This is a genomic window from Burkholderia sp. KJ006 (assembly GCF_000262695.1).
GTDB lineage: Bacteria > Pseudomonadota > Gammaproteobacteria > Burkholderiales > Burkholderiaceae > Burkholderia > Burkholderia vietnamiensis.
On sequence record NC_017920.1, the window covers coordinates 3073624 to 3131294 of the forward strand.

A 57671-nucleotide genomic window follows, 5' to 3' on the forward strand; every position below is an offset into this window, starting at 1 on the left:
CGGCGAGTGTCGGCGTCGAAGGCAATCTGTCCGACTACGCGCTGGTTCGCGGGCAACTGTCGGCGAAGTATCGCTGGTGAGCCGAGCAGGCCGTCGCCGGCCCACGCAATCCGTGGGCCGGCGAATTCCGCTATACTCTGCCGACTGCCGCCACTGGCGGCAGGTCGGAAGCGCGCCGATTTGCTGACTCGATTGCGGGCGCGCGAACCGGCCGGGGCGCGATGTACGAGCGACCCGGCGGTTCACTACAAATGCGGCTAAAGAGGTCGTCAGCCGCGCAATTTCGCCTCCGCGCATCGCCGACACCGTTTAGCCGCCCCAGTCATAAGGCGGAACGAATGGAATCGATCGGCATCGTCGCTCCACAGACCATGCACTTCGCCGAACCGCTGCGCTTGCAAAGCGGCAGCGTGATCGGCAACTATCAGCTCGTCGTCGAGACCTACGGCGAGCTCAACGCCGCGCGTTCGAACGCGGTGCTCGTCTGTCACGCGCTCAACGCGTCGCACCACGTCGCCGGCATCTACGCGGACGATCCGCGCAGCACCGGCTGGTGGGACAACATGGTCGGCCCGGGCAAGCCGCTCGACACCAACCGCTTCTTCGTGATCGGCGTGAACAACCTCGGCTCGTGCTTCGGCTCGACCGGCCCGATGAGCGACGATCCGTCGACCGGCCAGCCCTACGGCGCGCGCTTCCCGGTGGTGACCGTCGAGGACTGGGTGCATGCGCAGGCGCGCGTCGCCGACGCGTTCGGCATCGACCGCTTCGCCGCCGTGATGGGCGGCAGCCTCGGCGGGATGCAGGCGCTCGCGTGGAGCCTGATGTATCCCGATCGCGTCGCGCATTGCATCGACATCGCATCGACGCCGAAGCTGTCCGCGCAGAACATCGCGTTCAACGAAGTGGCGCGCTCGGCGATCCTGTCCGATCCCGACTTCCACGGCGGCAACTACTACGCGCACGGCGTGAAGCCGAAGCGCGGGCTGCGCGTCGCGCGGATGATCGGCCACATCACCTATCTGTCCGACGACGACATGGCCGAGAAATTCGGCCGTGCGCTGCGCCGCGCGGACGGCGCGCTCGATGCCTACAACTTCAGCTTCGACGTCGAGTTCGAGGTCGAGTCGTATCTGCGCTACCAGGGCGACAAGTTCGCCGACTATTTCGACGCGAACACCTACCTGCTGATCACGCGCGCGCTCGACTACTTCGATCCGGCCAAGGCGTTCGACGGCAACCTGACCGCCGCGCTCGCGCACACGCAGGCGAAATACCTGATCGCGAGCTTCTCGACCGACTGGCGTTTCGCGCCCGCGCGTTCGCGCGAGATCGTGAAGGCGCTGCTCGACAACAAGCGCACCGTCAGCTACGCGGAAATCGACGCGCCGCACGGCCACGACGCGTTCCTGCTCGACGACGCGCGCTATCACAACCTGATCCGCGCGTATTACGAACGCATCGCCAACGAGGTGGGAGCATGAACCAGCAAGCGCTGAATTCCCTGTCCGCACGCGCGGACTTCCGTGCGATCGCGCGCTGGGTCGAGCCGCGCGCGACGGTGCTCGATCTCGGCTGCGGCGACGGCTCGCTGCTGTCGCTGCTGATGGAAGAACTGGACGTCACCGGCTACGGGATCGAGCTGAACGACGCCGGCGTGCTCGCGAGCACGAAGAACGGCATCAACGTGATCCAGCAGAATCTGGAAGACGGCCTGCGCCTGTTCGAGGATCACAGCTTCGACATCGCGATCCTGTCGCAGACGCTGCAGACGATTCACCAGACGGCCGCGATCCTGCGCGAGACCGCGCGCGTCGGGCGCGAATGCATCGTGTCGTTCCCGAACTTCGGCTACTGGGCGCATCGGCTGTCGGTGCTGCGCGGCCGGATGCCGGTGTCGAAATCGCTGCCTTACCAATGGCACAACACGCCGAACGTGCGGGTGCTGACGATCAAGGACTTCGAGGCGCTCGCGCCGGAAGTCGGCGTGACGATCCTCGATCGCATCGTGCTGCACGAAGGCCAGCTGATTCGGTGGGGAGCGAACTGGCGTGGTAGTCTTGCTGTCTACCGCGTGAAGCGCAGCTGAGCGGCGGGCCGTCGACGGACGCTCCGGCCCGCCCGCGCGAGCGGCCGTCCGTTCTGCACCGCCCGCGCCGCCTGCGCCGCGGCCGCAATCAGTCAACGCTACCCAGTCCCAGTCCATGTCGAAAACGCCACACGAGGCGCCCGCCCTTACCGCTCACGAGGATCATCCCGGCTGGCGCGCCTATCTGAACACGCACATGCTGATCTGCGTGTTCCTCGGCTTCACGTCCGGGCTGCCGCTCTTCACGCTCGTCTACCTCGTGCAGGCATGGCTGCGCTCCGAGGGCGTGAACCTGAAGGAGATCGGCCTGTTCGCGCTGATCCAGTTCCCCTATACGTGGAAGTTCCTGTGGGCGCCGCTGATGGATCGCTACGTGCCGCGCCTGCCCGGCTGGCGGCCGGGCCGCCGGCGCGGCTGGCTGCTGCTCACGCAGCTGCTGGTCGCCGGCGCGATCGCCACGCTCGGCTTCGTGTCGCCGCGCGACTCGATCTGGACGGTCGCCGCGCTCACGACGCTCGTCGCGTTCTTCGGCGCGAGCGCCGACATCGTGATCGACGCGTATCGCCGCGAGCTGCTGCGCGACACCGAACAGGGCCTCGGCAACGCGGTGCACGTGAACGCATACAAGCTCGCCGCGCTGATCCCCGGCTCGCTTGCACTGATCCTGTCCGACCACCTGCCGTGGGATGCCGTGTTCGCGATCACCGGCGTGTTCATGCTGCCGGGCATCCTGATGACGCTGGTCGTGCGCGAGCCCGAAGTGGCCGGCACGCCGCCGCGCAATCTGCGCGACGCGATCGTGCTGCCGTTTCGCGAATTCATCCAGCGCGACGGCTGGTCCGGCGCGCTGCTCGTCATCGCGTTCATCTTCCTGTTCAAGATCGGCGACACGATGGCCACCACGCTGTCGACGTCGTTCTTCCTCGACATCGGCTTCACGCGCACCGAGATCGGCATCGTCGCGAAAACCACCGCGCTGGTCGCGAGCGTCGCCGGCGGCATCGTCGGCGGCGTCTGGCTCGTGAAGATCGGCATCGGCCGCGGGCTGTGGATCTTCGGCGCGCTGCAGATGGTGTCGACGCTCGGCTTCGCATGGCTCGCGCAGCTCGGCCCGGGCTCGCCGGTGCTCGCGGCGCTGTACGACTTCACGCTGTCCACGAGCCACGCGATCGCCGCGGCGCTGTCGACGTTCGGCATCGCGGTCACGCCGCAATTCAGCCCGATGACGGTCGCGCTCGCGATCGTCTACGGCGTCGAGACCTTCGCGACCGGCCTGACGATGGCCGCGTTCGTCGCCTACATCGCCAGCACGACCGATCCGCGCTACACGGCCACGCAGTTCGCGCTGTTCACGAGCCTCGCATCGGTGCCGCGCACGCTCGCGTCGGCCGCGAGCGGCTTCATCGTCGCGAAGATCGGCTGGTTCGACTACTTCATCGTCTGCACCGCGCTCGCGATTCCCGGCATGCTGCTGCTGTTCAAGATCGCGCCGTGGAACGGCGTCGCGCGCAACGGCGAGGCGAGCCGTGCGCAGTGAGCGTCGGCATCGGGTCGCCGCCGCACTGAGCGCCGGCCTCGTGCTGTTGGGCGGCGCTGGCAGCGCCCATGCTGCCGACGCCAGCGCGCCATCGGCCAGCCCCCCACCCGCCACGACGCCCGCGGCCGTGTCCGCCGCCGCGCCGCCGGTCGCACCGTCCGGCGCGGAAGCCGCTCAGCCGAGCGGCGCGGCCGCACACGCGAAAGCCTACACACCGGCGGCGCAGCAGGTGCGCTACGGCAACGCGATCGCGTTCCGCACGCTGATCCCGTCGCCGCTGCTCGAACAACTCACCGCGAGCGAATACGCGCAGATCGTCCAGACCGCCGCCGACGGCGACCGCCTGCTGCCCGCGACGCAGCCGGGCGTGAAGCGCGTGCGCGCGATCGTCGACAAGCTCGCGCCGTATTCGGTGAAGTGGAACGATCGCGTGAAGAGCTGGCAATGGGACGTCAACGCGATCCGCTCGCGCGAGATTCGCGTCATGTGTCTGCCGGGCGGCAAGGTGCTGGTGTACGGCGGGCTGCTCGACCGCATCCGCCTGAACGACGACGAGCTCGGCGTGCTGCTCGCGCACGGCATCGCGCATGCGCTGCGCGAACATGCGCGCAGCAATTTCGGCGCGACGACGCAGACGTCGCTGCGCGCGGCCACGCTGCCGCCGCTGTTTGGCGTCGGCGATCCGCTGCCGCAGGCGCTGAACCTGGGCGCGCGTCTGCAGACGCTGCGCTACGACCCGACCGACGAAACCGAAGCCGACGTGATCGGCGGCGACATCGCCGCCCGCGCGGGCTTCGATCCGCGCGCGGCGATCACGCTGTGGGACAAGCTCGCCGCGGCGACCCGCGCGAACCGCACGTCGGGCTTCATCTACCTGCACCCGTACAGCGCCGCGCGCCGGCAGGACCTGCTGAACCGCCTGCCCGACTTGATGCCGCTGTATGCGAAGGCGATCGGCACACGCGTCGACGCGCTGCCCGACTACGCGGGCATCAGCGCGCAGCGGCGCAAGGTCGCGCGGCGCTGAGCGCCAGCGGCGGCGGCTGATCCGTCGGGCCGGCCGCGCGCTACGCGTCGAGTTCCGACTCGACCGGCCGGCTGCCGCTGTCGCGCATCGAGCGCACCTCGTCCCCGGGGCTGCGGCCGAACAGCCGCTTGAACTCGCGGCTGAACTGCGACGCGCTCGCATAGCCGACCCGCGCGGCGGCGGCGCCCGCCCCCAAACCGTCCTGGATCATCATCAGCCGCGCCTGGTGCAGGCGCGCGGCCTTCACGTACTGCATCGGGGAAGTCGCCGTCACGTGCTTGAACTGCGCGTGGAACACCGCGACGCTCATGCCGGCCTCGCGCGCGAGCGTGTCGACGTCGAGATCGGCTTTCAGGTCTGCGTGAATGCGCCGCAGCGCCTTCGCGACGCGTCCGAAATGATGCTGCTGGACCAGCGCCGCGCGAATCGCGTCGCCCTGCGCGCCGGTCAGCACGCGATACGCGATCTCGCGCATGATGGCCGGCCCGAGCACGCGCGTGTCGTGCGGCGACGCGAGCGCTTCGAGCAGCCGCAGCACCGCGTCGGCGAGCGGCGCGTCGAGCGAGGTCGAATACACGCCATGCGGCTCGCTCGCCGCCGCGCCGAGCGTCTCGTCGAGCAGGATCGCCAGTTCGGCGATCACGGCCAGATCGATGCGGATCGAGATCGCGAGAAACGGCTCGTCCGGGCTCGCGAAAGTCTCGCATTCGAACGGCAGTGGCACCGACAGCACCAGATACTGCTGCGCGTCGTAGACGAACGAGCGGTCGCCGAGATAGCCGAGCTTGCGGCCCTGGCACACGACCACGATGCTCGGCTCGTACAACACCGGCATGCGCGGCACGGGCCGGCTCACGCGAATGAAGCGCACGCCGTCGAGCGCCGCGAGCGTGTCGCCTTCGTGCGGCGCGAGGCGCGCATGCAGCTCGATCATGCGGCGCCGAACGCGCTCGCCCGAGTCGTCGAAAAGGGGCTGGAAGCTCATCGGCGTCGTCCTGTCCGGCAAGAGAATCAGGCTCGCAATGTAGCACCGGGAAAGCGTCCCGGCGGCCGTTCGCGCCAAATTCGAGAGGAATAGGCAAATCTTCCAGACCTTCGTGTATTTCGCCGGCGCGGCGCGCTCCTTAGGATGGGAGCCTGTCTCGCCGCGCCGCCACATGACGCGGCGGCAGCCCGTTTTGCCGGATTTCCGGATCAGGAGCCCATTGCATGAGCACAACCTACGCTTACGCGGCGACCGACGCGCGCTCGCCGCTCGCCCCTTTCGAACTCCAGCGCCGCGCGCTGCGCGACCTCGACGTGCAGATCGAGGTGCTGTACTGCGGCGTCTGCCACTCGGACCTTCATCAGGCCCGCAACGAGTGGCGCAACACGATCTACCCGGTCGTGCCGGGCCATGAAATCGTCGGCCGCGTCAGCGCGACCGGCCCGCAGGTCTCGCGCTTCAAGGTCGGCGAGCTGGTCGGCGTCGGCTGTCTCGTCGATTCGTGCCGCACCTGCCCGAGTTGCGCGGAAGGCCTCGAGCAGTATTGCGAGAACGGCTTCGTCGGCACCTACAACGGCCAGGACCGCGTGACGGGCGAGGTCACGTACGGCGGCTATTCGACGCGGATCGTCGTCGACGAAGCGTTCGTGCTGCGCGTGCCCGAGTCGCTCGATCCGGCCGGCGCCGCGCCGCTGCTGTGCGCGGGGATCACGACCTATTCGCCGCTGCGCCAGTGGAACGCCGGCCCCGGCAAGAAGGTCGGGATCGTCGGCCTGGGCGGCCTCGGCCACATGGGCGTGAAGCTCGCGCGCGCGATGGGCGCGCACGTCGTGCTGTTCACGACGTCGCCGTCGAAGATCGAAGACGGCAAGCGGCTCGGCGCGCACGAAGTGGTGGTCTCGAAGGACGAAGCGCAGATGAACGCGCACCTGAACAGCTTCGACTTCATCCTCAACACGGTCGCCGCGCAGCACGACCTGAACCCGTTCCTGAACCTGCTGAAGCGCGACGGCACGATGACGCTCGTCGGCGCACCCGAGCACGACCATCCGTCGCCGCAGGTGTTCAACCTGATCTTCAAGCGCCGCCGTCTCGCGGGCTCGCTGATCGGCGGGATCGCCGAAACGCAGGAGATGCTCGATTTCTGCGCGCAGCACGGGATCACGTCGGACATCGAGGTCATCCCGATGCAGCAGATCAATGCCGCGTACGAACGGATGCTCAAGAGCGACGTGAAGTACCGATTCGTGGTCGACATGGCGTCGCTCGCGCAGTAACCGGCGTCGCAACGAAAACGGGCCGCATGTCGTTCGACATGCGGCCCGTTTTTCATCGACCGTCGGAACGGCCCGACGGCCGCGTAACGCGCAATTCGCATCGCGCGTTACGCCGATGCCGCCGCTCACTTCTTGTAGTCGTAATCGACCGTCAGCGGCGCGTGATCGCTGAACTTGATGTCCTTGAAGATCGACGTGCTTTTCGCGGTGCCCGCGACGCCCGGCGTCGCGATCTGGTAGTCGATGCGCCACCCGACGTTCTTCGCGTACGCCTGGCCGCGGTTGCTCCACCACGTGTACTGCTCGGGGCGCGGGTCCAGCGTGCGGAACACGTCGACGTAGCCGACCTCGTCGAACAGCTGCGTGAGCCACGCGCGCTCCTCGGGCAGGCAGCCCGAGTTCTTCTGGTTGCTCTTCCAGTTCTTGATGTCGATTTCCTTGTGGACGATGTTCACGTCGCCGCACAGGATCACCTCACGCTGCTGCTTCAGCTCGGCGAGATGCGGCATGAATTCGTCCATGAAGCGGTACTTCGCCTGCTGGCGCTCTTCGCCGCTCGAGCCGGACGGCACGTACACCGACACGACCGACAGCTTGCCGTAACGCGCCTCGACGTAGCGCCCCTCGGGATCGAATTCGCTGCTGCCGAAGCCGATGATCACGTCGTCGGGCTCACGGCGGCTGTACACGCCCGCACCGCTGTAGCCCTTCTTCGCCGCGTGATGGAAATAGCTCTTGAAGCCGTGCGGCTCGACGAATTCGGCCGGCAGGTCGTCGGCCGACACCTTGATTTCCTGCACGCACACGCAGTCGGCGTTCTGTTCGCCGAGCCAGTCGAAGAAGCCCTTCTTCGCGGCGGAGCGGATGCCGTTCAGGTTGGCGGTAATCACTCGCATCATGTCGGGTTCCGTGGTTCTGTTCGTTTCGATGGGTTTGACGGGATCGCTAGCTGATCTTCACGCCTTCGAGCTCCGGCTTCGGCGGCGGGAATTCGAGCTTCATGTCGGTCAGCGTGCGCAGCAGCAGCTCGGCGATCATCACGTTGCGGTGCGTCTTCGAGTTCGCCGGGATCACGTACCACGGCGCATGCTCGACCGACGTCGCGGCGAGCGCATCGCGGTATGCCGACTGATACGCATCCCAGTGCTTGCGCGCGTCGAGATCGGCGATGTCGAACTTCCAGTGCTTGGTCGGATCGTCGATGCGCGCCTGCAGCCGCGCGCGCTGCTCGTCCTTCGAGATGTGCAGGAAGCACTTGACGATCGTCGTGCCGCTCTCGACCAGCATCGTCTCGAAATCGCGGATCTGCCGGTAGCGGCGCTCGCATTCCTTCGCGTCGATCATGCCGAGCACGCGCGGCACCAGCACGTCTTCATAGTGGCTGCGATTGAAGATCGCGAGCTCGCCCGCGGCCGGCACCTGCGCATGCACGCGCCACAGGAAGTCGTGTGCGGCCTCGATCGGCGTCGGCGCCTTGAACGGCACGACGCGCAGGCCGAGCGGATCGACTTCGCGGAACACCGCGCGCACGGTGCCGTCCTTGCCGCTGGTGTCCATGCCCTGCAGCACCAGCAGCACGCGCTTCTTGTGCTGCGCGTGCAGGCGTTCCTGATGCGTGTCGAGTTCGATCGACACGGCCGACAGCCGTTCGCGGTCGGTGTCCTTCGAGCCCGACGAGAACGGCTTCGCCGCCGGATCGAACGCGTCGAGCGTGAATGCGGCAGCTGCCTTGTCGCGCGTGCCGTACGGCACGCGGAAATCGTCGAGCGACGGTTGTTTCGCCATTCGTTCCTCCGTTGGACGGTGCGCGGTCAGTCGCACACGATAGCGCATCCGCCAAAGCGACGGGCCGCCCCGAACAGGTTCGGCGGCGGCCCGTCGTCACACGCGGCTCAGGTGCGCGGCCACGTTCAGCCGAGCTTCTTCTTCAACAGCTCGTTGACCTGCTGCGGATTGGCCTTGCCCTTGGTCGCCTTCATCGCCTGGCCGATCAGCGCGTTGAACGCCTTCTCTTTGCCCGCGCGGAATTCCTCGACCGATTTCGCGTTCGCCGCCAGCACCTCGTCGATGATCGCCTCCAGCGCGCCGGTGTCGGAGATCTGCTTGAGGCCCTTCGCGTCGATGATGCGGTCGGCCGCGCCTTCGTCGGTTGCCTTCTCGTCCCAGATCGTCGCGAAGATTTCCTTCGCGATCTTGTTCGAGATCGTGCCGTCGGCGATGCGCTGCAGCACCAGCGCGAGCTGCGCGGCCGACACCGGAATCGCGTCGATCTCGATGCCGTCGCGGTTCAGCTGCGACGATACGTCGCCCATCAGCCAGTTCGCGGCGATCTTCGCGTTCGCCGCGCCGGCCTTCGCGACCACCGCCTCGAAGTACGCGGCCATCGCCTTGCTCGACGTCAGCACGCCGGCGTCGTACGCGGACACGCCGTACTGGTCGACGAAGCGCTGCTGGATCGCGGCCGGCAGCTCGGGCATCCCGGCCTGCACGCGCTCGATCCAGTCCTGGCCGATCACGAGCGGCAGCAGGTCGGGATCGGGGAAGTAGCGGTAGTCGTGCGCGTCTTCCTTGCTGCGCATCGAGCGCGTCTCGCGCTTGTCCGGATCGTACAGGCGCGTTTCCTGCACGACTTCGCCGCCGTCCTCGATCAGCTCGATCTGGCGTCGCACTTCGTAGTTGATCGCCTCCTCGAGGAAGCGGAACGAGTTCAGGTTCTTGATCTCGGCGCGCGTGCCGAACTTCTCCTGGCCGACCGGGCGCACCGACACGTTCGCGTCGCAGCGGAACGAGCCTTCCTGCATGTTGCCGTCGCAGATGCCGAGCCACACGACGAGCGCGTGCAGCGCCTTCGCATAGGCGACGGCCTCGGCCGCGCTGCGCATTTCCGGCTCGGTGACGATCTCGAGCAGCGGCGTGCCCGCGCGGTTCAGGTCGATCCCGGTCATCCCGGCGAAGTCTTCATGCAGCGACTTGCCCGCATCTTCCTCGAGATGCGCGCGGGTCAGGTTGACCGTCTTCTCGTATGCCGGCTTGCCGGCCTTTTCATTGGCCGGCACCTGGATCGTGATCTGGCCGCCCTGGACGACCGGGATCTCGTACTGGCTGATCTGATAGCCCTTCGGCAGATCGGGGTAGAAATAATTCTTGCGCGCGAAGATGCTGCGCGGCGCGATGGTCGAGCCGATCGCGAGACCGAAGCGGATCGCCCGCTCGACCGCGCCGCGGTTCAGCACCGGCAGCACGCCCGGCAGCGCCAGATCGACCGGGCAGGCCTGCGTGTTCGGCTCGGCGCCGAACTGCGTCGGCGCGCCGGAGAAAATCTTCGAGACGGTCGACAGTTGCGCGTGCGTCTCGAGACCGATGACGACTTCCCATTGAGTCATATGCTTACACCCCTGCCGGTACTTGCTTGTGCCAGTCGGTCGCGCGCTGGAACGCATCGGCGACCTGCAGCATCCGGGCTTCGTTGAAATAGTTGCCGATGATCTGCAGACCGACCGGGCGCTTCGCGTTCGCGCCGGCGCCGAAGCCGCACGGCACGCTCATGCCGGGCAGGCCGGCGAGGCTCACGGACAGCGTGTAGATGTCGGCGAGATACATCTGCACCGGATCGTCGCCCTTCGCGCCGAGATCCCATGCGACCGTCGGCGACGCCGGGCCCATGATCACGTCGCAGGACTTGAACGCTTCCTGGAAATCCTGCGCGATGATGCGGCGGATCTTCTGCGCCTGCAGGTAGTAGGCGTCGTAGTAGCCGTGCGACAGCACGTAGGTGCCGACCAGGATCCGGCGCTTCACCTCGGGGCCGAAGCCTTCGGCGCGCGACTTCTTGTACATGTCGAGCAGATCGCCGTACTGCGCGGCGCGGTGGCCGAAGCGCACGCCGTCGAACCGCGACAGGTTCGACGACGCTTCCGCCGGCGCGATCACGTAGTAGACGGGAATCGACAGCTCCGTCTTCGGCAGCGACACCGGCACGAGCGTCGCGCCGAGCGCTTCATATTGCTTGAGCGCCGCGTCGATCGTCGCGCGCACGTCGTCGGCGAGGCCCGCGCCGAAATACTCGTTCGGCAGGCCGATGCGCAGCCCGGCGAGCGGCCTGGCCGCGTCGCTGCCGGCCGTCCACGGCTGGCCGAGGTGGCGCGTGAAGTCTTCGTCGTCGCGCTCGAGGCTCGTCGAGTCGCGCTCGTCGAAGCCGGCCATCGCGTTCAGCAGCAGCGCGCAGTCGGACGCGCTCTGCGCCATCGGGCCGCCCTGGTCGAGCGACGACGCGAACGCGATCATCCCGTAACGCGACACGCGGCCGTAGGTCGGCTTGATGCCCGTCACGCCCGCGAACGACGCGGGCTGGCGAATCGAGCCGCCGGTGTCGGTGCCGGTGGCGGCCGGCGCGAGGCGCGCGGCGACGGCGGCCGAGCTGCCGCCCGAGCTGCCGCCCGGCACCGCGTGGGTGTCCCACGGGTTCTTCACCGCGCCGAACGCGGAGTTTTCGTTCGACGAGCCCATCGCGAACTCGTCCATGTTGGTCTTGCCGAGCGTGACCATGCCGGCCGCCTGCAGGCGGGCGACGACGGTCGCATCGAACGGGCTCTGGTAGTTTTCGAGCATCTTCGAGCCGGCGGTCGAGCGCCAGCCGCGCGTGACGAACACGTCCTTGTGCGCGATCGGCACGCCGGTCAGCGGGCCGCCCGCGCCGCGCGCGAGCTCGGCGTCGGCGGCCTTCGCCTGCGCGAGGGTGAGGTCGGCGTCGACGTGGACGAACGCGTTCAGGTCGCGTGCCGCGTCGATCCGTTTCAGGTACAGCTGCGCGAGCTCGACGGCCGAGCATTCCTTGGCGGCGAGCGCGGCGCGCAGTTCGGTCAGGCTTTTTGCGTGCATTGAATGGTTTTCCTGGGAATTCTGGGTCGCGCGCGCGGCGTGGCGCCGGCGCGCGTGTCGTCGAAGGCTTACTCGATCACCTTCGGCACGAGATAGAGGCCGTCCTGGACGGCCGGCGCCGGACGCTGGTTGTCGTCGCGATTGACGACTTCCGTCACGGCGTCGTCGCGCAGGCGCTGCGCGACTTCCTGGATCTGTTCGATCGGGTGGGCGAGCGGCGCGATGCCGGCGGTGTCGACCGCCTGCATCTGCTCGACGAGGCCGAAGAACTCATTGAGCTGGCCGAGCGTGTGCTCGGCGTCGGCGTCGGCCATTTCGAGTCGCGCCAGGTGCGCGATGCGTTTCACATCGGTCAGGGTCAGGGCCATGCGATCACCGGAAAAACAAGACTGCGCAGCGCAATCTGAAACCGCGCTGCGGCGGGGGGTTGGAGGGTGCGATCCCACCCTCAAAAATCGGGACCGAAGCGGCAAAAATACCGTCCGTTTCGGTTCAAATACCGCGAAATTATAAGGTATCATTACGCGTTCGACCCAAACCCGGCCAGCCTTTTCCCGCACCGTTTCGCCGCTTCGGCAAGCCGTGCGTGCTTCGTGCGGTTCCCGGTAGACATCACTCGCAGCTTCGTGCGCCGCGGCGGCCGCTTCCGCCACGCTTCCCGAGGCTGTTATTTTTTCCGCTGCCGCCCTCAGCGCTCGCTATCCAGGGCCGGCTCAGAGCGAAACAGGATTCTGAATGTTCGGTTTTTTGCGCAGCTATTTCTCCAACGATCTCGCGATCGACCTCGGCACCGCAAACACCCTGATCTACATGCGCGGCAAGGGCATCGTGCTCGATGAGCCGTCGGTGGTGTCGATCCGCCAGGAAGGCGGCCCCAACGGCAAGAAGACGATCCAGGCAGTCGGCAAGGAAGCCAAGCAGATGCTCGGCAAGGTGCCGGGCAACATCGAGGCGATCCGCCCGATGAAGGACGGCGTGATCGCCGACTTCACCGTCACCGAGCAGATGATCAAGCAGTTCATCAAGACGGCGCACGAGTCTCGCATGTTCTCGCCGTCGCCGCGCATCATCATCTGCGTGCCGTGCGGCTCGACCCAGGTCGAGCGCCGCGCGATCAAGGAAGCCGCGCACGGCGCGGGCGCGTCGCAGGTCTACCTGATCGAGGAGCCGATGGCGGCCGCGATCGGCGCGGGCCTGCCGGTGTCGGAAGCCACCGGCTCGATGGTCGTCGACATCGGCGGCGGCACGACCGAAGTCGGCGTGATCTCGCTCGGCGGCATCGTCTACAAGGGCTCGGTGCGCGTCGGCGGCGACAAATTCGACGAAGCGATCGTCAACTACATCCGCCGCAACTACGGGATGTTGATCGGCGAGCAGACGGCCGAGGCGATCAAGAAGGAAATCGGCTCCGCGTTCCCGGGCTCTGAAGTCAAGGAAATGGAAGTGAAGGGCCGCAACCTGTCGGAAGGCATTCCGCGCAGCTTCACGATCTCCAGCAACGAAATCCTCGAAGCGCTGACCGACCCGCTGAACCAGATCGTGTCGTCGGTGAAGATCGCGCTCGAGCAGACGCCGCCGGAACTCGGCGCCGACATCGCCGAGCGCGGGATGATGCTGACGGGCGGCGGCGCGCTGCTGCGCGACCTCGACCGCCTGCTCGCGGAAGAAACCGGCCTGCCGGTGCTCGTCGCCGAAGATCCGCTCACCTGCGTCGTGCGCGGCTCGGGCATGGCGCTCGAGCGCATGGACAAGCTGGGCAGCATCTTCTCGTACGAGTGATCGCCGCGTGATCGCCTAGGCAGTCCCGTTTGACATGACGCACGCGCGGCGTGGCCGGATCGCTCGCTCAGAACGAACCGCCACGCCGTTTGCGCGTCTGAGCATTATTTAACCGATCACCACGCGCCCGGCGCCGACCATGGAATACAGTCCGCCGCCTCTCTTCAAGCAAGGTCCGCCTGCGCTCGCGCGGCTCATCTTCTTCGTCGCCCTCGCCATCGCGCTCCTCGTGTCGGACGCGCGCTTCAGCACGCTCGAAATCGTCCGCGGCGTGCTCGGCACCGTGCTGTACCCGTTGCAGCGCGCGGCGCTCGTGCCGCGCGACCTGTTCATGGGCGCGGCCGACATCGCGGTCACCGGCGCGTCGCTGCGCCACGAGAACGACGCGCTGCGCAAGCGCAACCTGCAGCTGTCCACCCAGGCCAACCAGGCCGCGGTGCTGGCGCAGGAAAACATCCATCTGCGCGCGGTGCTCGAGCTGCGCCAGCACATCGCGACGCAATCGACGCCGGTCGAGATCCAGTACGACACGAGCGACCCGTTCACGCAGAAGATCGTCATCGGGCAAGGCTCGCAACAGGGCATCCAGCACGGCGCGCCGGTCGTCAGCGAGGACGGCGTGGTCGGCCAGGTCACGCGCGTGTTCCCGCTGCAGGCGGAAGTCACGCTGATCACCGACCGCGATCTCGCGATTCCGGTGCAGGTGCTGCGCACCGGCCTGCGCAGCGTGATCTACGGCACGCCGAAGGGCGATGCGCTGGATCTGCGCTTCGTGCCGACCAGCTCGGACCTCGTCGCGGGCGACGAGCTCGTCACGAGCGGCCTCGACGGCGTCTATCCGCCCGGCCTGCCGGTCGCGAAGGTCGTACGCGTCGACAAGCTCGCCGATACCGCGTTCGCGCGCGTGACCTGCGCGCCGATCGCCGCGGTGCGCGGCGCGCGCGAGATGCTGGTGCTGCATTACCGCAGCGACGTCCCGCCGCGCCCGGCCGAGCCCGAGCCGACCGACAAGAACGCGAAGGGCAAGAAAGGCGCGAAGGGCGCGGCGAAGGGCGACAAGGAGAAGGCCGACGCGAACGCGAAGCCGGCCGCCGCACCGGGCGCGACGCCTGCGGCAGCGGCTCCGGCGGCGCCCGCGCAGCCCGCGGCCGGGCAACCAGGAGCCCAGCGATGAATCGCCCGCAATACATCCTGCAGCCGGTCAACCCGTACTTCATCGTCTTCAGCCTCGCCGCCGCGTTCCTGCTGAACCTGATGCCGTGGGGCCGCCTGCCCGGCGTGCCCGACTTCGTCGCGCTCGTGCTGCTGTTCTGGAACATCCATCAGCCGCGCAAGGTCGGGATGGGCGTCGCGTTCGCGCTCGGCATCCTGATGGACGTGCACGACGCGGGGCTGCTCGGCGAGCATGCGCTCGCCTATACGCTGCTGTCGTACGGTGCGATCACGATCCACCGGCGCGTGCTGTGGATGCCGATCGGCGTGCAGGTGCTGTACGTGACGCCGCTGCTGGTCGGCGCGCAACTGGTGCCGTTCGTGATCCGGCTGATGATGGGCGCCGCGTTCCCCGGCTGGCGCTATCTGGTGGACGGCTTCGTCGAGGCCGCGCTGTGGCCGATCGCGAGCCATCTGCTGCTGATGCCGCAACGCCGCCCGGTCGACCCGGACGACACGCGTCCGATCTGAGCCGCACCGGAACCTTGATGACCTGCCGCCCCCACGCCCGACGCGCCCCGAGGCGGCCCCTCGCCCGCGCGCTCGACGTGCGCGGGCCGGATCGACTGTAAGCGCATGACCGAATTCAACGACACCCAACAGCAGCTCTCGAAGTTCCGCCTGCGCGTCGCGGCGGCGGGCGTGTTCGTGTTCGTCTGCTTCGGGCTGCTCGCGAGCCGCTTCTTCTACCTGCAGCTGCTGCAGCACGGCAAATACGCGCTGCAGGCCGAGGAAAACCGCATCTCGGTCGCGCCGATCGTGCCGAACCGCGGCATCATCACCGACCGCAACGGCGTGGTGCTCGCGAAGAACTACTCGGCGTACACGCTCGAGATCACGCCGTCGAAGCTCGACGACACGCTCGACAACACGATCGACAAGCTGTCCGAGATCGTTCCGATCGACGCGCGCGACCGCCGCCGCTTCAAGAAGCTGCAGGAAGACTCGAAGAATTTCGAGAGCCTGCCGATCCGCACGCGCCTGACCGACGCCGAAGTCGCCCGCTTCACCGCGCAGCGCTTCCGCTTCCCCGGCGTCGACGTGCGCGCGCGGCTGTTCCGCCAGTACCCGCTCGGCATGACGGCCGCGCACGTGATCGGCTATATCGGCCGGATCTCGAAGCGCGACCAGGATCGCATCGACGCGATGAGCGACGACAACGACAGCGATCCGGAACACTACGATCCGCGCCGCGACGCGAACAACTACAAGGGCACCGACTACATCGGCAAGATCGGCGTCGAGCAGAGCTACGAGACCGAGCTGCACGGCCTGACGGGCTTCGAGGAAGTCGAGGTGACGGCCGGCGGCCGGCCCGTGCGCACGCTGTCGCGCACGCAGGCGACGCCCGGCGACAACCTCGTGCTGTCGCTCGACATCGCGCTGCAGCAGGTGGCCGAGCAGGCGTTCGCCGGCAAGCGCGGCGCGCTCGTCGCGATCGAACCGAAGACGGGCGACGTGCTCGCGTTCGTGTCGTCGCCGAGCTTCGACCCGAACTCGTTCGTCGACGGCATCGACCAGCAGACCTGGGACGAGCTGAACAACTCGCCCGACAAGCCGCTCCTGAACCGCCCGCTGCACGGCACCTACCCGCCCGGCTCGACGTACAAGCCGTTCATGGCGCTGGCCGGCCTGACGCTCGGCAAGCGCACGCCGGGCTGGGGCTTCCAGGATCCCGGCTACTTCACGTTCGGCGGCCACACGTTCCGCAACGACGTGCGCTCGGGCCAGGGCTGGGTCGACATGAACAAGGCGATCATGGTGTCGAACGACACCTACTTCTACATGCTCGCGCGCGACCTCGGCGTCAATGCGATCGCGAACTTCATGAAGCCGTTCGGGTTCGGCCAGATCACCGGCATCGACATCCAGGGCGAGGCGCGCGGGATCCTGCCGTCGACCGAATGGAAGAAGAAAGCGTTCAAGAAGCCTGCGCAGCAGAAGTGGTACGACGGCGAGACGATCAGCCTCGGGATCGGCCAGGGCTACAACTCGTTCACGATCCTGCAGCTCGCGCATGCGACCGCGACGCTCGCGAACAACGGCGTCGTGATGAAGCCGCACCTGGTGAAGGAAGTCGAGGATCCGATCACGCGCGCGCGCCATCTGACGGTGCCGAAGGAAAGCGAGGTCATCCCGCTCAAGGCCGCCGACCTCGACGTCGTGAAGCGCGGGATGGAGAACGTCATCGACAACCCGTCGGGCACCGCGTACAAGGTGTTCCGCGGCGCGCAGTACGTCGCGGCGGGCAAGACCGGCACCGCGCAGGTGTTCTCGCTGCAGGGCTCGAACTACAAGGGCCACCTGCTCGCCGAGCATCTGCGCGACCACGCGCTGTTCATCGCGTACGCGCCGGTCGACCATCCGCAGATCGCGCTCGCGCTGGTCGTCGAGAACGGCGGCTGGGGCGCGCAGTCCGCCGGCCCGATCGCACGCCGCGTGCTCGACTACTACCTGGTCGAGCGCCAGAACCCGAAGAACGAGGCCGCGGCCGTGGCCGCCGCCGCATCGGCGACCGAGCCGGTGAGCGCGCCCGTGATCGGCGACGCGACGAAGCCCGTCACCGTCGCCGCCGGCTTCACGGCGCTGCCGCAACCGGTGGTGCCGAGCGCGGCGAGCGCGGCGCAGGCCGCGTCGGCTGCGTCGGCACCGGGTGCTGCGGCGGCCGCCAGCGCGGCGCCGGCGACCGAGGCAACCGAGGCGAGCGCTGCGGCGCCGCGGCCCGCGAGCCTGCCGCCGATCCGGCGCCCGCACCGGCCGCGCCGGCCGGCCAGCGATGCGCAGCCGCTCGCGGCCGCGCCGCGCGACGACAATTCCCGAGCCGCAGCCGCCGCGAAGGCGGCGAACGCCGGCACCGCTCATTAACGGAGAAAGGCATGCAATTCGACAAGCGCGCCTGGCTCGACAAGATCAAGCAGATGTTCGCGGGCTTCGACCGCCCGCTCGCCCTCATCGTGTTCCTGCTGATGTGCGTCGGCATCGTCACGCTGTACAGCGCGAGCATCGACATGCCGGGACGCGTCGAGGATCAACTGCGCAACATCCTGCTGACGTTCGTGCTGATGTGGGTGATCGCCAATATCCCGCCGACGACGCTGATGCGCTTCGCGGTCCCGCTCTATACGGTCGGGGTCGCGCTGCTGGTCGCGGTCGCGCTGTTCGGCATGACCAAGAAGGGCGCGAAGCGCTGGCTGAACGTCGGCGTCGTGATCCAGCCGTCCGAGATCCTCAAGATCGCGACGCCGCTGATGCTCGCGTGGTACTACCAGCGCCGCGAAGGCGGGCTGCGCTGGTACGACTTCCTCGCCGCGTTCGGCATTCTGCTGGTGCCCGTCGGGCTGATCGCGAAGCAGCCCGACCTCGGCACCGGCCTGCTGGTGTTCGCGGCCGGCTTCTTCGTGATCTATCTGGCCGGCCTGTCGTTCAAGCTGATCGTGCCGGTGCTGGTCGCGGGCGTGATCGCGGTCGGCTCGATCGCGGTGTTCGAGGAGCGCATCTGCCAGCCGGAAGTGCAATGGCCGCTGATGCACGATTATCAGAAGCACCGCGTGTGCACGCTGCTCGACCCGACCTCCGACCCGCTCGGCAAGGGCTTCCACACCATTCAGGCGGTGATCGCGATCGGTTCGGGCGGGGTGCTCGGCAAGGGTTATCTGAAGGGTACGCAGGCGCACCTCGAATTCATTCCGGAGAAGCACACCGACTTCATCTTCGCGGTGTTCTCCGAAGAATGGGGGCTCGCGGGCGGGCTCGTGCTGCTGACGCTGTACATGGCGCTGATCGCGCGCGGGCTCTACATCGCCGCGCAGGGCGCGACGCTGTTCGGCCGGCTGCTCGCCGGCTCGCTCACGCTCGCGTTCTTCGTCTATGCGTTCGTGAACATCGGCATGGTGAGCGGCGTGCTGCCGGTCGTCGGCGTGCCGCTGCCGTTCATGAGCTACGGCGGCACCGCGCTCACGACGCTCGGCATCGCGATCGGGATGATCATGAGCGTCGCGCGGCAGCGGCGGCTGATGAAGAGCTGAGCGCCCGCACGACGGATGGCCGCATGCGGCCGCGGCAAGCGAAAACGGCGCCTCGGCGCCGTTTTTCGTCTCGACGAGCGGTCGCGGCCGGTCGCGCGCTCACTGCGGCGTCGCGCGCGGGCTCGCATGGTCCGCACCGCCGCCCGCCGCGGGTTCCTGCGCCTTCAGCCGCGCACTCAGCTCCTTGAATTTCAGCCCGGCCGTCTCGTCGCCCTGCGCGGCGGCCGCCGCGTAGTAGGCACGCGCGATGTTCAGGTTCTGCACGACGCCATCGCCGCCGCGCTCGTAGAACGATGCGGTCACGTACTGCGCCGTCGGCTCGCCCGAATCGGCCGCCTGCTTGTACCAGACGAACGCCTGCCGGTTGTCGCGCGGCGTGCCGCGCCCGTCGAGAAACTGGTTCGCGAGCGACAGCTCGGCCTGCACGTGCCCCTGCTTCGCCGCGCGCAGGAACCAGCGGTGCGCTTCGGCCGGGTTGCGCGCGACGAACTCGCCGTCGTCGAACATGCGCCCGTACACGTACTGCGCGTGCGACATGTTGGCGTCGGCCGCCCGCTTGAGCCAGCGCAGCCCCTCGTCGACGTTCGCGCTCACGCCGACGCCGGTGAGTAGCATCATCGCGTAATTGAACTGCGCGAGCCGGTCGCCGCGCTCGGCCGCGTCGTGGAACTGCACGAGCGCGGCGCGATAGTCGCCGGCGTTGTAGTCGGCTACCGCGGATTGCGTCTCGTGCGCGGGATCGGGTTTCGGGTGCGGGGTGGTTTGGGCGGTGGCTGCGGCGGAGGTTGCCGCGCAGAGTACGCACAGGCCGAGCATCGCGCCGAGCCGCTCGCGCGGACCGACCGCGTGGCGTGCGGATCGGGCGCGGGCATCGGTGCTTGGTTCTGGGGTCGTGCCTGGTCCTGCGTCAGTCGGGGCGCCGGCTCCTGCTCCGTTTCGATCGACGTCGTTCATGACCGCACCTCCTGCAGCGCCTGGCGTGTTGCGCGCAGCAGCCAGCTCACGTCGGCCGACAGCGCGATCATCCGGTAGCCGGCGTCGCGGTACTGGCGCGCGCCCGCCACATCGTTCGCGAAGATGCCGACCGCGACGCCGGCCTGCTTGCCCGCCGCCAGCACGCGCGCCATCGCGGCGGCGACGTCCGGGTGGCGGCTGTCGCCCAGATGTCCGATGCTCGCCGCCAGATCGGCCGGGCCGACGAACAGGCAGTCGACGCCGGGCGTCGCGGCGATCCGCTCGACCTCGTCGATGCCGCGCGCCGATTCGATCTGCACGATCACCGCGACTTGCGCGTTCGCCGTCTGCAGATAATCGCGGCGCATGCCGAACGCCGCCGCGCGCACCATGCCGGCTACGCCGCGCAGGCCGTCGGGAGATTCCGGCGACGGAAAGCGCGTGAGCCGCACGGCGTGCGCGGCTTCTTCGGGCGTTTCGATACAGGGAAACATCAGCGTGCGCGCGCCGGCGTCGAGCGCGCGCTTCACGAGCCACGGCTCGCGCCCCGGCACGCGCACGACCGGCTCGGTCGGCAGATGCGCGGCAGCGAGCGCCCGCAACTGCGATGCGACGTCGCGGCTGTCGTTCGGCGCATGCTCCATGTCGATGCAGAGCCAGTCGTAGCCGGCATGTGCGAGCGCTTCCGCGACCGAGTCGCAGCCGAGCGACAGCCACAGGCCGTACAACGGCTCGTCGCCGTCGTGTAGACGTTGCTTGATGGTGTTGGTGAGCGTGCTCATCGATACGGCCTCCCGGCGGACAGGCAGTCGAACGGAACAGCACTGGGGAACGGCCGGACGGCAGCGCCCGAGCGGACGCGCAGGCGGCGCCACGCGTCGATCATAGCGCGCCGTCGGGCGAAATGTGGGATGTGCGGCGAAGCGTGGTGATGCGGGTGCGGAGGGAGGTGCGAGGGGGCGGTGGGTCAGCGGGTCGACCACGTTGGCGGGTCAGCGAGTCATCGAGCTAGAGAATCAGCGAATCACCAGGCTAGCAGTTCGGCGCGCCTGCGAATCGCCCAATCAACGAAATCAACGAGCCAGCGACCCACCGCGCCGCCGCCCACCGTCAACGCGACGGCTCCCGCTCGACGTCGGCCCAGCAGTTCGGCGTTTCGTACAGGCGCACGCGCTCGAGGCGCAGGTTCACGCCGTAGTGCGCGTCGTACACGTGCGCGAGGATGTCGAACGCGATCGCGGCGAGGTTCTCGACGGTCGGAATCCGGTCGAGCACGACGGTCTTGTGGTCGGCCATCTGCTCGAGGAACGAGCGCACGACCTCGTCGCGCGCGTAGACGAGGAACGCGTGATCCCACTTGTCGACGAGATGCTCGACCGCGAGCGCCTTCACGTCGGCGAAATCCATCACCATGCCGCGGTCGGGCGCGCCCTCGGTATCGACGAGATCGCCGCGCAGCGTGACTTCGAGCACGTAGCGATGACCGTGCAGGTTCCTGCACTGGCTGCGGTGATCGGGAATGCGGTGGCCCGCGTCGAATTCGAGTTTTCGGGTAATCAGCACGATGTCAAAAGCCGTCGCTCAGGGAATGTTCAGATATTTGTGGGTCTGCATCGACAGCCGCCACTGCGGATGCCGCTTGCACCAGTCGATCGCGAGCTTCGTGTTGATGTCGCGCGACGGACCGTCCATCGGCTGCACGAGAAAGTACTCGAAATCGAGCTTCGCGTAGTCGGCGAGCCGCTGGTTGTCCTGCGGAATCACGACCTTCAGCTCGTTGCCCTTCGTGACGACGAGCGGCGCGTCGGCCTTCGGGCTCACGCAGATCCAGTCGATCGTGTCGAGCACCGGCAGCGAGCCGTTGGTCTCGATCGCGATCTCGAAGCCGGCCGCGTGCAGCGCGTCGACGAGCGGCTGATCGATCTGCAGCATCGGCTCGCCGCCGGTGCAGACGACGAAGCGGTGCGCTTCGCCGTGCGGCCACAGGCCGGCGATCGTCGCGACGAGCGCGGCGGCGTCCTTGAACTTGCCGCCGTTCTCGCCGTCGGTGCCGACGAAATCCGTATCGCAGAAGCGGCACACGGCGTCCGCACGATCCTCTTCGCGGCCGGACCACAGATTGCAGCCGGCGAACCGGCAGAACACGGCCGGACGGCCCGCGTTCGCGCCCTCGCCCTGCAACGTGTAGAAAATTTCCTTGACCGCGTAAGTCATCGTGCTTCGTCCGGCTCGCGCCGCTCGTTGTCGATCAGAATCGGTTGTCCATCAAGCGCTGCCGGCGCAGCCGCCTCACAGCGGCGCTTCGGTCACCCGCTCGCCCTTCAGGTAGGCCTCGTAGCCGCGCTTGCGCAGCTTGCAGGCCGGGCATTCGCCGCAGCCGAAGCCCCAGTCGTGCAGTTCGGCGCGCTCGCCCACGTAGCACGTGTGCGTCTCGACGCGAATCAGCTCGACCAGCGCGGCGCCGCCGAGCTGTTCGGCGAGTTGCCACGTCTGCGCCTTGTCGAGCCACATCAGCGGCGTCTCCAGCACGACGCGCGTGTCCATGCCGAGGTTCAGCGCGACCTGCAGCGCCTTCATCGTGTCGTCGCGGCAGTCGGGGTAGCCCGAGAAATCGGTCTCGCACATCCCGCCGACCAGCACGCGCAAGCCGCGGCGATACGCAATCGCGGCCGCGATCGTCATGAACAACAGGTTGCGGCCGGGCACGAACGTGTTCGGCAGGCCGTTCGCCGCGGTCTCGATCTCGATCGTGCGCGTCATCGCGGTGTCGCTGATCGCGCCGAGCACCGACAGGTCGATCATGTGATCGTCGCCGAGGCGGCCCGCCCACGCGGGGAAGCGGTGCTTCAGTGCGTCGCGCACGCCTTCCCGGCATTCGAGCTCGACGCGGTGGCGCTGGCCGTAATCGAAGCCGAGCGTCTCGACCGTCTGGTAGCGTTCGAGGGCCCAGGCCACGCACGTGGCCGAATCCTGGCCGCCGGAAAACAACACGAGCGCGCCGTCTTTAGCGTCTGTCCGAATCACCGTGATACTCCGTGAATGTGTAGGCTCGCGTCGCGCTGCGCCGCGGGGCCGGCTGCCGCCGGGCGGTCCGACGCGTGCCGGCCCTTGCCGGCTCGACCAGTATAGGCAGCGCGGTCGGCCGCAAACGCGGCCGTGCGCTTATACCGCCCATCGCGCGGCAGCGTTGCCGCGCGCCACGGCCGCACGTTGCGACAGCCCGGACGCGCATCGGCTAGCGATGCGCTAAGTCATTGAGCGGGCACGGATTTTATCACGTGCCGACGAATACTGCCGGGCCGGCCGCGGTGCCTGCGAAACCCCACCACAAACGAAAAACCCCAAGAATCTTCCGATTCTTGGGGTTGGAACTGCTGGTGGCCTGGGACGGAATCGAACCATCGACACGCGGATTTTCAATCCGCTGCTCTACCAACTGAGCTACCGGGCCAACGAAGAATGAAAGTATATCGAGCCCTCGATACTTGCACAAGGGTTTTCGTGAAATATTTTTATGCCGCGCCTTCCGACTGCTTCTTGCCGAGCTCGACGCCGAGCTGCTTGAGCTTGCGATACAGGTGCGTGCGCTCGAGGCCCGTCTTCTCGGCGACGCGCGTCATGCTGCCGTTCTCGCGCGCCAGATGATATTCGAAGTACGCGCGCTCGAACGCGTCGCGCGCTTCGCGCAACGGGATGTCGAACGGGATCGCGGCCATCTGGCCCGCGAGGCCGAGCGCCGACGCCATGTCGTCCCCGAGCGTCGGCAGCGCGGCCGCCGATGCGATCGCCGCAGGGCCCGCGGCCTGGCCAGCGCCCGCCTTCACCGCCGCATTCACGGACACCGGCGCCGCGCCGCGCGCGAGCCCGTGCTCGACCGACTTCAGCAGCTTCTGCAACGCGATCGGCTTCTCGAGGAAATCGAGTGCGCCGATCTTCGTCGCCTCCACGGCGGTGTCGATCGTCGCGTGCCCGGACATCATGATCACCGGCATCGTCAACAGCCCTTGCGCCGCCCATTCCTTGAGCAGCGTGACGCCGTCGGTATCGGGCATCCAGATATCGAGCAGCACGAGATCGGGCGCCTGATTCAGCCGGTATTCCCGCGCAGCCTGCGCGTTCTCCGCCGCCTCGACGACATGTCCTTCGTCGCTGAGGATCTCCGAGAGCAATTCCCGGATGCCCATTTCATCATCTACCACCAGGATGGTTGCCATTTACGCTGCCTTTGTCTGCACACTTGCTTTTGTGTTGGCGGGTGCCGTCCCGCCCTGCGCGCCGGGTTCGGCGCCTGGCGCATCGCTCGCCATCTGCAGGAACAGGATCGACACCTGCGCACCCTCGACGATCTCGCCGTGCATGCGATTGCGCAGATCGATCCGTGCGCCGTGCTCGTCCACGATTTTCTTGACCATGGCCAGTCCGAGCCCCGTGCCCTTCGCCTTCGTCGTCACGTAAGGCTCGAACGCACGGGTCAGGATGCGTGCCGGAAAACCGGGCCCGTTGTCGGACACGGTCAGACGTACCGCGACGCGCGTTTTGCCCTCGGCGTCGGGATCGCCATATTCTACTGTCTTGGTTTCGATCAACACACGCGGATGCGCGACCTCCGCGACCGAATCCTGCGCGTTCTGCAGCAGGTTGTGAATCACCTGACGCAATTGCGTCGCGTCGCCGCGGATCACCGGCAGCGACGGCGCCAGCTCCGCGACGATCGCACTCTTGCCTTCGCCGACACCATACAGCCCGAGCACCTCGCTCGCCAGCTCGTTCAGCTGCAGGCTCGCGAGCACCGCGGGCGGCGTGCGCGCGTATTCGCGGAAGTCGTCGACCATCCGCTTCATCGCCGCCACCTGATTGACGATCATCGTCGCGCCACGCTTGAGCACGTCGGCATCGTGCGGCTCGAGCTTGTCGGACAGCTTCATCTGCAGCCGTTCGGCCGACAGCTGGATCGGCGTGAGCGGGTTCTTGATCTCGTGCGCGAGCCGTCGCGCGACTTCGCCCCATGCAACCGAGCGCTGCGCGGAAATCACGTCGGAGATGTCGTCGAACACGACCACGTAGCCGGAGGTCTGCGGATCGTCCGCCTCGCCCTCGACCGTCGAGACGAGGCGCGTGCCGCGCACGAGCAGCGTGAGCGGATCGGCTTCGCCCGGCACGACGACCGCGAACTGTTGCTGCCAATGGCCGCGATCGCCGCTCGCGCCGTCGGACGCCGCCTCGCGATCGGCGAACGCCTTGCGCACCATCGCGCCGAATTCCGCGACGACGCCGATCCGGTCGAGCGCGGTGCCGATCATCGAGCCGAACGGCTGCCGGAAGATCCGCTCCGCGCCGCGGTTCGCGGTCGTCAGCCGGAACTGGCGATCGAGCACGAACACGCCGGCCGTCAGGTTCGCGAGAATGCTTTCGAGATACGTCTTCGAATGCTCGAGCGCGATGCGGTTCTTCTCGACCGCCAGCCGCGCCTCGGACAGCTGGCGCGTCATCGCGTTGAACGACTGCGTGAGGAAGCCGAGCTCGTCGCGCGACTTGATCTCGCGCTTCGGCGTGTAGTCGCCTTCCGTGATCTCCTTCGTGCCCTGCGCGAGCAGGAACAGCGGCCGCGCGAGCTGCTGGCCGAGCGCGAGCGCGAGCATCATCGCGATGAAGGTCGCGAGGAACAGCGCGAGCGTCAGCGTGCCGATGTACATCTTGCGCAGGCCGGTGCGGCCCAGCGACTTTTCCTGATATTCGCGATAGGCGCGCTGCACCGCGTCGGCGTTGTGCGCGAGCGTCGGCGGCACCGGCTGCGTCAGTTGCAGGAAGCGCTCCGCCGGTTGCAGCAGCGACGTCGACGCGTCGGGGATAGGCCGCACGACGCGCAGCCGCAGCGCGCCCTTCGCGCCGTGCGCACGCGGGTCGCCGTCGACTTCCCCTTCGATCGCCGCGTACGCGCCGTGCTCGCGCGCCTGGCTCAGCATCAGCGGCGTCGGCAGGTCGTCGGGAATCAGCGCGGCGAAATTGCCCGACGCCAGCGCGACGATGTGCAGGTCGGGCGCCGCGCCCGAGCCGGCGCGGCTCGGCTCGACGATCGTCGCGTCCTGCACGCCGAACTGGTCGCGCAGGCGCAGCAGCGTGAGCGTCGTGCCGTTCGTGTTCGCATCGACGCTCGCGAGCTGATCGGACATCAGGCGCGCCTTCGTCTGCAGATCGGACAGCGACGCGTCGAGCATCCCGCGGCCGAGATTCAGGCCGGCGGTGAGCGCGGTTTCGACGTTCACGTCGAACCACGACTCGATGCTGCGCGACACGAACTGGTACGACACGATGTAGATGATGCCGCCCGGCACCACGCCGACGAGCGCGAAGAACACCGCGAGCTTCGCGAGCAGCCGCGTGCCGAACTTGCCCTTCCTCAGCCGCACGACGATCATCCCGATCAGCCCGAGCACGACCAGCAGGAACACGATCGCGACGATGATGTTCATCGCGTACAGCCACGAGTAGTAGCGGTCGAAGAACTCGGTGTTCGCGCTCGCCGCGGCGAGCAGCACGAGCAGCAGCAGCGCGGTGAGCGCGACGGTCGACACGATCACGCGAATGAGCAGGCTCTTCCCGCTGGCCGCGCGGCGCACTTTATTTAGCACGTTCGGTCACCGTGAAGTTGAAGCGCTTCCAGTCGGACACGAGCGTCCAGTCGCGGTTGTTCACCGCGTCGACCTGGAACGGCTTCGGCATCAGCGCCGTGTCGAGCTGCATGCGCACCGAGGCCGTGTAGGTTTCGCCGGCGCGCACCTGGTTGCGCTCGATCACGTGCCACGACGTGATGTGGCGCACGACCGCGAGCGCGTCCTTCAACGACGGGAAGCCGAGCTGCAGGCCGCCGGTCGACACGCGGTACTCGCGCGTGAGCGGCTGGAACGACAGGCGGATCGTCTGCGCCACCGACACCGGTTGCTCGTCGAACCAGTACCAGCGGGCGCGGCTCAGTTCGAAGTCGGTCGTGAAGTAAAGCGGGATGCCTTTGTTCACCGCATCCTCGAGGTTCGGATTCAGCTCGAAGTCGAAGCGGGCATCGAGGCTCCAGCCGCTTCCGTCAGCCTGCAGCGACGCACGCTGCACGGCGATCGACTCGGCGCGCGCCGGCCGCACGACGGTCAGGCACAGCGCCAGCGCCACCAACAGGACGGCCGCGAGCCGAAGTGGAAAAGGGTGTTTGATCGTCACCGTTTCTGAAACCGCGCGTAGAAGAATCCGTCGTGATCGGTGGTCGGGTCGAGTGCGCCGGCCGTCGCGCCGCGCACGCCGCCCGGCAGCAGTTGGCCGGGCGCGTCCAATCGTACCGCATCTTCACAGGCGGCTTCAAACCAGCGCGCCTGCAGCTCGCCTTCATCGGGGAAGATCGAGCAGGTTACGTAGAGCAGTTCGCCGCCCGGCTTCACGAGCGGCCACAACGCGCTCAGGATGCGGCGCTGCTCCGCGACGAGCGCGGCGATGTCGGCTTCGCGGCGCAACCAGCGGATATCGGGATGACGGCGCACGATGCCCGACGCCGAGCACGGCACGTCGGCCAGAATGCGATCGAACGGGCGGCCGTCGTACCACGCTTGCGGCGCGCCCGCATCGCCGACGCGCACGTCCGCGGACAGCGACAGGCGCGCGAGATTCTCGCCGATGCGCTCGGCGCGGGCCGCATCGCTTTCGAGCGCGACGACGTCGACATCGGCCAGCTCGAGGATGTGCCCGGTCTTGCCGCCCGGCGCCGCGCAGGCGTCGAGCACGCGCATGCCGTCGCGCGCGCCGAGCCATTCGGCCGCGAGCTGCGCGCCGGCATCCTGCACCGACACGACGCCGTCGCCAAAGCCCGGAATGCGATCGACCGGCAGCGCGGACGCGAGCCGCACCGCATGGCGGCCGATCGCGGTCGCGTCGATTCCGCTCGCGCGCAGCGTGTCGAGATACGCGTCGACGCTCGCGCGCCGCGCATTCACGCGCAGCGTGAGCGGCCCCTGCCGATCGCCGGCCGCGAGCACGGCCTGCCATGCATCCGGCCACGCGCGCTTCACCGCGTCGATCCACCACGGGCGGTAATTCCAGCGTGCGACCGGATCGTCCTGCAGCGCCGCGACGAGCGTATCGCGCTCGCGCTCGAAGCGCCGCAGCACCGCGTTGACCAGCCCTTTCGCGAACGCGTATTCGCGCCGTGCGCCGATCACCGTCACGGCCTGATCGACGACCGTGAAGGCCGGATACGCCGCCGCATCGGCGGGATCGAGCAGCAGCGCGAGCGCGCCGGCCAGCACCGCGTGCACGTGCGCGGGCGGCGCCTTGCTGACGAGCCGGCCGATCAGCCAGTCGGCGCTGCCGAGGCGGCGCATCGTTCGATAGGCCACGTCCTGCGTCGCGCCGCGTGCGAACGCGCGGACATCGGCCGGCATCTGCGCGAACACCGTGGCGAGCGCCGCCGGCAACGCGGTGCCGCGCCGCACGGCATCGACGGCCTGCGCGGCCGCGTCGAGCGCAAAGCCCAGCGAATCGGGCGCGAGGCGCAGCGCGGACGGGCGCGCAGCGCGGCCGGAGGAAGACGGGGCGGAGGAACGGGTTCGTGTCATCGGAGCGAAATCGGCAAACGGGCGCCGCGAGCGGCGGGAACCGGGCCGCCGCGTGGGCGCCGCGATTCCAAACCGCGCATTGTAGCGTGAGGCCATGCGGCCCCTTTGGGGGCGCGGCAAATGAAACACCCCGCAGCGCGAGGCATGCGGGGTGTGGGCGACGAGTACGGCGCGGCTTAGTCGAAGCGGCCAGTACGCGCCATCTCCATCAAGCGCGCGATGCGCTCCTCGGTCGCCGGGTGCGTGGAAAACAGGTTCTGCAGGCCGCCGCCGTGCAGCGGATTCATGATCATCATCTGCGCGGTGGCCGGATGCGCTTCGGCCGCCTGGAACGGAATGCCCGCCGCATAGCGATGAATCTTGTCGAGCGCGGTGGCGAGCGCCTGCGGATCGCCGGAAATCTGCGCGCCGCCGCGATCGGCCTCGAACTCGCGCGCCCGTGAGATCGCCATCTGGATCAGCGCACCGGCGATCGGCGCGAGCAGCGCAACCGCAATCCCTGCGATCGGATTGGCCGGCCGGCCGTTTTCGTCGCGGCCGCCGAAGAACATCGCGAAGTTGGCCAGCGCCGAGATCGCGCCGGCCATCGTCGCGGTGATCGTCGAGATCAGGATGTCGCGGTGCTTCACGTGCGCGAGCTCGTGCGCCATCACGCCGCGCATTTCGCGCTCGGACAGCGCGCGCAGGATGCCCGTCGTCGCGGCGACCGCCGCGTGCTCGGGGTTGCGGCCCGTGGCGAACGCGTTCGGCGCATCCTCGTTGATCAGGTAGACGCGCGGCATCGGCAGGTTGGCGCGCGTGGCAAGCTCGCGGACCATCCGGTAGAACTGCGGCGCCGTGGCCTCGTCGACTTCCTGCGCGTTGTACATGCGCAGCACCATCTTGTCGGAGAACCAGTACGAGAAGAAATTCATGCCGAGCGCGAACAGCAGCGCGATCGTCATGCCACGCGAGCCGCCGATCATCCCGCCGATCACGATGAACAGGGCCGTGATCGCGGCCATCAGCATCGCCGTTTTGACCCAATTGAACATACCCACTCCTTATCCGTCAGGGGACCCGCCGCTCCGTCACGGGCGGCGGAAAATTGTAAGCGATTTGTTAGATAAGGTCGCGCCGGAAAAATTCAATCTCAGCGTTGCGCGGCCGCGAGCCGCAACCCGAGGCCGACGAACGCGCTGCCGACCGTGCGGTCGAGCCACTTCTTGACGCCCGGCTTGCCGGAAAAGCGTTGCGTGACACCGCCGGCGATCCACACGACGATGCACGACCAGACGGTGCTCATCACGACGAACACCGAGCCCAGCGCGAGGAACGCGAGCGCCTTGTGCGGGCTGCCCGCCGACACGAACTGCGGGAAGAACGACACGAAGAACAGCACGACCTTCGGGTTCAGCACGTTGGTCCAGAAACCCTGCATGAACAGCTGACGCAGCGGCTTCGCGGCGATGGGCTGCGCGGCGGCGGCAGGAGCCGGCGCACCGCCCTGCTTCGCGATGATCATGCGCACGCCGAGGTAGATCAGGTACGCGGCGCCGGCGAGCTTGATCGCCGTGAACGCGGCGGCCGACGCGGCGAGCAGCGCGGTCAGCCCGAAGGCGCATGCGAGCGTGTGCACACAGGCGCCGGCCGAGATGCCGAGCGCCGACATCAGCCCCGCGCCGCGGCCCTGCGCGATGCTGCGGCCGACGATGTACGCGGTGTCGGGGCCAGGCGTGATGTTGAGCAGGAAAACCGCGAGTACGAAAAAGCCGAAGTGGGTGATGCCGAACATGGGAGCCTCGTAACCGGGAAACGCACGGGAATTCTACGCGCGCCCGCCGTGCGGCGCGACTCGGCCATCCGGCCGATTGCGCCCGGCCGGCATCCCGTGTCGAATGATGCTCAGGCGGCGTCGGGCAATGCGAAACGCTGGCCCGCGGCGAGCGGCGAGCCGGCCAGGAATTCGCGCGCCGGCAAGCGCTTGCCGCCCGGCTTCTGCAGCTGCGTCACGCGCAGCGCGCCCGCGCCGCAGGCGACGATCACCCCTTCCGGGGCTGCTTCGACGATCGTGCCGGGCGCCGCATCGCCACGCGCGGCCACGGGCTCGGCGGCCCACAGCTTGATCGCGGCGCCGTCGAGCGTCGCGACGCCGCCCGGGAACGGGTCGAACGCACGCACCTGGCGCGCGAGCACGTCGGCCGGCTTGCGCCAGTCGAGCGCCGCTTCGTGCTTGCCGATCTTTTCCGCGTACGTCACGCCGTCGGCCGGCTGCGGCGTCGCGGGCAGCGCGCCGTCGCGCTCGAGCCGCTCGAGTGCGGCGACGATCAGCCGTGCGCCGTCGGCGGCGAGCCGGTCGTGCAGCGTCGCGGTCGTGTCGTCGGGCGCGATCGCGATGCGCGCCTCGTCGATCATCGCACCGGTATCGAGGCCGACGTCCATCTGCATCAGCGTGACGCCCGTTTCGGCGTCCCCGGCTTCGATCGCGCGATGAATCGGCGCCGCGCCGCGCCAGCGCGGCAGCAGCGACGCGTGAATGTTGATGCAGCCGGCGCGCGGAATGTCGAGCACCTCCTGCGGCAGCAGCAGGCCGTATGCGGCCACCACCATCACGTCGTGCGGCGTCGCGCGCAGCAGCTCGATCGCCTCGGCGGCCTCGGCGGGGAACTTGCCGGCGCGGCGCAGCGACGTCGGCTGCGCGACGGGCATGCCGTGCTCGACGGCGTAGCGCTTCACCGCGCTCGCCTGCAGTTTCATTCCGCGCCCGGCAGGACGATCGGGCTGGGTGAGCACGAGCGGCACCGGAAAACCGGCCTCGTGGATCGCGGCGAGTGCGGCCGCGGCGAATTCCGGCGTGCCGGCAAAAATCACGCGCAACGTATGGGTCATGACAGCGTTCGAGAGGGCTTGGCGCGCACGCGTTACATCGCGCGTTCGAGTTTCTTCATCTTCGTCTTGATACGGGTCTGCTTCAGCGGCGACAGGTATTCGACGAACACGCGGCCCATCAGATGGTCCATCTCGTGCTGCACGCACACCGCCAGCAGGCCTTCGCAGTCGAGCTCGAACGGCTCGCCGCGCTCGTTGAGCGCGCGCACGCGCACATGGTCCGGGCGCTCGACTTCGTCGTAGATGCCGGGCACCGACAGGCAGCCTTCCTCGTACACCTGCTTCGCGTCGCTCGACCAGACGATCTCCGGATTGATGAACGCGCGCAGCTCGTTCTTTTCTTCGGAGACGTCGATCACGATCACGCGCTCGTGCACGTCGACCTGCGTCGCCGCGAGGCCGATGCCGGGCGCCGCGTACATGGTTTCGGCCATGTCGGCGACGAGCTTGCGGATGCGGTCGTCGACCTTGTCGACGGGCTTGGCGACCTTGTGCAGTCGCTTGTCGGGGTAATGAAGAATGTTCAGCAAAGCCATGGTGTTCGGTATTCGGGTGGGCGGCGTGCCCTATCGGCCATCCGGCCGAGTGGCGCCATTGCCGGGATGCAATGAAGATGAGGCGAACGCACGGCATATCAATGCCGCACGTCATGCCTCCTGCAACTGGCCGGACGCCCGTGCGCGCGGCCCCGTCGAGTATTTCGGATGATGAAAATTTTATCATGGCGCCACGCGCCGCGCTGGCTGTCGCATTCGGGCGCAATCTCATGTCGCCGCAAGCGCTGACCGCGACCATGCTGCGCGCATGGCTGCAACTCGCGCATGCGCCCGGCATCGCGCCGGCGGTGCTGCGCGTGTTGCTCGACGCATTCGGCACGCCCGCGGCGCTGCTGCACGCGTCGGACGCGGCCATTGCCGAGCACACGAGCCCGGCCGCCGCGCGGGCCGTGCACGCGAGCGAGCGGGACGACCTCGACGCGCGCACCGACGCCGCGCTCGCGTGGCTCGACGCGCCGGGCAACGCGATCGTCACGCTCACCGATCCGGCCTACCCGCCGCGGCTGCGCGACCTGCACGATCCGCCGCCGCTGCTATATGTAAAGGGCCGGGTCGACCTGCTGCACGCGCGCAGCATCGCCGTGGTGGGCAGCCGCCACGCGACGCCGCAGGGCCTCGCCGATGCGACGCGTTTCGCGCAGGTGCTGTCCGACGCCGGCCTGGCGATCGCGTCGGGCCTCGCGCTCGGCATCGACGGCGCCGCGCATCGCGGCGGCCTCGACGGCCGCTCGGGCACGATCGCGGTCATCGCGACCGGCGCCGATCTCGTCTATCCGGCGCGTCACCGCATGCTCGCGCATGAGATCGCCGCGCACGGCGTGATCGTCTCGGAATGGCCGCTCGGCACGCCCGCGCGCGCGTCGCATTTCCCACAGCGCAACCGGCTGATCGCCGCGCTCGCGGTCGGCACGCTGGTGGTCGAAGCCGCCCCGCGCTCGGGCTCGCTGATCACCGCAAGGCTCGCGAACGAACTCGGCCGCGACGTGTTCGCGATGCCCGGCTCGATTCACGCACCGCTCGCCCAGGGTTGCCACGCGCTGATCCGCGACGGCGCGAAGCTCACCGCCACACCGCTCGACGTGCTCGAGGAGTACGGGCTCGGGGAACCTGCGGCCCAGGCCGGCGGCACGGCAGTCGGTGCGGGTTCCCGCTCCGATCGCGAAGATGCATCGGGCGCCGCCACGCCCCGCGCGGGCGAGCGCCGCACTGGCGCAGCGGCATCTCCCGACACCGACACTGACACCGTGGCCGATGCCCCCGCCGTCCCACCACGAACCGCATGCGCGCCCGCGAACGATCCAGCCGAACGAGCCGTGCTCGCCGCATTGGGATACGGCCCCGTCACATACGAATGGCTCGCCGAGCACAGCGACCTGCCGGACGACGTGCTGCACCGCGCGCTGCTCGCGCTGGAGCTGGCCGGACGCGTCGCCAGCGTGGCCGGCGGACGCTTCGCGCGGCTTGATTTGGCGCCCACCCCACCGCCGTCCGGCGTGCTACAGTCCCCGGCATAGGGGCGGCCGCGCCGCCGACGATATCGAAGGAATTCCATGCCCGCGCTGAATCTCGACACCGATGCAGATCGGATCGCCGAGCGCCTCGCCGATCCCGACACGCTGCTGGTCGCCTGCCTGTGCGCCGAGTGGTGCGGCACCTGCCGCGACTACCGCACGGCCTTCGACCAGCTCGCCGACGCTCATCCGGACGCCTGCTTCGCGTGGATCGACATCGAAACCCATGCCGACCAGCTCGACGACCTCGACGTCGAAAACTTCCCGACGATCCTGATCGAGGATGCGCACACCGCGCGCTTCTTCGGCACGGTGCTGCCGCACGCGGCGATCGTCGAGCGGATGCTGTCCGACCTGAGCGCGGTGCCCGGCGCGCCGCACGCACCGAAATTGCGCAATATCCTGAACGTCGAGGCCTGAGCGGGCGTCCGTCCGGCCCCGCCGCACGCCGCGACGCGTGCTGCCGGGCCAGGCGCTTGCCGCCGCTGCAGCCCCCCTCTATGATGGGCCGCTTTTTTACACGCCAACCCGCCGTCGCTGCGGCGTGTGCTATAAAGCCGTCGTAAAAGGGTCCCCACACCGGCGAACCCGGTCTACCAACACACACCTGTCATGTCCAAAGCACTGATCATTGCGGAAAAGCCTTCTGTCGCGAACGACATCGCGCGCGCTTTGGGCGGCTTTACCAAGCATGACGAATACTACGAGAGCGACGAATTCGTGCTCTCGTCCGCAGTCGGCCATCTGCTGGAAATCGCCGCCCCGGAAGAGTACGAGGTCAAGCGCGGGAAATGGAGTTTCGCCCATCTCCCCGTCATCCCCCCGCATTTTGACCTGAACCCGATCGCAAAAAGCGAATCGCGACTGAAAGTCCTGACCAAGCTGATGAAGCGCAAGGACGTCGATCGCCTGATCAACGCATGCGACGCGGGGCGCGAGGGCGAGCTGATTTTCCGCCTGATCGTGCAGCACGCGAAGGCGAAGCAGCCGGTCCAGCGCCTGTGGCTCCAATCGATGACGCCGCAGGCGATCCGCGACGGTTTCGCGCACCTGCGCAGCGACAACGACATGCAGCCGCTCGCCGACGCCGCACGTTGCCGCTCGGAAGCCGACTGGCTCGTGGGCATCAACGGCACGCGCGCGATGACCGCGTTCAACAGCAAGGGCGGCGGCTTCTTCCTGACGACCGTCGGTCGCGTTCAGACGCCAACGCTATCGATCGTCGTCGAACGTGAAGAGAAAATCCGCCGATTCGTCCCGCGCGATTATTGGGAAGTGCGCGCCGAATTCGCGTGCGCGGCCGGTTTCTACGAAGGCAAGTGGTTCGATCCGAAGTTCAAGCGCGACGAGTTCGATCCGGAAAAGCGCGACTCGCGCCTCTGGAGCCTGCCGGCCGCCGAAACGATCGTCGCCGCGTGTCGCGACCAGATCGGCACGGTCAGCGAGGAATCGAAGCCGTCGACGCAACTGTCGCCGCTGCTGTTCGACCTGACGAGCCTGCAGCGCGAGGCGAACGGCCGTTTCGGCTTCTCCGCGAAGAACACGCTGGGCCTCGCGCAGGCGCTGTATGAAAAGCACAAGGTGCTGACCTACCCGCGTACCGACGCGCGCGCGCTGCCGGAAGACTATCTGGCGACGGTGCAGTCCACGCTCGAGATGCTCAAGGAGAGCCACAACTACCTGCCGCACGCGAAGCAGGTGCTCGACAAGGGCTGGGTGAAGCCGAACAAGCGGATCTTCGACAATTCGAAGATCAGCGATCACTTCGCAATCATCCCGACGCTGCAGGCGCCGAAGTCGCTGTCCGAGCCGGAACAGAAGCTGTACGACCTCGTCGTGAAGCGCTTCCTCGCGGTGTTCTTCCCCGCGGCCGAGTTCCGCGTCACGACGCGGATCACCGAAGTAGCCGGCCATCACTTCAAGACCGAAGGCAAGGTGCTGGTCGAGCCGGGCTGGCTGCAGGTATACGGTCGCGACGCCGAAGGCGCGGACGCGAACCTCGTGCAGGTGCAGAAGGACGAGAAGGTGAAGACCGACGAGATCGCGGCGGTCGCGCTCGTCACGAAGCCGCCCGCACGCTACTCGGAAGCGACGCTGCTGTCCGCGATGGAAGGCGCGGGCAAGCTCGTCGAGGACGACGAGCTGCGCGAGGCGATGGCCGCGAAGGGCCTCGGCACGCCGGCCACGCGCGCGGCGATCATCGAAGGCCTGCTCGGCGAGAAATACCTGGTGCGCGAAGGCCGCGAGCTGATCCCGACCGCGAAGGCATTCCAGCTGATGACGCTGCTGCGCGGGCTCGGCGTGAAAGAGCTGACCGCGCCCGAGCTCACCGGCGAATGGGAATACAAGCTGTCGCAGATGGAGCGCGGCAACCTCGGGCGCGACGCGTTCATGCAGGAAATCGCCCGCATGACGCAACAGATCGTCAAGCGCGCGAAGGAATACGACTCCGACACGATCCCGGGCGACTACGCGACGCTCGAGACGCCGTGCCCGAACTGCGGCGGTCAGGTGAAGGAGAACTACCGCCGCTTCGCCTGCACGAAGTGCGAGTTCTCGATCTCGAAGATTCCGGGCAGCCGGCAGTTCGAGATCGCGGAAGTCGAGGAGCTGCTGCGCGAGAAGACCATCGGGCCGCTGTCCGGCTTCCGCAGCAAGATGGGGCGGCCGTTCTCGGCGATCCTCAAGCTGTCGTTCGACGATGAAACGAAGAACTACAAGCTCGAGTTCGATTTCGGCCAGGACCAGGGCGGCGACGAGGGCGAAGCGCCCGACTTCTCCGCGCAGGAGCCGGTCGGCGCGTGCCCGAAGTGCAACGGCCGCGTGTTCGAGCACGGGATGAGCTATGTGTGCGAGCACTCGGTCGCGAACCCGAAGACCTGCGACTTCCGCTCGGGCAAGGTGATCCTCCAGCAGGAAATCACGCGCGAGCAGATGGCGAAGCTGCTGGCCGACGGCCGCACCGATCTGCTGCCGAACTTCAAGTCGTCGCGCACGGGCCGCAATTTCAAGGCATTCCTCGTGAAACAGCCGGACGGCAAGATCGGCTTCGAGTTCGAGAAGAAGGAGCCGAAGGCCGCCGCGGCGAAGAAGACGGCAAAATCGGCGACGAAGGATGCAGAAACCGTCACCGAAGGCGCCGACGAGAAACCGGCACCGGCTCGCAAGACCGCCGCCCGCAAGACGACGGCGCGCAAGACGGGCTCGTAACGGCGCGACCGCCGCAGCCGCCCGCTGCGGCACGCATCGACAAAAAAACGCGGATCGATTGCTCGATCCGCGTTTTTTATTTGCGTCGGCGCTGTGGGCTGCCGGCCGCGCCGCCGTTACAGCGGCGACGGCACCGCGGCTCGCCCGCGCGGCGCGCGCGCAAGCCGCGGCTGCAGGTTCGGGTCGGTCGACTCGGCCGGGTCGGCGCGCATCTCGACACCGATCGGCGCGGACGACGTACCTTGGGCCGCCCACTGCTCGCCGATCACCGCATCGGTGGCGCGGCTGAAATATTCGACGAGATGGTCGATGAACGTGCGCACCTTTGCCGGCAGATGGCGCCGGCTCGGGTACGCGATGTTGATCTCGACCTGCGGCAGCCGGAAATCCGGCAGCAGCCGCACCAGCGCGCCGCGCGCGATGTCGCTGCCGATCAGGTAGCTCGGCAGGATCGCAACACCCATCCCGAGCAGCGCGAACTGGCGCAGCATCGCGGTGTTGTTCGCGACGATCACGTTGGTCGGGCGCACGCGCACTTCGCCGTCCGGGCCGGTGAATACGCGCTCGTCGCCCCAGTATTCGGTCGGCAGGCTCAGCGCCGGGTGCTCGGCGAGCTGTTCCGGGTGGGTCGGCACGCCGTGCTTCTCGAGGTAGCTCGGCGTCGCGCAGACGGTCATGCAGCCGGTGGTCAGCCGGCGCGTGACGATGCTCGCGCTGCGCATCTGCCGCGTGACGACGATGCCGACGTCGAACCCCTCCTCGACGAGATCGACCTGGCGGTCCACCAGCGTAAGGTCCGGCACGACTTTCGGAAAATTCTCGGTGTACGACTGCAGCACGGGCGCGAGGTTGTGCAGCCCGAACACGACGGGCGCGACGATCCGCAACGTGCCGACCGGCTCGTGATTGCGCGCGACCACCATCTGCTCGACATCTTCGAGCTCGTCGAGAATCTGTCGCGCGCGCTCGAGATAGACCTGCCCCGACTCCGTCAGCGAAAGGCTGCGTGTCGTACGGTTCAGCAGGCGCGTGCCGAGCCGGCCTTCCAGATCGGCGACATGACGCGTCGCGACCGCATTGGAGATGTCCATTGCGCTCGCCGCCCGGGCGAAACTGCCGAGATCCGCAACCTTGACGAACACGCGCATCGACTGCAAATGATCCATAACGACTCCTGCCGCTGTTACAACTTCAAAAAGTTGAAGCAAATGCGTAATTCTCCTACGACAGCGGAAATGATGCAGAGTTGCTCAACAACTGCCGCGTTGACGATAAAAATGGGCAAAAATCCTCACCGATTGCGAATGGATGATCCAATTATTCTGATCTCGACAACAATTAGGTGAACGTCGTCCGCGAAACGGGCCGAATCAGAAAGGACATGTCTGATGCGACACAGCAGCGCACCCTGCTGCGACCGACGCCGATTGCGGCGGAGCGTAACAACCTGTTAAAAAGACCCCATGCCGTGTGCCGGCGTAGCATCATGTCGGCCCCGGCCGGGCGGCACGGGCGCGCCCCGCGCGCCGCGGCCGCTGCTTTCAACGCGCGACTTCCCTGCTGAACATGAAAATTGCCATCCTCGACGACTACCAGGACGCCGTCCGCAAGCTGAATTGCTTCGAGATGCTCGCCGAGCACGACGTGAAGGTCTTCAACAATACGGTGCGCGGCCTGGGGCAACTCGCGAGCCGGCTGGCGGAAGTCGAGGCGCTCGTGCTGATTCGCGAACGCACGCCGATTTCGTCGCAACTGCTCGCAAAACTGCCGAATCTGCGGATGATCAGCCAGACCGGCCGCATCTCCAGCCACATCGACCTCGAAGCGTGTACCGATCGCGGCATCGCGGTGCTCGAAGGCACGGGCTCGCCGGTGGCGCCGGCCGAACTGACGTGGGCGCTCGTGATGGCCGCCCAGCGCCGCATTCCGCAATACGTCGCCAACCTGAAGCAAGGTGCGTGGCAGCAGTCGGGCCTGAAGACGTCGGCGCTGCCGCCGAACTTCGGGCTCGGCCAGGTGCTGCGCGGCCAGACGCTCGGCATCTGGGGCTACGGAAAGATCGGCCGGCTGGTCGCCGGCTACGGCAAGGCGTTCGGGATGAATGTGCTGATCTGGGGCCGCGAGCACTCGCTCGAGGCCGCGCGCGCCGACGGCTACACGGCCGCCGACAGTCGCGAGGCGCTGTTCAAGCAGAGCGACGTGCTGTCGCTGCACCTGCGGCTGCACGACGACACGCGCGGGATCGTCAAGCAGGAGGACCTGCTGCGGATGAAGCCGACGTCGCTGCTCGTCAACACGAGCCGCGCCGAGCTGCTCGAGGAAAATGCGCTCGTCAACGCGCTGTCGCACAACCGGCCGGGGATGGTCGCGATCGACGTGTTCGAGAGCGAGCCGATCCTGCAGGGCTACAGCCTGCTGCGGATGGAGAACGTGATCTGCACGCCGCACATCGGCTACGTCGAGCGCGAGAGCTACGAGCTGTATTTCAGCGCGGCGTTCAGGAACATTCTCGCGTTCGACCAGGGCGACCTGTCGAGCGTCGTCAATCCGGAAGCGCTGACGCCGCGCCGCGCGCGCTGACCCGCACCGCCGCGCCCGCGGCGCGGCTTCTCTGTCCGATCATGGCGTCAGGCGGCCACGCGGCCGCCGGTCATCGCGCTGACGCGCGTGAGGAAATGCTCGCCGTCGCGGCGCCCGAGGTCGTACGCGTGCCGCATCTGCGACGGGCTCGTGTAATCCCAGCTCGAAATCGGCACCTTGCTCGACGGTTGTATATAGAGCCGCCGCTGGTCGCCGTGCGCGACCGTGAACATCTGCGGGCGCGGATACAGCCTCGTGACGAGCACCAGCACGTCGCCCGGCGACGTGTCGAGTGCGCCCACCGGCACGTTGTCGACCATCCCGCCGTCGAGCACCGGCCGGCCGTCGCGCCGCAGCACGGGCGTGAACGGCGGCGTGCACGACGACTGCAGGATCAGGTCAGCGAGATCGTCGACCGTCGCGCACGCCTGTGCGCGCACGAATTCGGGGCGAAAGCCGAGCGCGCGCCCGAGCGTCGGGTGCAGCGTCTTGCGCACGTATTTCTCGATGTTGTACGCGACGAGGCCCGCGGCCACCGCACTGCGCGCGCCGAGCCAGCGCGGCACGTGCGACACGCCGATACGGATCTCCGGGGCGTCCGCGAGCCGCGCGAACGGCTCGCCGTAGATGTCGAGCAGCGCCTGCCGATAGATCCGATAGTGCGGAAACACCGGCTCGCGGCGGAACAGGTTGCCCCAGTACGCGTTCTTGCGGTTGTGGCGCAGCGCTTGCTCGTAATAGCGCATCACCCACGCGGCGTCGCGTGTGTACAGCATGCAGGCCGTGGCCGCGCCGGCCGAGATGCCGGCGATCACGCGCGGGCGCAGCGCCAGCGCCGGCTGCACGACGTCCCAGAAGCCGGCTTGCCACCAACAGCGGTTACCGCCGCCCGCGAACACGATCTGGTCGAACATCGCGCCGCTCAGCTGACCAGCGCGTAGGTCGACGTTGCGTGCACGGCCATCTTGCCGTCCTCGTCGAACAGCTCGACTTCGCCGAACACGAGGTTGCGGCCCATCCGCAGCACGCGCGCGGTGACCAGCACGTCGCCCTTGCGCACCGGACGCATGAAGTTCGTGTTCAGCGAGACGGTGGTCATCGGCCGGAACTCGCCGAGCGCGGCCGAGATCGCGACCACCATCGCGGTGTCGGCGGCGGCGGTGAAGACCTGGCCGCAGATGATGCCGCCCGAATGGCGGAATTCGCCGGAAAACGGCAGACGCATCGTGACGCTGTCGTCGCCGATCGACACGGGAACCAGGCCGAGCGAGCGGACCCACGGGGCCAGCAGGCGGTCCAGCAATTCGCGGACTGCGTTTTCGTCCATCTTCGAATGTCCAGAGAATGTTGCGCGACCGCCGCGCAACAGATGGACGTCATCATACCGGGAGCGGGCCAACTGCGATCACTTGGCAGCGCGCCGGCAGCCGCACGCACGGTGACGAAATATTTTGGGGAAATTTGCAGAAAGGGCTTGCCAATGATGAAATACCCGTGCATAATCTTTCTTCTGTTGGGGCGTTAGCTCAGTTGGTAGAGCAGCGGACTCTTAATCCGTAGGTCGAGTGTTCGAGTCACTCACGCCCCACCAAAGAAATCAAGCACTTAGCCCACCTTTTAGGTGGGCTTTTTGCTTTCTGGCCATTTATTGCTGCAATTCTGCTGTACTGGAAATTTGCAGCAAACCTCCTGCACTTGCCGTTCATGGTGCTGTGGCAACGCTACACTTTATTTTGGGAGTAGCGTTCGCATGGCAACAATCAACAATCGTGGTCCCCACCAATGGCAAGCCACGGTCCGACGCAAGGGATACCCTTCGCAGTCGGAAACCCACAGAACCAAAGCCCGGGCAGAAGCCTGGGCACGCGAAGTCGAATCACAAATGGACGCGGGCACCTTCCGCGACCGCCGGGTTCTTGCCGGGGTGACTCTCGGTGATGCGCTCGAACGGTATCTGACGACCGTCACCACGCAAAAGCGCGGACAGACATCGGAAAGTAACCGCATCAAGCAACTCCAGCGCCATCCGTTGGCCCAGCGTCTCATGTCCAGCCTCCAGGCCACGGACTTCGCCAGCTATCGAGACCAACGCCGGACTCAGGTCGGTCCAAACACCGTGCGCCTGGAACTGGCCGTGCTTTCGCATCTGTACACCATCGCAATCAAAGAATGGAGCTGGCCGCTGACGCACGAGCCGAAAAACGTGTCGAAGCCCAAACCGGAAGAGGGCCGCGAGCGCCGACTCGAAGGCGATGAAGAACAGCGCCTGCGGGCAGCGGTTCACCGCCCGAAGGCACGTTCCGCTATCTGGCTGGAAGCCTGCATCGACCTTGCACTGGAAACCGGCATGCGCGCTGGCGAAATCCTGACTCTCACCTGGGACCAGGTTGACTTCGACCAATGCTGCGCGCGGCTGGAGAAAACGAAGAACGGCAGCCGCCGCACGGTCGGTCTGACACACAAGGCGGTGAACGTGCTCCAGAAACTTCCCCGCACCGGCGCGACTGTCATCACCAACTTCTACGACACTTCTGGACTGGACCGAGCATTCGCGAGCGCATGCAAAGCTGCTGGCATCGAAGGCTTGCATTTTCATGACCTGCGCCACGAGGCGGCATCGCGCTTCGCGCCCACCATGCAAGTGCAAGACCTTGCGAAACTCATGGGCTGGAAAACGCTCCAGATGGCCATGCGCTATTACAATCCGACGGACGCTGAACTCGTTGCATTGGTTCGTCGCGCCGCCGCGCAACCTGCATTGCGACAGACCGCTCCCGCCCAGCCGCCCGTTACGGAACGCGCTCCCGCGCCCAGCTTCGCACCGCCGGGAACCATCCCGACCGCGTCCCTCATGGTCAAGATGAGTCCGTCCGCATACGCCCAACCGCAGATGGTGCGTGCGGCCTGACGGTTGCTGGATTCGTACCCGCCCAGAACACAGACGGGTACGAACTCAAGGCAATACGAAAAAAAGCCTCAAATACTAAGGCTTCCTACGAGTTACGGCTGGCTACGCTTTCATCACGAAGTTTCTTCCTATACTCATTGCAGCCCTGTGGTTGCATGACATAGGAACGTAACAAGTGCCTCCCCTTCTTTCTCCCAAAGACCTAGCCGCCGCGCTGGGAATCGCCGAACAAACCATCTACAACCGTCACTCAGGTGGTGGTGACCTTCCTCCCTGCCTGAAGCTGGGTCGCCTCCTGCGGTTTCGCCGCGAAGATGTCGATGCGTGGCTTCAGCAGAAGCTCACGCCTAGCGCGGCAATACCCTCGCCCGCCGCAATCGCAGAACGCACGCCACGCCGACGCGGACGGCCAACCATCGCAGAGCAACTCGCGGCAGCTCGCCGCGCGCGCTGAACGAACACGCCCACACGTTGGACTCAAAACCCATGCTCAATAAACTGGATATTCTTCGGGCGCTCACCGTCCCTCGGCCACCCTTGGATTTCGTCTTGCCCGGCCTGCTTGCTGGCTCGTTCGGCCTGCTGGTAGCACCGGGTGCCACCGGAAAATCACAACTCGCGCTCGATGTCGCCATATCGCTCGCACTCGGCCGCCCTGTCGCCGATGGACTGTTTCCGGCATGCCCGCCAAGCAAGGTGGTCTATCTGGCGGCAGAGGAATGCGAACGCTTGCTGGCCGAACGTCTGCGCCACCTTATCGACCTTGACGAGCAGAGCAACCCCAGATTGCGCGACAACCTGATACTGCTGCCGATGGCAGGAGAGGCATGCGGCCTGCTTGCGGATAACCGCCCTACAGCGCTGTATCAGGCGCTGCGCGAAATCTCGGCAGACGCTCGCCTCATCATCGTTGACCCGCTCCGCCGCCTGCATGGCGGAGATGAAAACAGCAGCGCGGACATGACGCAATTCGTCGTCTTGATGGAGCAACTTGCCCGAGCTACCGGCGCCGCCGTGCTCGGCCTCCATCATGCCAATCGCGCATCGGCTGGCGATGGCGGCTCGCAACACGCAGCTCGCGGGTCAAGCGCCCTAGTCGATGGCGCACGCTGGCAACTGAATCTCTCGCGAATGGACGAGAAAACCGCTGACCAGAACAGGCTTTCGGATGCCGAACGTGCGCTGTATGTCGCGCTCGATTTCGCCAAGACCAACTACCTGCCACCGCAACCGCGATGCTGGCTCAAGCGCGGCAATGGTGGCCGCTTCTCGCCCGTCCGACTCCCGACCACCGCCGCAAAGGCGCGGACGGCCGGCGGTGCTCGATTGCTCAACATGACCCACTAACCCACAGGAGAACCCCGGCCTGCGGCCAGGACATATCTCGGGGATTGCACTACAGGACAGCTATTGAAATAACGCATCGCCGGGGCGCAAGCCCCGATGCACAACGCCTTAACCATCTTCCAGACTCGGCTACCTCGCCACCCATACTGCTCCAACGACCCGACAAAGGGTCTCGTGATTCGCCCGACCGCAACCGCGCTACAGCACAAGCACCTCCAGCCAAATGCACCGCTTGAAGTCGGCTGGCTGGTCTTTGACATCGACTACCGGGGTGCGGCTCTAGCCTGGGAACGAGCCAATCTGCCGCCGCCAACCGCGACCGTTATCAACCCGGCAAACGGCCATGCGCATCTGTTCTACGGCCTGAACACGCCTGTAGTCACGAGTGATGCGGGACGTGCCGCCCCTTTGCGCTTTGCTGCCGCCGTTCAGGCCGCATATATCGCCAGGTTGCACGCAGACCCCGGCTATACTGGACTCATTGCCAAGAATCCGTTTCACGCGGCGTGGATAACGGACTGGGTCAACCACCTCTACGACCTTGCCGAACTCGCCGAATACGTCGAACTACCCAAACGTCTGCCGAAGCGCGCAGAAGTCGGACTGGGCCGTCATTGCACACTGTTCGATGACTTGCGCGCGTGGGCATACACTTGGGTTCGCGAGTACAAACGGAACGGCGCTTCGTTCGAGCAATGGCAAGCCGCCGCTCTCGGCCAGGCGGAATTGCTCAACGACTTTCCATCGCCACTCGCATTCGGAGACGTCAAAGCCACGGCCAGAAGCGTCGCGCGCTGGACGTGGACACGTTTCAGCGATGAGGCGTTCTCGGCAATTCAATCCGTGCGCGGCAGGCGCGGTGGCCGTCCCGCGACCACCACCCTGAACGGTGAGCCGTGGGCCGACCTGGGCATCAGTCGGTCAACCTATTACCGCCGCCTAAACGGCGGCCTGCTCGTGCCGGAGAGCACCCGCCAGTGAGACAAAAGCCATATCAGATAACAGCGACCGCCCCCAGCGGGAGAAGCCTGCCAGCACAATGCCGGGCCTGTGCTGTACCGTTCAACGCATAAAAAAACACCGCCAGGGTCAGCGCGCCTGGCGGTGCTCACAGTCGGATTTATGACCGTGAAGAGAAAGAGAACGGATGGGGCGGTGCTGACTCTGGCCTGGACGATGTCCGCCCCCCATGACCTCAATACGCAAATTTAATGTCCTCGTTGTTGTATAGCGTCGGTTTGAACATGATGATGTGCTCAATGTCACTTTTCTTCCAACCTGCCGAAAGCAAGTCTCGGCAGAGTTTCGCTTCAAATGACCGAGCGCACACAAACACGACCTTCGCCCACATCAAACCGTCAGGCAGCAACGCGGAACCGCACGTGCGCATCGCATCGTCCCTGACCGTCGTGAGCCAGACCAGCAGGCGCTGGTAGTCTCGGGCATTGCGGCGACTTTTCTCAGTCTCCATCCACCAAAGACGCTTCCCATCGTTAAGCAGGACATCCGGCCTTTTTCCTTTAATGCCATCAACTGCACCGAACCAACGACCGCGCGCGACCTCGTGTTCCGTAGTGACACGGAATCCCGCGACGATACCGCTCACCGCGAGCTGATTACCCACGCTACGATGCATGAACTGTGCGGCGCTGAACTGACGCACCAGGTCTTTGCCGGTTTCGGCAGGCACGCCGAGTTCCCGTAACCGGCGCGCGCCGCCTTCGGCTAGCGAGTAAATCACGCTGCCATTCATTGCTTGCCCGCGCAACACTTGCCGAGCGGCAAGCAGGCGCTTCAGTGTCCTCTGCGCCATTCGCAACGCCGATGCACCCGGCGTCACTGGCGTGAAATCCGGCTCGCCTGCGGGGCGCCGCTCCCAGCGCGTCCAGACGGTTGCTGCAATATCTTGAGCGCGCGCCCAGCCGAGGCGGTGCAGCGTTCTCAAAACCTTGACTTCATTTTCCATGGCGCGCACGCGCCCATCTTTTTGTGTTGCCATTGGGTTATCTCGATTGTCTTGATAACCCGTATAGGCAAGATGCCCCCTGTTCGTTTGCCCGTTCCACGGGAAGCGAACAGGGGAGACGAAGCTGCTGACGCAGCTCAGGCCACCGTGACCTTAGCTGGGCTGAACGCCCAGACGGTCACTCGACGGGCTGGACGCCCGTCGCGTCCTGAACCCCTGGGCGCCCCGCTCTGCGAGCGGGCAAGGCGCTCACTGTGGCCCGCTGCACGCGTACCAAGCGGCAGCGTTGCTCCCGGTCTGCCGACTGACCACCTTGCCCGCTCGCTCCGCTCAGGGCGCCGGGTCCGTATGGCCCCCCACGAATCTGCCAGCCCGTTGGCGGGCCTCTGAGCACTGGGGTGCTCAGCGATTCGCGGCTCCCCCGGCAGTTCTACAACCAGCTCGGGAGCTGGTGCGCAGAACTGGGCGGCGGGCTGAACGCCCTTGCCCCACGCCCTCCGGGCGTGGCCCCTCTGCGTCGGCGGCTGACGCCGCCGACTGCGCGCCGTTGGCTTGCGAGCCACGCACGCTGCGCGTGCAGGGGTCGCGCCCATTGGAGCGCGACGCCGGTTCCGTCGCGGGTATCGCATACCGCCGTCTTTCGTCACTGCATCGCCCAACCGTTCGCGACTCTACGCCAAGCAGTCCGCCATGCGAGGGCCTTCGGCGCTTCGCGCACGGGCATCACCCGGTCCCTTCGGGCTGCGGCTTCCGCCCGTTCCCTTGCATGGCGGACTGCCTAGCGTCGTCGTTCGCCACGGGCGAAACAGCGACGAAAGACGGCGGCAGCAGCATCTGCCAACCCCACCGCCGAAACCGGAAAACGGTCGGGGGCTCACCAGCTCGGAATCCGGTCAGATTTTAAGGAGCGCACAACATGCAAGACCTTCACGACATCTTCGGCAAGACCATTTTCATCTACACCCGAGAGCAGGCGATTGCAGATGGCGCGCTGGTCGATGTGAGTTTGCAGGCACGGGATGCCGGCTTCCGCATCCCCATAGCGATGACGGCGGCAGTCTGGGCTGATTGCGTAGCCTGGTCGGCGGAGGACAGCCAGCGGCAGGTTTCACAGGACGAGTGGGCGCGTTTGTGGGACGTGTTGTGGATGGCATCGCGGGCAGCTCGCCGCGCGCAGGGTGCGCCACGCATCGCGTTCGACGTGTACCGGGTGCCACGCGGCGGTCAAGGTATGCGCCCCCGTCCGGCCCGTTTGCATCTGCATATCGGCCCTGGCGACAACGCCGAGCCGGTCATCACGATTTTGATGCCGAACGAAGACTGATTTCCAACCGCCCCGCGAACAGGCGCGGGGCATTCATCACCCGCTCACAAGGAGAGCCACATGAGCATGTATACCGTGAATCCCGCAACTGGCCTGCCGATGACCGGCGAAGACTATAGCGGCGTCGATGTCGGCGGCAACCCGTGGGGAACCAGGCTTGAAAATAATTCCCTTTGGTCAGCGCCGTTCTGGGATTACCCGTGTGACATGTAACGTCACATGTGACGCTTGACCAGCGGCCTGCATGGCGCAGGCCGTTTTACCGAAAAAATCTCGGATTTTTCACGTCATCGGGCATTCATGCGCCCTCACCGAACGTATACGAGTACAAGTCCAACAACATGTCACGGTTCTGATATGAACGGCTCTGACAACGTCGACCAGCTTCCGGCACCCATACCCGGGCGAATGCCACCACCACCGATAACGCCACCTCCGTCGATGGAGTGGTCAACATCGACTACGCGGCGCGGGACTTGGGACTGAAATCGGTTCGCGCGTGGGTGCCTGATACTACCGACAAACGGCGTTCGGCAGGCGCAGAGCGGGCACAGCGGCACCGCGAACGTAAGGAGCACGACGGCATGAAGCAAATCAGCGTGACGCTGCCGTGCGACCTGCACTCCGCGCTACGCGAACTTGCCAAACGCACGCGCAGCGGCGAGCCTGTCGATTCCGTGCTGCGCGAGATTTTCCCGGTCCCGCCGGTCACAACGCCCGCAGCACCAACTACACCTGCCACGCTCACAACACCACCGGTCCCCAAGACGCCGACCGCACGTCCGACACCGCCTGTGCCCAAAATCACGGCGTTCGAGGCCAAGCTCGAAATGCTGCCGGGCCACCTGCCTGCATGGCGGCAGTGGCTCCTACGGCGGCTATTGCCTCCCCTGGCCAGCCACTGACTTACCGGTTGGCGACCGTAGCGCATGCTTTTTGCCAGAAAGCATTGGTAGCTTGGCATAATTCAGCACATTGCCTCAAAAGATGAAGGAAACGACGCTGTGTCTCGATTGACGGACCTGATAGCCCAGGCCAAAGCCAAAGACCATAAACTGGGGGCGGACTTAGAGCGTGAAATCAATGTCTTGCTGGAACGACTGCCCTTCGGCCTAAACTTCGAGCGCCACAAGCCGGAAGCCGTCGAACTGCCCCTCCGCCCCATCCGCAAGGGCGACAAAGTGCGCGTGCTGGCGCCGCGCGGTTCATTGGAGAAAGGCGACCAGCGCCTCTGGCAGGTAGCTAAACTTCGCAAGGACGGCGACCGCAGGACGGCGGACCTAGAACTCTACAAGGGCGAGCAACCTGAAGCGCAGACCGTGCCGCTGGATGACTTGGTGGTGGTAGCCGAGTTTGGCGATAAGATTTTTCCTGGCCTAGTCAGCACGGGCAAGGTCGAGCGCGGTGGTGACCGCCCGTATCACACCGTCATCAACGGCGAGAACTACCACGTCCTGAAGGCATTGACCTACACGCATCGTGGAAAGGTCGATGCCATCTATATCGACCCGCCGTACAACACCGGGGCGAAGGACTGGAAATACAACAACGATTACGTCGAAGGCGATGACCTGTACCGGCATAGCAAGTGGCTCGCATTTATGGAGCGACGCTTGTTAATTGCACACGAACTATTGAACCCGGACAATTCCGTCTTGATAGTCACAATCGACGAGAAGGAATACTTGCGCCTTGGTTTACTTCTTGAACAGACGTTTCCTGAAGCAAACATTCAGATGGTCACGAGCGTGATTAATCCAAGCGGTTCCTCTCGTGCTACAGGTTTTGCGCGCACTGACGAGTACCTATTTTTTGTGTTCTTTGGTTCCGCAAATGTCAGCAGGACATCTTGCGATATGCTGAACCAACCACAGGAAGTTCAAGATGTTCGATGGGACGGCCTTCTTAGAACCGGCTCGGAAAGCCTGCGCCGAGATAGACCAAATATGTTTTATCCCGTGTTCTTTACGAAAGCGGGAAAATTTCATTCTGTTGGCGCACCTCTGCCACTGGACAAGTCTCGCGAAGAGATAACCGTGCCGGAAGGATGTGTAGCTGTATTTCCGATAACGAACGGAACAGAAAGGCGCTGGCGTATCAGCCATGAGTCGCTGAAAACGGCCATATCCAAAGGATTCATCCGTTTTGGCCCGATAAGAGAGGATGGTGGGAGGACGTTGTATTACATTGCCTCAGGAACTCAAGCTGCGATTGAGAGTGGCACCATTGTGCCGATAGGCAAGGACGAAGATGGTGCACTGATTCTTCCAAGAATTATCAGACAAGTAACGCCCTTTACTACGTGGAATCAGCCGTCGCACAGCGCAACAGATTTTGGCTCTACCCTTCTCGGAAGAATGCTTAATCGCAGGAAATTTCCGTTCCCGAAATCTCTGTATGCCGTCCAAGACGCATTGAGATTTGTTATCGCAAATAAACCTGACGCTGTAATTCTTGATTTCTTTGCAGGGTCTGGTACTACTGCACATGCAATTATGCGTCTCAACCGCCAGGATGGCGGCAGACGTCAGTGCATATCCGTCACCAATAATGAAGTTGCTGCTGATGAACAAAGGGCGCTACGTCAGCAAGGCTTACGGCCAGGTGACGGTGATTGGGAAAAATTCGGCATCTGCGATTACATCACCAAGCCGCGCGTAGCCGCCGCCATCACGGGCATGACGCCCGATAACGAACCCATCAGGGGCGACTACAAATTTATCGACGAGTTCCCGATGTCTGAAGGCTTCGAGGCCAACGCTGAGTTCTTCACGCTGACCTACGAAACCCCTGTCGCGGTCAATCACAACATTGCCTTCGCACGCATCGCTCCGCTGCTATGGATGCGCGCAGGCAGTCGCGGCAAACGCATCGACAAGCTGCCGCCCGATGGTTGGGCTGTGGTCGAAGCCTATGGCTTGCTTTCCGAAGTGGACGCCGCCGACCCATTTGTGAACGCAATCAAGAAGGCCAAGGATGTGCGCATGGCCTTCATCGTGACCGATGACGACCGGCGCTTTCAGAACATCGTGCGCCGCCTGCCCAGCCATGTTGAGCCAGTACGTTTGTACGAATCGTATCTGACCAACTTCAGTTTCATGAACGGGGATTAAGGGATGAAGTTCACCCTAAAGGACTATCAGGACAAGGCGGTACGCGAGGTCTTGGAAAACATCAAGAAAGCACGCAAGCGTTGGCATGAGGACAAGGAGCGCAACGCCTTTTCTCTGTCCGCCGTGACGGGTGCGGGTAAGACGGTAATGGCCGCTGCCGTGTTCGAGGCGCTATTCCACGGTAGCGAGGAGCTTGGCTTCGAGCGCGACCCTGGCGCAGTCGTGATTTGGTTCAGCGATAGTCCGGCGCTGAACGAGCAAACGCGCTTTCGCTTCATGGAAGTGTCCGACCGTATCAATCCTTACACCGATTTGAAGGTAGTGGAGTCCGACAACTTCAATCGCTCCAAGTTTGAGGCCGGGAAAATCTATTTCCTGAACACGCAGAAGTTTAGCCAAAACAGCCTGCTGGTACGCGGCTTCGAGCAGGAGACAGACCCGCGTCAAGGCGTTTTGCCCGAAACTCGCCCCGACTTGCGCGCCTTCACCCTTTGGGACGTCATCAAGAACACCATTGATGACCCCAGCTTGACACTGTATTTCGTACTGGACGAAGCGCACCGTGGCATGGGGCGAGCAACCGGCGCAGCAGAGCGCGCGACCATCGTTACCCGTCTTATCAATGGCGAAAAGGGTATTCCCGGCTTGCCTGTCGTTTGGGGTATTTCCGCTACGGTCCAGCGATTTGAGGATGCCATGCGGGTTGCCCAGAAGCGCACGCGACTTGACCCAATTGTGGTCGATTCCACGCTGGTGCAGGAGTCTGGGTTGCTCAAAGACACCATCATTCTCGACATACCAGAAGGCGCGGGCGACTTTGATACGCTGCTGGTACGCCGTGGCACTGACCAGCTCAAACAATCCACGCTGGCATGGGCCGAATACGCCAAGACGCAGGAGGATTCCCCTCGCGTCATCCCGCTGATGGTGCTGCAAGTGCCCAACAACCCCAATGCCAATGACATTGCCAAGGCACTGGACACTATCTTTGAACGCTGGCCTGATTTGCCCCGCGATTGCGTGGCAAACGTCTTTGGCGAGCACCGCACTGAGCAGTTTGGCGACTTCGCGGTCCCCTATATCTCGCCCGAGCAGGTGCAAGACCATGCTTGGATACGTGTATTGATTGCCAAGGATGCCATCAGCACCGGTTGGGATTGCCCACGCGCCGAAGTGATGGTGTCGTTCCGACCCGCCACCGACCAAACCCACATCACGCAGCTATTGGGCCGCATGGTGCGCACCCCGCTGGCACGGCGAATTCCGGGCAATGACATGCTGAACTCTGTCTATTGCCTGCTGCCGCACTTCGACAAGGACACGGCAAAGGCCGTGGTCAATGTGCTGATGACGGGCGACGATGACACGAAGCCCAAATTCGGGCGTGTCCTTATTAACCCCGCCACGATGCAGCCAAACCCGAATGTGTCGGAACCCGTATGGGATAAATTCGTATCCCTGCCTTCGCAGACACGTCCCCAGCAAAGCGCGAAACCCGCCAAGCGACTGACGGCGCTCGCCCAGGAGTTGATTACCGACGACTTCCTGCCCGGTGCAGGCAGAAGAGCGCACGACATGATGCACAAGGTGCTGGATGAGGCGCGGGAGAAATTCAAGGACAAGATAGAGACCAAGCGCACGGCGGTTCTGGAAATTGAAGGCGTAACGGTCAGAGGCAATATCAAAGACCAGGCTATGTCGTTGGACGGGTTTTCCGAAGTCGCAGACATGGCCGTGATACATGACATGTTCCGGCGCGCAGCACGCGTGTTCAGTCTGCCCATCGCCAAGTCGTATGCACATTACTTGGCGCTGCAATTGGCAGAACCCGGCGACCAAGACGACCTGGAAGAAAAATTGATGGAAGTCGAGGCAGAAATCGCTGCCTTGGGACTTGTAGGCGAGGTGCAGCCTTTCTACGATGCCGCCGCCGACCAATACGCCACGGCATGGTTTACCGAGTACAAGCCGCGTATCAAGCAGCTTTCCGACGACCGGCAAGAGGCTTACCGCGAGATTCTGGAGATGAGCGCGGAGCCGCAAGACGTGGACATGCTCAAACCTTCGACCAAGGCCGAAATGACAGCGGTACGCGAGAACGGGCAAGACATGCCCATTCCCACGTACCCGCGTCATCTGCTGTGCGATGAACAGGGCAACTATCCGGCACAGCTCAACTCCTGGGAAGTCGCTGTGCTGAAACAGGAAAGCCAGCGCCCAGGTTTTCAGTTTTGGTATCGCAATCCCCAGCAGCCTGGCCCATCGTCGCTGGGTATCGCGTATCAGGACAATGACCAATATTTGATACTGCGGCCAGACTTCATCTTCTTTGCCGAGGAAGGTGGCACTGTAGTTGCAGATTTGATAGACCCGCATGGTATCCACCTCAGCGATGCCCTGCCGAAGTTGCGTGGCTTGGCAGAATACGCTGCTGCGCATCATCCCAGCGCGTTCCGGCGCATTGAATCCGTGGCCGAGGTCAAGGGCAAACTTCGCGTGCTGGACTTGACCAGCGCCGAAGTTCGCGATGCCATCTTCGATGCGACTTTGACTGCGACGGGCCTCTTTGAAGGTCCGTTGGCATCGGATTACCTAGCCTAGCGGCCACGAAGCTGGTTCGGCCTACATGCTTGCAGGAAACATGGCTTTCGCTCAGACTATCGTAGCGTTGCTGCAATTTTGCTGCACTTGCCCCGGCAAAGTGCGGGAACCTGAGGTAAGAGGCGGTAGGCTAACTGTTTGATTTTTATAGGGTGAGGCCAAAAACTCCCCTCGGCATAAGGCGTTTGGAACCGACTCTTAATCCGTAGGTCGAGTGTTCGAGTCACTCACGCCCCACCAGGAATTCAAAAGGCCGGTCAGCGCAAGCTGACCGGCCTTTTTCCATTCCGGCGTCCATCGGCTCCTCCGCGCGCTCCGCCGCAGTACTTTCCGTTAGAATCGTCCGACAAAAATCACATAACCGGCACGACGATCGCCGCATCGCGGCCGGCACTGAGAGAGCATGGGACGGCAGACATGGAAGCATGTGAACCAGACGCGACCATTGAGAGGGCATGGTCACGCACAAATCGGCGCGCGGGTCGAAGCGCGCTATCCACCCGATCGCATCCGCCCCCGTTACATGACGCGCGTCGCGGATCCGGTCATGCTGCGTAAGGACGCGCTCGTTGCATTCGCGCTCGGAATCGCGCTGCTCGTGATCGCAGCGGCGCTCGCCGTTACCGCGAGCCGCGCGACCGGCGGGCTGCTTCGCGCATCGGGCACCATCGTGCGCATCGTGCAGGACAGCGACGCGATGCGCGCTTACCGGCCGATCGTCGCGTATCTCGCGAGCGACGGCCGGCGACGCGAAGTCGCCGGCGACACCGCGTCGGCCGTCCCGGCCTACGACATCGGCGAGAACGTCGACGTGCTGGTCGATCCCGCCCATCCGAACCGCCCCGTGCTGATCGACGATTTTGCGCAACGCTGGTCGCCGGTCGCGGTACCGGCGCTGCTCGCGGTCGTGTCGCTCGCGATCGGCTGCGTGCTGTACGTGGACGAGCGCCGCAATCGCCGCCCCGGCGCACCGTTCGCCGCATCCGGCCGGGACGCCGCGCGGCGGCGATGGAACATCGCGATCGTGCTGATTCCGCTCGCGCTCGGCACCGCGTTCATGGCCGGCGCCGGCGCTGCCGGCTTGCGCCAGTGGCAGGCCGCCCGCCATTACGCGCATTCGACCGGCCATGTCGTCGAGATCGCCGAACCCGCGGGCGCGTCCCGCAACCGCGCGTCGCTCGATTCCGTCAGCGTCGCGTTCACGACCGACAGCGGCCGCGCGGTGACCTTCGAGCAAAGCTCGGCCTCCCCGCATCCGCGGCTGTACGAAGGCGAACGCGTCAACGTGCTGTACGACCCCGTCGCGCCCGAACGCGCGATCATCGACCAGTTCTGGGACCGGTGGAGCGTGACCGCAATTCTGTTCGCGATCGGCGCACCGTTGTTCGTCGCCGGGCTGGTCGCGGCCAGCGCGCTGTGGCCCGAACCGCGACTGCACGAAATCGTCGAATGACGGATGGGGCGCGCCGCACGCTTCACCGCAGCCTGAATGCCTCCACCTTTGCGCGGTTGCCGCATGTGCGCATGTCGCATCAGCGGCGGCCGGCGCCGCGGCCGCGATCGATGAAGAACCACGTGCAGCGGGCGCATTGGCGCACGCGCGCGAAGTCATCGCTGCGCAGCAGTTGCTCGAATCCGAGCGCGGCCACGTCGATCCAGCGCGACGCGGCGCCGCCGGGCTTTCCAGTGCGCATCGTATGGGGCGAGGACGACGGGTGGATTCCGCTCGAACAGGGGCAGGCGCTCGCCGATCGCATAGCGCACGGCAAGCTGATCAAGGTGCCGCGAGCAGCTCACTTGGTTCAGGAAGATGCGCCCGAGGCGATCGTCGCCGCCATGTTCGATCGGTGAACGCTCGCGCCGGCACTTCTCGCACCTTGACGCTGCCCACCTCCAACCCGGTGATGAAGCGCGTGATGTGATCGAAGCGACTCGTGCATACCGACGACGGCAACACATAGTCGCCGCCGTTCGACATCCCGATCGCCTTCATCGATATCGCGACAGCAAACGCCCCATCCTCGCACTCGCCTGCGCCTTCCAAACGTCTGCTCACGCCAACGTCGCCCGCCCCCCTACTTCGGCAACGCCGGAATCATCCACGTCAGCACGTGCTGCTGCAGGAACACGAGCACGCCGAGCAGCAGCGTGAGGATCACGCTGTGCCAGAAGGTGCGCGCAAACACTACGCCCTCCTGCCCTTTCAGGTCGGTCGTCGACACGCCCGTCGCGATGTTCTGCGGCGAGATCATCTTCCCCATCACGCCGCCCGACGAGTTGGTCGCGGCCATCAGCACCGGATCGAGGCCGAGTTGCCGGGCCGCAACGACCTGCAGATTGCCGAACAGCGCGTTGCCGGACGTGTCGCTGCCCGACAGGAACACCGCGATCCAGCCGAGCGACGCCGACACGAGCGGAAACAGCGCGCCGGTCGACGCGACGCCGGTACCGAGCGTGTAGCTGATGCCCGAGTAGTTCAGCAGGTACGCGAGCCCGACGATCATCATCACGGTGACGATCGCGATCCACGTCTGTCGCCAGGTCTTGACCACGCATTCGAAGAACGCGCCGATGCCCGTGCGCGTGAGCAGTGCCGTGATGATCGCCGACACCAGGATCGCGGTGCCCGTACCGAGCGGCTGGAAGTCCCAGATCGCCGCATACGGCTTGTGGTACAGCGATACGAACACGGCGTTGTGCAACCCCGGCCACTTGATCTTGACGTCGCCGATCGCCGCGATGTTCGCGTGCACCCAGAAGATCACGACCACCGACACGACGAGCCACGGCAGCCAGCCGCCGAAGCCCGCGCGCGCGGCGCCGGCCGTGGCCGGCACGCTGCGCGCGAGCGCGTATTGCGGATCGGGCTGCGGCTTCCACAGCTGCAGGAAGCCGATCGTGACGATCAGCGACGTGAGCGACGACAGCACGTCGGTGAGCTGGTAGCCGAGGAAATTCGACGTGACGAACTGCGCGATCGCGAAGCTGCCGCCCGACACGAGCAGCGCCGGCCACAGCTTCGCGATCGAGCGCAGCCCGCCGTATGCGCCGACCACGTAGAACGGCAGCAGCAGCGCGAAGAACGGCAGTTGCCGGCCGACCATCGCGCCGAGCGTCGCGGGCGGCAGCGACGTGACCGCGCCGAGCACGGTGATCGGCACGCCGAGCGCGCCGAATGCGACCGGCGCCGTGTTGAACACCAGCGTGTAGGTCAGCGCTTCGAGCGCGGGAAAGCCGAGCGCGATCAGCAGCGCGCTGGTGATCGCGACCGGCGTGCCGAACCCGGAAATCCCTTCGAGCAGACAACCGAACGAGAACGCGACGACGAGCAGCACGAGGCGACGATCGTCGGGCAGGTTGTCGAGCATCCACTGCCGGAACTGGTCGAAACGACCCGACTTCACCGCGATGTTGTACAGCAGCAAGGCATTGAACACGATCCACATCACCGGCACGACCGCGAGCGCCATGCCTGCGCCCACCGCGTTGAACGCAAGGCCGGCCGGCATGCCCCACGCGCCGATCGCGACGGCGAGGCCGGCGACGAGGCCGGCCAGCGACGCCTGCCACGCGGGCCGGCGCAGCACGCCGAGCGCGATCAGCGCGACGGCGATCGGGATCACCGCGACGACGAACGACAGGAGCAGCGAGTCGGCGACGGGCGTCAACGGCTGGACGAACAGGATGCCGGGCGGCAGGGCTGCGGTGGGATTCATCGTGTGTCGTGTCTCCGATCCGGTACCAGACGTACATTCGGCGGCCGCTACGCCCGGCCGACGCTTGCGCATGCAACCATGCGGCAAGGCCGACCGACCGGTCGCTCAAATGAGGTTAGGAGGCCGGTCGCGCTTGTACAAGGAGGGCAAGCCCGATGCGCGTCCGAATCGTTGCGCGGGCGTCGGCGAAGGGTCCGAGCAATGTTGCACAGCGGGAAAAGGTGCGTGACGGCGAGCGGGATGTTTCGTTTGGGCTCCGAAGCCTAGACTCGCTGCATCGATTCCGCCCGCGCCGGCGACGACGCGGCTCCGGAAACTTCACGGAGCAGACACGATGAAAAACCTGAAACTTGCGGCCTGCGCGTTGCTGCTGATCGGCCCGGCGCTCGCTGCCCACGCCGAGTCGACGCTGACGCGCGCCCAGGTACGCCAGGAACTCGCCGAGCTACAGGCGGCCGGCTACCGGCCGAGCCTCGTCAGCAGCCCTGACTTTCCGGAGAACATGCAGGCCGTCATGCAGCGCGCCGCCCAGGCCCGCGCCGACGCCGCCGGCCACGGCAACGACGGTCATGCGAGCGTCGAAGCGGGCAAGCCGGCTACGCCGGCCGTGGTCGATCGCAGCACGTACGCGCATCACTGAAGCAGGTGCCGCCGGCGCGTGAACCGCGACGGACGGCAGCTTCGGCTGCGGCCATCAAACGCTGAAGCGGTTCAGCGTATAAGCGCGATAGGCGGCGACGAACGCATCGAACGACCCGGCCTCCTTCGCTTCGAGTTCGGCCTGTTCGGCCAGCGACTTCGCCGCGAGCGCCTGCTCCGCGCGCATCGCCTCCGCCGAAGGCGGGTTCGCACGGAAATGGGCCGCATGCGCTTCGCTTTGCGCGAGCGCGAACGCGAGGAACGATTGGCCGTTCTCGCGCATCGTGCGCAACACACGCGCCGACGGCGTGCGTTCCGGATCGGCCAGCTTCTCGCGCTGCGCGGCGATCGCGCGCGCATGCTCGTCGCCGCCGCGGATCTCGTCGAGACGGCGCCCGACGGTTTCGATATCGGCCATCAGGTCGTCGGCCCATGCCTGCAGCGTGACCGGCTGGCCGTCGCGCGTCAGCGTGAGCCCGGGCTTGCGCCCGTCCATCGTCACGCTGCCGAAGTTCGCGTTCGCTTCCTTGTGCGCATCGCAGTCGAGCGCGGGGCTGTCGTCGAGCGCGCACGCCAGCAGGAATGCGTCGATGAAGCGCGCGGTGTCGAGCGCGATGCCGGTCGGCTCGAACGGGTCGATGTCGAGGCACCGCACTTCGATGTACTGCACGCCGCGCGACGCGAGCGCATGCAGCGGACGCTCGCCCGAATAGGTGATGCGCTTCGGCCGGATCGTCGAGTAGAACTCGTTCTCGATTTGCAGCACGTTCGTGTTGATCTGAATCCACTCGCCGTCGCGATGCGTGCCGATCGCCTCGTACGCCGCATACGGCTCGCTGACCGCCTTCGACAGCGCGTCGAGATAGCCGGGCAGCGTGTTGTAGTCGACGTGCAGCGCGGCCTGCGCGGTCGTGTTCGAGTAGCCGAGATCGCTCATCCGCAGGCTGGTCGCATACGGCCGGTACAGCGTGTCG

At 65.9% G+C, this 57671-nt stretch carries 51 protein-coding genes, 2 tRNA genes and 4 pseudogenes (2 of these 57 only partly in view); 28 read left to right on the forward strand and 29 right to left on the reverse strand.

All coding sequences use genetic code 11. The features are described 5' to 3' along the window. The 5 genes from MYA_RS13875 to MYA_RS13895 all read left to right on the forward strand — a co-directional run. A protein-coding gene (locus MYA_RS13875) for an autotransporter family protein (RefSeq protein WP_014723854.1) crosses the window boundary here: on the forward strand, positions 1-80 show its 3' portion. The gene continues 2911 nt to the left of window position 1, outside the view; 80 of the gene's 2991 nt are visible here — the last part of the coding sequence; the start codon falls outside the window, past its left edge; its stop codon occupies positions 78-80. A gap of 258 nt (positions 81-338) precedes the next feature. Further along, entirely contained in the window at positions 339-1484 is a 1146-nt protein-coding gene (gene metX / locus MYA_RS13880; RefSeq protein WP_011886335.1) for a homoserine O-succinyltransferase MetX, read from the forward strand. Then, positions 1481-2089: a methionine biosynthesis protein MetW gene (metW, locus tag MYA_RS13885; RefSeq protein ID WP_011886336.1), complete on the forward strand. Its 609-nt coding sequence runs from the start codon at positions 1481-1483 to the stop codon at positions 2087-2089. The genes metX and metW overlap by 4 nt, the downstream gene beginning before the upstream one ends. 115 nt (positions 2090-2204) lie before the next feature. After that, complete coding sequence (locus MYA_RS13890) at positions 2205-3626, forward strand: AmpG family muropeptide MFS transporter (RefSeq protein WP_014723855.1); 1422 nt, start codon at positions 2205-2207, stop codon at positions 3624-3626. Further along, positions 3616-4653 carry a M48 family metallopeptidase gene (locus MYA_RS13895; RefSeq protein ID WP_041493917.1) on the forward strand — a complete coding sequence of 346 codons (1038 nt, stop codon included), beginning with the start codon at positions 3616-3618 and terminating at the stop codon, positions 4651-4653. Before MYA_RS13890 ends, MYA_RS13895 begins: the two co-directional genes overlap by 11 nt. A 40-nt stretch (positions 4654-4693) precedes the next feature. Here MYA_RS13895 and MYA_RS13900 read toward each other — a convergent pair whose 3' ends face one another. After that, the gene (locus tag MYA_RS13900; RefSeq protein ID WP_014723857.1) at positions 4694-5638 is read right to left on the reverse strand and encodes an AraC family transcriptional regulator; all 945 of its coding nucleotides are present in this window, start codon (positions 5636-5638) and stop codon (positions 4694-4696) included. A gap of 224 nt (positions 5639-5862) precedes the next feature. Here MYA_RS13900 and MYA_RS13905 point away from each other — a divergent pair, with 224 nt between their 5' ends. Beyond that, the gene (locus tag MYA_RS13905; protein WP_011886340.1) at positions 5863-6915 is read left to right on the forward strand and encodes an NAD(P)-dependent alcohol dehydrogenase; all 1053 of its coding nucleotides are present in this window, start codon (positions 5863-5865) and stop codon (positions 6913-6915) included. A gap of 125 nt (positions 6916-7040) precedes the next feature. On the opposite strand, the gene MYA_RS13910 is transcribed toward MYA_RS13905, so the two are convergent. The 5 genes from MYA_RS13910 to gatC form a co-directional block, all read right to left on the reverse strand. Next, a complete protein-coding gene (locus tag MYA_RS13910) occupies positions 7041-7814 on the reverse strand; it encodes an exodeoxyribonuclease III (RefSeq protein WP_011886341.1) in 774 nt (257 codons plus the stop codon). Between the two features lie 46 nt (positions 7815-7860). Then, positions 7861-8700 carry a polyphosphate kinase 2 family protein gene (locus MYA_RS13915; protein WP_011886342.1) on the reverse strand — a complete coding sequence of 280 codons (840 nt, stop codon included), beginning with the start codon at positions 8698-8700 and terminating at the stop codon, positions 7861-7863. Positions 8701-8825: 125 nt separating this feature from the next. Next, positions 8826-10298, reverse strand: coding sequence for an Asp-tRNA(Asn)/Glu-tRNA(Gln) amidotransferase subunit GatB (gene gatB, locus MYA_RS13920; protein ID WP_014723858.1), 1473 nt, complete (start codon positions 10296-10298; stop codon positions 8826-8828). Positions 10299-10302: 4 nt separating this feature from the next. Further along, positions 10303-11793 carry an Asp-tRNA(Asn)/Glu-tRNA(Gln) amidotransferase subunit GatA gene (gene gatA / locus MYA_RS13925; RefSeq protein WP_011886344.1) on the reverse strand — a complete coding sequence of 497 codons (1491 nt, stop codon included), beginning with the start codon at positions 11791-11793 and terminating at the stop codon, positions 10303-10305. A gap of 68 nt (positions 11794-11861) precedes the next feature. Continuing rightward, positions 11862-12161 (reverse strand): Asp-tRNA(Asn)/Glu-tRNA(Gln) amidotransferase subunit GatC, encoded by a 300-nt coding sequence (gatC, locus tag MYA_RS13930; protein ID WP_006407213.1) that lies wholly within the window; start codon positions 12159-12161, stop codon positions 11862-11864. Positions 12162-12528: 367 nt separating this feature from the next. Here gatC and MYA_RS13935 point away from each other — a divergent pair, with 367 nt between their 5' ends. From MYA_RS13935 to rodA, 5 genes are all read left to right on the forward strand, one after another. After that, positions 12529-13572 (forward strand): rod shape-determining protein, encoded by a 1044-nt coding sequence (locus MYA_RS13935; RefSeq protein ID WP_004189550.1) that lies wholly within the window; start codon positions 12529-12531, stop codon positions 13570-13572. A 139-nt stretch (positions 13573-13711) separates the two neighbouring features. Then, complete coding sequence (gene mreC / locus MYA_RS13940) at positions 13712-14746, forward strand: rod shape-determining protein MreC (RefSeq protein WP_014723861.1); 1035 nt, start codon at positions 13712-13714, stop codon at positions 14744-14746. After that, entirely contained in the window at positions 14743-15255 is a 513-nt protein-coding gene (gene mreD, locus MYA_RS13945) for a rod shape-determining protein MreD (protein ID WP_011886346.1), read from the forward strand. Before mreC ends, mreD begins: the two co-directional genes overlap by 4 nt. 105 nt (positions 15256-15360) lie before the next feature. Further along, entirely contained in the window at positions 15361-17649 is a 2289-nt protein-coding gene (gene mrdA, locus MYA_RS13950) for a penicillin-binding protein 2 (RefSeq protein ID WP_014723862.1), read from the forward strand. Between the two features lie 11 nt (positions 17650-17660). Next, positions 17661-18809 (forward strand): rod shape-determining protein RodA, encoded by a 1149-nt coding sequence (rodA, locus tag MYA_RS13955; protein ID WP_011886348.1) that lies wholly within the window; start codon positions 17661-17663, stop codon positions 18807-18809. Between the two features lie 99 nt (positions 18810-18908). Here rodA and MYA_RS13960 read toward each other — a convergent pair whose 3' ends face one another. From MYA_RS13960 to def, 14 genes are all read right to left on the reverse strand, one after another. Further along, positions 18909-19625 carry a tetratricopeptide repeat protein gene (locus MYA_RS13960; RefSeq protein WP_014723863.1) on the reverse strand — a complete coding sequence of 239 codons (717 nt, stop codon included), beginning with the start codon at positions 19623-19625 and terminating at the stop codon, positions 18909-18911. Positions 19626-19759: 134 nt separating this feature from the next. Next, positions 19760-20545, reverse strand: coding sequence for an HpcH/HpaI aldolase family protein (locus tag MYA_RS13965; RefSeq protein WP_011886350.1), 786 nt, complete (start codon positions 20543-20545; stop codon positions 19760-19762). A 328-nt stretch (positions 20546-20873) separates the two neighbouring features. Continuing rightward, positions 20874-21326: a 6-carboxytetrahydropterin synthase QueD gene (queD, locus tag MYA_RS13970; RefSeq protein WP_011886351.1), complete on the reverse strand. Its 453-nt coding sequence runs from the start codon at positions 21324-21326 to the stop codon at positions 20874-20876. 18 nt (positions 21327-21344) lie between these two features. Further along, the gene (gene queE / locus MYA_RS13975) at positions 21345-21977 is read right to left on the reverse strand and encodes a 7-carboxy-7-deazaguanine synthase (RefSeq protein ID WP_011886352.1); all 633 of its coding nucleotides are present in this window, start codon (positions 21975-21977) and stop codon (positions 21345-21347) included. 75 nt (positions 21978-22052) lie between these two features. Next, complete coding sequence (gene queC, locus MYA_RS13980; protein WP_011886353.1) at positions 22053-22787, reverse strand: 7-cyano-7-deazaguanine synthase QueC; 735 nt, start codon at positions 22785-22787, stop codon at positions 22053-22055. Positions 22788-23138: 351 nt separating this feature from the next. Then, a tRNA-Phe gene (locus MYA_RS13985) sits at positions 23139-23214 on the reverse strand. A gap of 61 nt (positions 23215-23275) precedes the next feature. Then, positions 23276-23977 (reverse strand): response regulator transcription factor EsaR, encoded by a 702-nt coding sequence (gene esaR / locus MYA_RS13990; protein WP_014723864.1) that lies wholly within the window; start codon positions 23975-23977, stop codon positions 23276-23278. After that, positions 23978-26392, reverse strand: a complete 2415-nt coding sequence (esaS, locus tag MYA_RS13995; RefSeq protein WP_041493918.1) for a sensor histidine kinase EsaS — start codon at positions 26390-26392, stop codon at positions 23978-23980. It lies immediately after the preceding gene. Continuing rightward, positions 26382-26972: a DUF4390 domain-containing protein gene (locus tag MYA_RS14000; RefSeq protein WP_011886428.1), complete on the reverse strand. Its 591-nt coding sequence runs from the start codon at positions 26970-26972 to the stop codon at positions 26382-26384. Before MYA_RS14000 ends, esaS begins: the two co-directional genes overlap by 11 nt. Next, positions 26969-28357 carry a 16S rRNA (cytosine(967)-C(5))-methyltransferase RsmB gene (gene rsmB / locus MYA_RS14005; RefSeq protein ID WP_014723867.1) on the reverse strand — a complete coding sequence of 463 codons (1389 nt, stop codon included), beginning with the start codon at positions 28355-28357 and terminating at the stop codon, positions 26969-26971. The genes MYA_RS14000 and rsmB overlap by 4 nt, the downstream gene beginning before the upstream one ends. 176 nt (positions 28358-28533) lie before the next feature. Continuing rightward, entirely contained in the window at positions 28534-29391 is an 858-nt protein-coding gene (gene htpX, locus MYA_RS14010; RefSeq protein ID WP_014723868.1) for a zinc metalloprotease HtpX, read from the reverse strand. A gap of 98 nt (positions 29392-29489) precedes the next feature. Continuing rightward, on the reverse strand, positions 29490-30131 hold the full coding sequence (locus MYA_RS14015) for a LysE family translocator (RefSeq protein ID WP_014723869.1): 642 nt from the start codon (positions 30129-30131) through the stop codon (positions 29490-29492). Between the two features lie 110 nt (positions 30132-30241). Further along, on the reverse strand, positions 30242-31225 hold the full coding sequence (gene fmt, locus MYA_RS14020) for a methionyl-tRNA formyltransferase (protein ID WP_014723870.1): 984 nt from the start codon (positions 31223-31225) through the stop codon (positions 30242-30244). 32 nt (positions 31226-31257) lie between these two features. Further along, on the reverse strand, positions 31258-31761 hold the full coding sequence (def, locus tag MYA_RS14025) for a peptide deformylase (RefSeq protein WP_011886433.1): 504 nt from the start codon (positions 31759-31761) through the stop codon (positions 31258-31260). A 185-nt stretch (positions 31762-31946) separates the two neighbouring features. Between def and dprA the strand changes: the two genes are divergently transcribed. The 3 genes from dprA to MYA_RS14040 all read left to right on the forward strand — a co-directional run bounded on the left by dprA (position 31947) and on the right by MYA_RS14040 (position 36503). Beyond that, positions 31947-33296 carry a DNA-processing protein DprA gene (dprA, locus tag MYA_RS14030; protein ID WP_014723871.1) on the forward strand — a complete coding sequence of 450 codons (1350 nt, stop codon included), beginning with the start codon at positions 31947-31949 and terminating at the stop codon, positions 33294-33296. 36 nt (positions 33297-33332) lie between these two features. After that, positions 33333-33713, forward strand: coding sequence for a thioredoxin family protein (locus MYA_RS14035; protein WP_011886435.1), 381 nt, complete (start codon positions 33333-33335; stop codon positions 33711-33713). Positions 33714-33905: 192 nt separating this feature from the next. Then, a complete protein-coding gene (locus tag MYA_RS14040; protein ID WP_011886436.1) occupies positions 33906-36503 on the forward strand; it encodes a DNA topoisomerase III in 2598 nt (865 codons plus the stop codon). A gap of 116 nt (positions 36504-36619) precedes the next feature. Here MYA_RS14040 and MYA_RS14045 read toward each other — a convergent pair whose 3' ends face one another. Further along, complete coding sequence (locus MYA_RS14045; RefSeq protein ID WP_011886437.1) at positions 36620-37669, reverse strand: LysR family transcriptional regulator; 1050 nt, start codon at positions 37667-37669, stop codon at positions 36620-36622. 400 nt (positions 37670-38069) lie between these two features. Between MYA_RS14045 and MYA_RS14050 the strand changes: the two genes are divergently transcribed. After that, entirely contained in the window at positions 38070-39083 is a 1014-nt protein-coding gene (locus MYA_RS14050; RefSeq protein WP_011886438.1) for a D-2-hydroxyacid dehydrogenase family protein, read from the forward strand. 47 nt (positions 39084-39130) lie between these two features. On the opposite strand, the gene MYA_RS14055 is transcribed toward MYA_RS14050, so the two are convergent. Beyond that, entirely contained in the window at positions 39131-39997 is an 867-nt protein-coding gene (locus MYA_RS14055; RefSeq protein ID WP_014723873.1) for a patatin-like phospholipase family protein, read from the reverse strand. An 8-nt stretch (positions 39998-40005) separates the two neighbouring features. Further along, positions 40006-40410 carry a PaaI family thioesterase gene (locus MYA_RS14060; protein WP_011886440.1) on the reverse strand — a complete coding sequence of 135 codons (405 nt, stop codon included), beginning with the start codon at positions 40408-40410 and terminating at the stop codon, positions 40006-40008. 188 nt (positions 40411-40598) lie between these two features. Here MYA_RS14060 and MYA_RS14065 point away from each other — a divergent pair. The 5 genes from MYA_RS14065 to MYA_RS14080 all read left to right on the forward strand — a co-directional run bounded on the left by MYA_RS14065 (position 40599) and on the right by MYA_RS14080 (position 44319). Beyond that, positions 40599-40674, forward strand: a tRNA-Lys gene (locus MYA_RS14065). Between the two features lie 159 nt (positions 40675-40833). Beyond that, positions 40834-41991 carry a site-specific integrase gene (locus MYA_RS14070; RefSeq protein WP_083854886.1) on the forward strand — a complete coding sequence of 386 codons (1158 nt, stop codon included), beginning with the start codon at positions 40834-40836 and terminating at the stop codon, positions 41989-41991. Between the two features lie 175 nt (positions 41992-42166). Further along, a complete protein-coding gene (locus MYA_RS29780) occupies positions 42167-42445 on the forward strand; it encodes a helix-turn-helix transcriptional regulator (protein ID WP_083854887.1) in 279 nt (92 codons plus the stop codon). Between the two features lie 32 nt (positions 42446-42477). Then, entirely contained in the window at positions 42478-43338 is an 861-nt protein-coding gene (locus MYA_RS29785) for a helicase RepA family protein (protein ID WP_083854888.1), read from the forward strand. Positions 43339-43512: 174 nt separating this feature from the next. Further along, positions 43513-44319, forward strand: a complete 807-nt coding sequence (locus MYA_RS14080) for a replication initiation protein (RefSeq protein WP_158333096.1) — start codon at positions 43513-43515, stop codon at positions 44317-44319. 214 nt (positions 44320-44533) lie between these two features. Here the strand turns inward: MYA_RS14080 and MYA_RS14085 are convergent, their stop codons facing one another. Then, entirely contained in the window at positions 44534-45337 is an 804-nt protein-coding gene (locus tag MYA_RS14085) for a hypothetical protein (RefSeq protein ID WP_050991217.1), read from the reverse strand. 883 nt (positions 45338-46220) lie between these two features. On the opposite strand from MYA_RS14085, the gene MYA_RS14090 reads away from it, so the two are divergent. The 6 genes from MYA_RS14090 to MYA_RS14105 all read left to right on the forward strand — a co-directional run bounded on the left by MYA_RS14090 (position 46221) and on the right by MYA_RS14105 (position 53795). After that, positions 46221-46628, forward strand: coding sequence for a DUF6573 family protein (locus MYA_RS14090; RefSeq protein ID WP_041493921.1), 408 nt, complete (start codon positions 46221-46223; stop codon positions 46626-46628). A 60-nt stretch (positions 46629-46688) separates the two neighbouring features. Continuing rightward, positions 46689-46841 carry a peptidase gene (locus tag MYA_RS29790; RefSeq protein ID WP_238539578.1) on the forward strand — a complete coding sequence of 51 codons (153 nt, stop codon included), beginning with the start codon at positions 46689-46691 and terminating at the stop codon, positions 46839-46841. A gap of 371 nt (positions 46842-47212) precedes the next feature. Further along, positions 47213-47533: a hypothetical protein gene (locus MYA_RS31095; RefSeq protein ID WP_148278558.1), complete on the forward strand. Its 321-nt coding sequence runs from the start codon at positions 47213-47215 to the stop codon at positions 47531-47533. 99 nt (positions 47534-47632) lie between these two features. After that, positions 47633-49741 carry a site-specific DNA-methyltransferase gene (locus tag MYA_RS14095; protein ID WP_041493922.1) on the forward strand — a complete coding sequence of 703 codons (2109 nt, stop codon included), beginning with the start codon at positions 47633-47635 and terminating at the stop codon, positions 49739-49741. Between the two features lie 3 nt (positions 49742-49744). Next, on the forward strand, positions 49745-52342 hold the full coding sequence (locus MYA_RS14100) for a DEAD/DEAH box helicase (protein ID WP_014723877.1): 2598 nt from the start codon (positions 49745-49747) through the stop codon (positions 52340-52342). Positions 52343-52745: 403 nt separating this feature from the next. Next, complete coding sequence (locus MYA_RS14105; RefSeq protein ID WP_041493923.1) at positions 52746-53795, forward strand: DUF3592 domain-containing protein; 1050 nt, start codon at positions 52746-52748, stop codon at positions 53793-53795. Between the two features lie 22 nt (positions 53796-53817). On the opposite strand, the pseudogene MYA_RS32590 reads toward MYA_RS14105, so the two are convergent. Together MYA_RS32590 and MYA_RS32595 are read right to left on the reverse strand one after the other, a co-directional pair. Then, positions 53818-53874: pseudogene (locus tag MYA_RS32590) on the reverse strand (CGNR zinc finger domain-containing protein); the annotation flags it as partial. Further along, positions 53875-54012, reverse strand: a pseudogene (locus tag MYA_RS32595) (CGNR zinc finger domain-containing protein); the annotation flags it as partial. It lies immediately after the preceding pseudogene. On the opposite strand from MYA_RS32595, the pseudogene MYA_RS29795 reads away from it, so the two are divergent. After that, positions 54011-54193 (forward strand): annotated as a pseudogene (locus MYA_RS29795) (alpha/beta fold hydrolase); the annotation flags it as partial. The pseudogenes MYA_RS32595 and MYA_RS29795 overlap by 2 nt on opposite strands. 10 nt (positions 54194-54203) lie before the next feature. Here MYA_RS29795 and MYA_RS32600 read toward each other — a convergent pair. Further along, positions 54204-54345: pseudogene (locus tag MYA_RS32600) on the reverse strand (aldehyde dehydrogenase family protein); the annotation flags it as partial. A 72-nt stretch (positions 54346-54417) separates the two neighbouring features. After that, positions 54418-56058 carry an L-lactate permease gene (locus MYA_RS14110; protein WP_011886442.1) on the reverse strand — a complete coding sequence of 547 codons (1641 nt, stop codon included), beginning with the start codon at positions 56056-56058 and terminating at the stop codon, positions 54418-54420. 334 nt (positions 56059-56392) lie between these two features. Between MYA_RS14110 and MYA_RS14115 the strand changes: the two genes are divergently transcribed. Continuing rightward, on the forward strand, positions 56393-56698 hold the full coding sequence (locus MYA_RS14115; protein WP_011886443.1) for a DUF4148 domain-containing protein: 306 nt from the start codon (positions 56393-56395) through the stop codon (positions 56696-56698). 54 nt (positions 56699-56752) lie between these two features. Here the strand turns inward: MYA_RS14115 and gshA are convergent, their stop codons facing one another. Next, positions 56753-57671, reverse strand: partial view of a glutamate--cysteine ligase gene (gene gshA, locus MYA_RS14120; protein ID WP_041493924.1) — the 3' portion only. It continues 695 nt past the right edge of the window; 919 of the gene's 1614 nt are visible here — the last part of the coding sequence; the start codon falls outside the window, past its right edge; the stop codon is at positions 56753-56755.

Bases quoted from the DNA above. Each gene is read 5' to 3' on its own strand.
- gatB (WP_014723858.1), bottom strand. From the start codon at position 10,298: ATGACTCAATGGGAAGTCGTCATCGGTCTCGAGACGCACGCGCAACTG.
- MYA_RS14015 (WP_014723869.1), bottom strand. From the start codon at position 30,131: ATGTTCGGCATCACCCACTTCGGCTTTTTCGTACTCGCGGTTTTCCTG.
- rodA (WP_011886348.1), top strand. From the start codon at position 17,661: ATGCAATTCGACAAGCGCGCCTGGCTCGACAAGATCAAGCAGATGTTC.
- gatA (WP_011886344.1), bottom strand. From the start codon at position 11,793: ATGCACGCAAAAAGCCTGACCGAACTGCGCGCCGCGCTCGCCGCCAAG.
- MYA_RS29785 (WP_083854888.1), top strand. From the start codon at position 42,478: ATGCTCAATAAACTGGATATTCTTCGGGCGCTCACCGTCCCTCGGCCA.
- MYA_RS14090 (WP_041493921.1), top strand. From the start codon at position 46,221: ATGCAAGACCTTCACGACATCTTCGGCAAGACCATTTTCATCTACACC.
- MYA_RS13905 (WP_011886340.1), top strand. From the start codon at position 5,863: ATGAGCACAACCTACGCTTACGCGGCGACCGACGCGCGCTCGCCGCTC.
- mreD (WP_011886346.1), top strand. From the start codon at position 14,743: ATGAATCGCCCGCAATACATCCTGCAGCCGGTCAACCCGTACTTCATC.
- MYA_RS13965 (WP_011886350.1), bottom strand. From the start codon at position 20,545: ATGAGCACGCTCACCAACACCATCAAGCAACGTCTACACGACGGCGAC.
- mreC (WP_014723861.1), top strand. From the start codon at position 13,712: ATGGAATACAGTCCGCCGCCTCTCTTCAAGCAAGGTCCGCCTGCGCTC.
- rsmB (WP_014723867.1), bottom strand. From the start codon at position 28,357: ATGACACGAACCCGTTCCTCCGCCCCGTCTTCCTCCGGCCGCGCTGCG.
- MYA_RS14055 (WP_014723873.1), bottom strand. From the start codon at position 39,997: ATGTTCGACCAGATCGTGTTCGCGGGCGGCGGTAACCGCTGTTGGTGG.
- MYA_RS14060 (WP_011886440.1), bottom strand. From the start codon at position 40,410: ATGGACGAAAACGCAGTCCGCGAATTGCTGGACCGCCTGCTGGCCCCG.
- MYA_RS14045 (WP_011886437.1), bottom strand. From the start codon at position 37,669: ATGGATCATTTGCAGTCGATGCGCGTGTTCGTCAAGGTTGCGGATCTC.
- def (WP_011886433.1), bottom strand. From the start codon at position 31,761: ATGGCTTTGCTGAACATTCTTCATTACCCCGACAAGCGACTGCACAAG.
- MYA_RS14110 (WP_011886442.1), bottom strand. From the start codon at position 56,058: ATGAATCCCACCGCAGCCCTGCCGCCCGGCATCCTGTTCGTCCAGCCG.
- MYA_RS13960 (WP_014723863.1), bottom strand. From the start codon at position 19,625: ATGCTCGGCCTGTGCGTACTCTGCGCGGCAACCTCCGCCGCAGCCACC.
- MYA_RS13890 (WP_014723855.1), top strand. From the start codon at position 2,205: ATGTCGAAAACGCCACACGAGGCGCCCGCCCTTACCGCTCACGAGGAT.
- esaR (WP_014723864.1), bottom strand. From the start codon at position 23,977: ATGGCAACCATCCTGGTGGTAGATGATGAAATGGGCATCCGGGAATTG.
- dprA (WP_014723871.1), top strand. From the start codon at position 31,947: ATGGCGCCACGCGCCGCGCTGGCTGTCGCATTCGGGCGCAATCTCATG.
- MYA_RS31095 (WP_148278558.1), top strand. From the start codon at position 47,213: ATGAAGCAAATCAGCGTGACGCTGCCGTGCGACCTGCACTCCGCGCTA.
- MYA_RS14035 (WP_011886435.1), top strand. From the start codon at position 33,333: ATGCCCGCGCTGAATCTCGACACCGATGCAGATCGGATCGCCGAGCGC.
- metW (WP_011886336.1), top strand. From the start codon at position 1,481: ATGAACCAGCAAGCGCTGAATTCCCTGTCCGCACGCGCGGACTTCCGT.
- queE (WP_011886352.1), bottom strand. From the start codon at position 21,977: ATGACTTACGCGGTCAAGGAAATTTTCTACACGTTGCAGGGCGAGGGC.
- MYA_RS14050 (WP_011886438.1), top strand. From the start codon at position 38,070: ATGAAAATTGCCATCCTCGACGACTACCAGGACGCCGTCCGCAAGCTG.
- MYA_RS29790 (WP_238539578.1), top strand. From the start codon at position 46,689: ATGAGCATGTATACCGTGAATCCCGCAACTGGCCTGCCGATGACCGGC.
- MYA_RS14085 (WP_050991217.1), bottom strand. From the start codon at position 45,337: ATGGCAACACAAAAAGATGGGCGCGTGCGCGCCATGGAAAATGAAGTC.
- MYA_RS13910 (WP_011886341.1), bottom strand. From the start codon at position 7,814: ATGATGCGAGTGATTACCGCCAACCTGAACGGCATCCGCTCCGCCGCG.
- htpX (WP_014723868.1), bottom strand. From the start codon at position 29,391: ATGTTCAATTGGGTCAAAACGGCGATGCTGATGGCCGCGATCACGGCC.
- mrdA (WP_014723862.1), top strand. From the start codon at position 15,361: ATGACCGAATTCAACGACACCCAACAGCAGCTCTCGAAGTTCCGCCTG.
- MYA_RS13900 (WP_014723857.1), bottom strand. From the start codon at position 5,638: ATGAGCTTCCAGCCCCTTTTCGACGACTCGGGCGAGCGCGTTCGGCGC.
- fmt (WP_014723870.1), bottom strand. From the start codon at position 31,225: ATGACCCATACGTTGCGCGTGATTTTTGCCGGCACGCCGGAATTCGCC.
- MYA_RS14105 (WP_041493923.1), top strand. From the start codon at position 52,746: ATGGGACGGCAGACATGGAAGCATGTGAACCAGACGCGACCATTGAGA.
- MYA_RS13935 (WP_004189550.1), top strand. From the start codon at position 12,529: ATGTTCGGTTTTTTGCGCAGCTATTTCTCCAACGATCTCGCGATCGAC.
- gatC (WP_006407213.1), bottom strand. From the start codon at position 12,161: ATGGCCCTGACCCTGACCGATGTGAAACGCATCGCGCACCTGGCGCGA.
- metX (WP_011886335.1), top strand. From the start codon at position 339: ATGGAATCGATCGGCATCGTCGCTCCACAGACCATGCACTTCGCCGAA.
- MYA_RS14040 (WP_011886436.1), top strand. From the start codon at position 33,906: ATGTCCAAAGCACTGATCATTGCGGAAAAGCCTTCTGTCGCGAACGAC.
- MYA_RS14100 (WP_014723877.1), top strand. From the start codon at position 49,745: ATGAAGTTCACCCTAAAGGACTATCAGGACAAGGCGGTACGCGAGGTC.
- MYA_RS14115 (WP_011886443.1), top strand. From the start codon at position 56,393: ATGAAAAACCTGAAACTTGCGGCCTGCGCGTTGCTGCTGATCGGCCCG.
- MYA_RS14070 (WP_083854886.1), top strand. From the start codon at position 40,834: ATGGCAACAATCAACAATCGTGGTCCCCACCAATGGCAAGCCACGGTC.
- MYA_RS13915 (WP_011886342.1), bottom strand. From the start codon at position 8,700: ATGGCGAAACAACCGTCGCTCGACGATTTCCGCGTGCCGTACGGCACG.